Below are 57,671 nucleotides of genomic sequence, written 5' to 3' on the forward strand. Positions count from 1 at the left end.
GTTTTCGGGGTTCACTTCAAAAGAGAAGTCAGCTTTTTTATTTTTTACATTATATTAACTTTATTTGAATATTCATTTGTTATTATATTGATGAAACCGATAAAGGAGGTGAGTAAATATGTCGAGTTTTGGGTCTGATTTATCTGATTCTCGTTTGATTGTGGCGAATGTAGAGGAAAAAGAATATCACTTTATTGTTCGTGAACATCCGATTGTAGGGAAATTTATATCGCTATTTGAAAATGGAAAAGAATATGGCTTAATAGATAAACAAATCGCTAATAAAGATAAATTCATTAAATTGGAGCTTACTAAATTAGATTATTTTAACATAGATGTTCTATATCATACACCTGGTTGGATATGGATTGGCATGGATCAATTTGGTTTACATGCTCGTGAGGCTACTTATAACGAAGTAGAAGTTATTATGAAGTTGAAAGAGGATTTATATTATATAGATATATATGAAACAATAAAAATGTAATAGATATGTAGTCAGGTTACGGGACAAGTTCCCGTAACCTTTTTGTTTAATAGTAAAGTGTGATAAGAAGTGAGCTGAAAAGAGGATTTAAAAATACATAAAGAGAACTTTAAATATTATGTGAATTCTATATGTAACTAACAATAGAAAGAAGATGATAAAATGAGTAAAGAAGAGCTTGTGAAAAAACAGTTTGGCAGTAATGCAGATAAGTATGTGAATAGTAAAATACATGCTAAAGGACAGGACTTACAGTATGTAGTTCAACAAGTTGAGTCTCGTCATAATAATCGTCTTCTTGATGTTGCTACTGGTGGCGGACATGTTGCGAATATGTTAGCGCCTATGTTTGAAGAAGTAGTTGCACTTGACTTAACAGAAAAGATGTTAGAAAAAGCAAAAGGTTTTATAAAGCAGAATGGTCATGAAAATGTGTCCTTTGTAGCTGGAAACGCAGAGAATTTACCATTTACAGACCATTTTTTTGATACAATTACATGCCGGATTGCGGCACATCATTTTATGAATCCAGCGAAATTTATTTATGAAGTAAATCGGACGTTGGAGGATAATGGGTTATTCATCTTAATAGATAATGTTTCACCAGAAAATAATGAATATGATACATTTTATAATTTTATAGAAAAAAAGCGAGATCCGAGTCATGAACGTGCTTTGAAAAAGACAGAATGGATTACTTTATTAGAAAAAAATGGTTTGCAAATGCAGTCATGTCTTACTTTTGATAAGAAGTTTGATTTTGACTGGTGGTGTGACATGATGAATGTCCCTATACAAAAGCGTGAAAAATTAACAGAATGTATGATGAAAGCACCAAACGAAATGAAGGAATATTTTAATATTCAATTTAAAAATAATAAAGTAGAGTCGTTCTATACTGAAATGGTTATGTTTATATGTAAAAAAAGTACAACGTTAAAAAGATAAATGTGTTGCAGTCTTTCCGAAGTACGATATACTTAGTACAGAGAAAATGAGAATTGAGGAATAGTTATAATGATTCGTGTACGTATTGAAGGTACTGAGGAAGAAATGCTTGAATTTATGGAAAAAATGCCGGACATTCCTGGATTTGAAAAGACACATATGAGAGAGCCAAGAAAAGGAAATAATCCGAAATACGATTCAAGTAAAAATGTACTAGCATATTTGTCTTATAAAAAGATTGAAGTCGCCAATAAATAGGCGGCTTTTTTAGTTTGTGCTGTTTCACCGCCTTGTCTTTTTCACATAATAATAATAGTAGATTATGTTGAAGAGGGGTGAGAATAGTTAATAAGAAAATCATCTTTTTTGGAGACTTTGGTATTGATGACGCCGTAGCGTTAATTTATGCAAATAAAACATGTAAATTAGATATTCTAGGTATTGTTGCAGAGTACGGGAATGTATCACGAGAAATCGTTACGGAAAATGTTTATTTTTTAGAAAGATACTATGCTACACAGGTGAAAATCATTGAAGGTGCGAGTAGGCCGATGACAGCTGAAGAACCGTTGTTTTTTCCTGAAATCCATGGGGATCACGGTTTAGGTCCTATTATTCCACCTGAAATGAGAATTTGTAAACGAGAAAATTTTTGTGAATTAATCAAATTAATCGAACCTTGTCCAGAAGATATTATTATTGTGGCGACAGGAAGACTAACGACACTTGCAACGTTATTTTTATTGTATCCAAATATAATGGATCGTATTTGTTCTTATTATATAATGGGAGGCGCTTTCCTATTTCCAGGTAATGTTACACCAGTATCTGAAGCGAATTTTTATGGTGATCCAATTGCAGCAAATATTGTTATGAAATATGCGAAAAACGCTACCATATATCCGTTAAATGTAACACAGGGAGCGCTTATTACGCCTGAAATGGCCAATATAATAGATAAACAAGGAACTGGGCAGGCGAAACTCATTAAACCAATGATTGATTTTTACTATGAGAACTTTTATAAAAAAGAATACCCGGGTATTGGTGGAAGTCCTATACACGATTTACTACCGTTTATCTCATTTATAAATGATAGTATTTTCGAATATAAAAAATCGGCAGTATGGATTAGTACGACAAATGATGTGACACGGGGTCAAAGCGTAGCAGACTTTAGAAAAATAGCTGAAACAACAAGGTTTGATGATCGGCCGATTCAAAGGATTGCTGTTGGTTTTAACTATCCAGCTTTTAAAGAAGAGTTTATGCGAACGATATTGAAGCCAGATTGTCCTTAATATGTGTAATAACAAGTCGGATAAATCGTTAGTTCAAAAAAATGGTTAATCGGTGTGTATTATTCTCAAAAATCTTATAGTTGAGCAGCATGAATAACTTATGAAAAATGTCACATAACTAATGGTAAGCAATTGTTTCTGATTATATTTTGATTGGTTAAATATAAAGGAGGTTATCATATGATTTGGTCTTTAATCGTTGGTGGTTTATTAGGATGGTTTGCAAGCTTAATTACTGGAAAGGACGTTCCGGGTGGGGTAATTGGTAATATTATTGCTGGTATTATCGGTTCTTGGATTGGTACGAAATTACTTGGTAGTTTCGGCCCTGTAATAGGCGGATTTGCAATAATTCCTGCTTTAATTGGTGCGATTATATTGATTTTCATCGTAAGCTTCTTATTACGAGCAATGCGGAAATGAATAAAAGGACTGTTTACATTTGTAAGCAGTCCTTTTTATATGTTATGCTAGTATTATACAATCAGGAGGTGTCAGCATTGAAATCATTTACAGTAAATTTCCATCAAGAAGATAATGCAAAAGCGACAACAGTACATAAATTAAGTGAAGAGGACTTCAATAAAGCAACTGAAAAAGGTACTCGTCATTTATTTGATTTAGATACAAACGTTGGCTTCTTCGTATTCTTTGATGCAGAAGATGCAGAAGGAAATGATCAATACTTAATGTTACAATATGAAGGAGATCATGAAGAACCAACTGCGTGTTATGGATTTGATTTAAAACTATACTATCAATTTTTAGCACTATACTTAAATGATCTGGAATACCAAGGTGAAACAGATGAGGAAGAGGAAGAATATGGTCCAATTCATCATTTAGCTCATTTACTTTATCATATTGTTGAAGATGGTAAATCAATCGAAGTGTAATATACATATTTGAAGCTGCCCTTTTTGGGCAGCTTTTTTATATGACATTAAAATGGTGTACTGTAAGCTAAATAAGGTGAAACTTTAATCAGTGGGGGTTTTGTTTATCACCACTGATTATCAGCCCTCACCAATCGAGCTTTTACGGGCAGCAGGGCCCCAACCTAACTTCTTTGTTTCCGCTGAATTTTGAGGTGGGGATCTTACTGCCCGGCAAATAGCGGGATAAATTAATAATAGAAATTTATTTATTACTTTCATGTTAGCATCGTAAAACACCTGTTATAATGATTGTAATTAAATTCATGGAGGCTAATTCTATGCTTGTAGATGTAAAAGCTTTTATTAAAGCTGCAGGTTTAACATGTATTTCATCATTAAGTGGAGATAACATGTTTGCTTATAATTTTGAAACTGTAAAATACACTATCGCTACATTTTTTAAGAAGCTAAGATTTACCGTTTAATTTCATTTCAACCAGTAGGAAAAGAGTAATCACTTCCTACTGGTTTTTTTCTGTTTCAAGGAGCTGTTGTGACAGCATGTTTTAAGTTATAGATAGAGGATATTATCGTTGAGAAGAGAAGGTTTAAAGAAGGAGATGAATACGATGATTAACAATATAATTCCAAGTTTTTTAAAATTATGGGAAAGTGACGATTTAGAATTAGAAGTCCTTAATCAATACTATACTTCGCATCCAGAGATATTTGAAGAATACTTTAAGTATCATTGTCCCAAAACAAAAGAATGTCTTTCTAATGCCATCAAACGATATCCCGCAAAAATAGAAGATATACGTATAATCGAAGCAACATTACCAACTATAATCCAGGAGATAACGAAAGAATACCGCTCTAAATATAACTTTGATGTAAATATGAAATTTCATTTATTCGTTGGAGGATTTGGTTCTAATGCATTTGTAGAAAGGGAAATCATTGGAGATATATTTTTTGCGGCAGAAAAATTATCTCCAGATTTGAATCATCTTCGCGTTATTGTGGCTCATGAAATCGGGCATATATATCATAATGTTATGCTTCAACAAGCTGGAATGGATTGGAGTAAGGCTGAATGGACTGATGCATCGGTAAGTTTGTATCGCGAAGGTGTTGCAACTTATTTATCAAAAAAAATTGTTAACGATTTAAATGAGTCTGTTTACTATTCATATAATAGTAATGGTGATCCATGGCTACTATATTATAAAGAAAATGAAGTGAAAATAAAGAAACGTTTTTTACAAGATTATGTTGAAGGATGGACAGATGAAAAAGAGAAAGAATGGTTCCGTTTATCAGGAGGTAGTTATTTCGGATATAATCGACTTGGTTATTTTTTGGGAACAGCTTTTGCAACATATATAGTACAAGCTTTTGGAGAGAGTGAAGCACTGACTTTTTGGAACAAACACAATTTGAAAAGTAATGTAATGGATTGGTTATCTAAATGAATAAGATGCAATAGGGGGTAAAAATGATGAAAATGTATTTGAAAATAATTATGTTATTTTTGGCGTTTACATGTACGTTTGCACTAGTCGCATGTAAAGGGACAGACGAAAAAAAGGAAACAAATCCAACCTCGGAAAATAATAAAAATGAACAAAATAATTCTTCTGAAGAACAGAAAAATCCTGAAGCAAAACCAAGTAATGAAAAACCAACAAAACCATCAACTGAGCCAGATTTGAAAAATGCAACACTTAATCAAAAATCAATTAACCACGTTAAAGATTTATTTGAACTAGCAAAAGAAGGAAAAGTGCCCGATGTACCATTTGCAGCCCATACAGGGGATATTGAAGAGATAGAAAAGGCATGGGGGAAAGCGAATAAAACCGAACATGCAGGGAATGGAATGTACGCAACTTTTACAAATAAAAATGTTGTTTTCGGATTTAATAAAGGGTCACAAGTTTTTGATGTACGCTCGTATCATGCAGAACTAAAATCAATTACATTACAAGAAATTGAAAAAGCATTAGGAAAACCATCTTCAGTTAAAGGGAATAGTGAAGACAAAATATATGTATATAAAGTAAATAACCAATTTGAGTTGAAATTTGTCATTCCAAAATCGACTGGTAAGGTAGATCATATTTCGGTATTTTCACCAGAGGATAGTATTAATAAAATGGCGGGATAAAAAACTAAGTGATTTCAAAAACACCTCACTTTCTTTAAGTGAGGTGTTTTTAGTTGTAAACAAGGAACGTCTCCTGTCATATAAAACATGCTTTCATATGCGAAATACTTCACTTTTGTTTTTTAGTATTCATCCAATAAGGAATGTTGACCTACTGAAAAAGTAGTAACCTATAAATTATGTGTAGGATGGTTCACAATTTTTTTACGTTCCAAATGTTGAACAAACAGTGCTTGAACGATGCCCCCAACTAATAAGAAGCAAGCGCAAATATAAAAAAGTATACTACCACTTAGTTTACTTAATAAAACTGCACCAATAACTGGTCCACACGTTCGAGATATATCCCAATGTATACCGTAAATTGAAAAATATAAACCACGTTTATCATGAGGTGAAATTTCTGAAACAAATCGTAATAAATGGTTTAAAGCAATACTTTCTCCAATGACTAAAAAGAATAATGTGAAGAACAATGACAACATCGTCGTTGAGTAACTATAGCCAACTGCAGCCATAATATAGCAGGCGTAAGAAATAAGGATGATTTTCGCCATAGAAAATCGTTCCGACCATTTTACGAGGAAGATTTGTAGAATGATTTCCAAAATGGCTTTGCATGTTGAAATGAATGCAAGTATGAATACGGGATCTGAAAATATATATTTGGCGAAAATACGATAATTTGTCTCAGTTTGTGCATAAAAAAAGCTAATAGGAAGCGTAGAGACCATAAGTCCAAATATGGCGTAATGTTTCAAAAAGAATCGTTTTGGAGAATTTGAGTCAACTGTTTGTTTGGGCTTTTTGATAAGCGGAACGGTTTCTGGGAGCTGCGTCCAAACAACTATGGCATATATCGTAAGCGTTACACTTTGCACGATAAATAAGTATTCTGGGTGAGTATTATAAAAACTTGCACTGATTAAAGGGCCGATTACAGATCCAATTGCGCCCATCGTTTGCAGGAGAGCAAAAATTTCTGCTTGCTGCTCTTGTTTTGTTAAATCAGCAATTTGCGCACGTTGAGCTGGAATATATAAGGAGCGGCCAATACCATTAATGATATATAATAGAGCAAACATAAAAACGGATTGAGCGAAAACGAAACTACCGATTGCAACAGCTTGTAGTAATAATCCGATTAACATGATTTTTTTTCGACCATATTTATCAGTAATTCCTCCAGCAATAAGTGTAAACAAAATGTCTGAAAGGGGCTGTAATCCGAAAATTAGCATAGTTATTATTACATTGCCGTTTAACATTTCATTAACGTAAATAATCATAATAAGGGCTAACATTGATTCTGTTGTTCGAGTTAATAATTCTCCGCATAGTCTAATAAAAATAGGTTTATTGTAACGTAGTAAAAGATGATTCAATATTATTTCCTCCTTTCTATATTGAAATGATAAGATGAAAGGAGAGTTGGAAAAAGGGTAGAAACAATAGGGAGTATTTTTCACCTTTTAGGGGGAATATGAATGTTTATTTTAGATCAATACATTGAACTATGGATTGCTTATGGAAAAGGGAAAAAAGAAGGAGAACGATTAGAAGTAACAGTGCAAAATATATCTGAAACATTATTTTGTACAGAGCGTAATAGTAAATTAATTATAAAAAAATTAGATGAGTTAAATTGGATTAAGTGGTTTCCAGGTCGCGGCAGAGGGATTCGTTCTAAGTTAATATTTCGAAAGCACCCGATGTCTTTAATTTTAGATAGAGGAAAAGAAATAACGAAAAAAGGAGATGTGAAAAGTGGAAGCATATTTGTGGAACGCTATAGCTCACATTTTCCGTCAGTAAAGAGAGAATATCACTCCTGGGTTGATTCTATATTTGGTCATAAAATTGAAATGACCTCTGAAGGGAGGAGAGATGTACTCCGATTGCAAGTACAAATGAATTTAGATATCGCATTAGATCCTGTATACGCTACAATGCGTTCAGAATGTCATATGGTAAAACATATATTTGACACACTTGTGTATGTAGACGGTAATACAAACATTATAGAGCCAAGACTTGCATTTCACTGGGAATATAATGATGCTGAAAAGATATGGACGTTTTATTTACGAAAAGGAGTTCACTTTCATAATGGAAAACAACTTACTGCACATGATGTTATATATTCATTGAATCGATTTATGAAGGTGGAAAACAATGCACACGCATGGATGTTACAACACGTTGAAAGTTTCCGTTCAGTAGATGACTATGTTGTTGAAATTCAATTGCATACGGAAAATAAAATGTTTTTACATATGCTAAGTGCAGAACAGTGTTCTATCGTGAATGAAGATGAAGCAGGAGAGCTAATTGGAACAGGGCCTTTTCAATTATATAAAAGTAATGAAAATCTGTTCATTCTAGAAGGTCATCCTTTATATTTTCGTGAGAGACCTTTTTTAGATCGCGTTGAGTTATGGAATGTAGAACAAAGTGTAAGTACATACGATGTTTTAGTAAAGGCGCAGTATAAAGATAAAGAAAAACATAATAAAGAATTATCGCGGCTTGAATCGAACGTGACATATATAACATGTAATCTTACGAAAGAAGGACCAATGCAAGATGAGTTATTTCGTAAAGCGTTATATAAAATCATTCATGGCCATACAATCGTTCAAGAACTCGGCGGAGAACGTGGAGAAGCGGCAAAGAAACTAAAATTAGCTAGTGACAGCATTGTAGAGACTGAGGATGAAATAGAAAGTTTAATGAAAAGAAGCGCGTATCATAATGAAGTGTTACAACTTTATACATTTAAAGGGCGAGATCATGTTGAGGATACGCATTGGATACAAAAAGAGTGTTCGAAATTTGGAGTTAATATAGAACTCAATTTTCTTGAGATAGAAGAGCTGTTGCAAATAAGTACGATACAAAAGGCTGATATGATGCATGATAGTGCAACAATTAGTGAACGGATAGAAGATAGTTTTCTATACATGTTTCTTACAAGAAATAGTTTTATCTATCAACATAGTAATATAAACTTTCATGAAGTATTGGAGCCTTATTTTACAGAAAATCATTTAGCAAAACGAATTACATTGTTACGCGATATTGAGGACACATTGTTACGTCGAATTCATATTATTCCTTTATATCGTAACAAACAAGAGGTAAGTACACATGAAAAAGTACAAAATATAATGATTAATTCACAAGGTTGGATTGATTTTTATAATATTTGGTTTAAATCTTGATATATAAGGGCTTTTGCGCATTTGCATAAGATGTGTGAGAGCCTTTTTTGTATGTGAGAATAGGCTTGTTCTACACACTGTTACGCTATTTTTGATAAACGTCTATTTACAGCGTAACAGTGTTATGTTACATTGTTATCAGGAAGGAGTGTTATACAGTTGAGTACAGATTTGATTTCAAAAAAAGATTTATTAGAACTTACTGGCATTTCGTATGGACAGTTATATAGGTGGAAGAGAAAAAATTTAATTCCGGAAGATTGGTTTGTACGAAAATCAACGTTTACAGGTCAAGAGACATTTTTTCCGAAAGAAAAGATATTAGAGCGTATTGATAAAATTCAAACAATGAAAGAAGATTTATCACTAGATGAATTAGCGAACATGTTTTCACCGAGTGTGAGAGAAATCCTTTTAACAAAGGAAGACCTCTTACGTAAAGGGATTGTATCAGAAACAGTTTTACAATTCTTCATAGAACAAACGAATAAAACAACAGAGTTTCAATTTGTAGATATTCTTTATGTGTATATGTTAGAGGAATTATTACAATCGGGAGAGATTAGTTTAGAAGAAGGAAAAATGGTTCTGCAAGTTTTACGTGAAAATTATGAAGCAATGAAACATAAAACTTGTGACTTAATCATTGTTCGAAAGTTAGGGATTTCTACATGTTTATTAGTTTCAAACGTGGACGATTTAATTTTTGAAAAGGGAACAAAAATTGTTTTACGCGAATTGATAATGAAATATATCGAAGCATTAAAAACTAAACTGTTGTAGCGGAGGAGAAAGTATGCATACAGAAAATTTAATTATAAACGGTTACGGTTCATCGAATGGTGGTGAATTTCATAAAGTTCAACTAAATGGAAAAGGAACTGTGAATGGAAATGTTGAATGTGAGCAATTTGAATGTAATGGTTACGGTGCAGTTACTGGCGATTTGAAAAGTGGCAGTGCACGAATTAGCGGATCTGGTAAAGTTGATGGAACAGTTAATGCCGAAACGATGCGAATTGATGGGAAAGCTACCATTACTCAAGATGTGAAGGCAAACAGTTTGAAAATTGCAGGGAAAGGTACGATAGGTGGAAATGTAACTGGTGAAGAATTTAAAATCAACGGGCAAGCGACAATTGATGGTAATTGTGAAGTAGATATTTTTTCTTCTGAAGGACAGTTTACAGTTGGTGGTTTATTAAGCGCAGATGAAATAAATATAAACATTCATGGTACATGTAGAGCGAAAGAAATCGGTGGTCAAACGATTAAAGTAAAACATAGATCAAGTGCTTTTAGTAGACTTTTTAAAACAGTATTTGGTTTGCAGTTAGAAGCCGAACTGTTAGAAGGTGACAATATCGATATTGATTATGCTCACATAAAAACGGTAAGAGGAAACAATATTACAGTAGGAGCAAACTGTGAGATTGAACTGATTGAATATACCGGTGTTCTTACTGTTGATAAAAATGCAAATGTAAAAGAAATTAAGCAGGTTTAACGGAAGGGAGAAATCAGTATGGAACATCCACATAGTCTCACAGTAAATGGTTCCGGAAATTCAGCAGGCGGAGATTATAATAAAGTGAAGATTCGCGGTGAAGGAACAATTACGAATGATATGAGTTGTAATGAATTTAAAACATATGGCACGAGCGATGTACGCGGTAATATGAAAGTTAAAAATTATATCGTGTATGGAGATAGTGAAGTACAAGGAAATGTAGAAGCCGAATATGTAAAAGTATATGGTAATACACAAATTCATGGTGATGCTCATATTGAAAAAACAAAAGTTAGAGGTATGATAGATGTTACAGGGAAGTTTTCAGGTGATTTCGTAGACGTCAAAGGTGCTTTAAATGTGAAGGGAGATATTGAAGTAGAAGATTTATCGTTAACTGGTGGTCTTGAAAGCGATGGATTACTTAATGCCGAAAATATTCAAATCTCACTTCGTTATGAAGGAAGTAAGGTAAGAGAAATTGGTGGTAAAAAAATTACAGTTCGTAAAAAAGCGAGATTTATTCCTTTTACTAGTCATGCTGGAAACCTCCAAACTTCAATTGTTGAAGGAGATGATATTTATTTAGAACATACGATTGCTGAAGTTGTAAGAGGAAACAACATCACGATTGGCCCTGGGTGTGAAATTAGTGTTGTAGAATATCATACTAGTTTTAACCAAAAAGGTAATGCAATTGTAAAAGAACATAAACAAATATAAGTAGTATGAGGGAGAGCAAGAGATATGGTTGAGAAGAATAATAAGCTTGGCTTTGTTGTAGCGGGCTTATTGCTAGGTATTTTAATGGCATCAATGGATAATACCATTGTCGTAACGGCGATGGGAACAATCGTTGGTGACTTAGGAGGCCTTGAAAACTTTGTATGGGTCGTTTCTGCCTATATGGTCGCAGAAATGGCAGGTATGCCGATTTTCGGTAAACTATCAGATATGTATGGTAGAAAGAGATTCTTTATTTTTGGTTTAATTGTCTTTATGATTGGTTCGGCACTCTGTGGTACTGCTGAAAATATTACACAGTTAGGTATTTATCGTGCCATTCAAGGTATTGGCGGCGGGGCATTAGTGCCGATCGCGTTTACTATCGTTTTTGATATTTTCCCACCTGAAAAGCGCGGGAAAATGGGTGGCTTATTCGGAGCGGTATTTGGTTTATCAAGTATTTTCGGACCATTACTTGGCGCATATATTACAGATTACATTAGCTGGCATTGGGTATTTTATATTAACTTACCACTTGGTATTTTAGCACTTATTTTTATTACATTCTTTTATAAAGAATCACGAGTTCATAGAGAGCAAAAAATTGATTGGTTTGGCGCAATTACTTTAGTTGGTGCAGTAATTTGTTTAATGTTTGCGCTTGAACTTGGCGGACAAAAATATGATTGGGATTCTAGTTTTATTTTAAGTTTATTTGGTGGATTTGCTATTCTAATCATCGCATTTATATGTATTGAACGAAAAGTAGAAGAACCAATCATTTCATTTGAGATGTTTAAACAACGTTTATTTGGAATGAGTACAATTATTGCTTTATGTTACGGTGCTGCATTTATGTCAGCAACTGTGTATATTCCGTTATTTATTCAAGGGGTATACGGTGGCAGCGCGACAAACTCAGGATTATTACTTTTACCGATGATGTTAGGGTCAGTCGTAACAGCGCAGTTAGGCGGGTTTTTAACGACAAAGCTTAGCTACCGAAACATTATGATTATCTCGGCTGTTATTATGCTAATCGGATTATTCTTATTAAGTACGTTAACGCCGGAAACTAGTCGTGTATTATTAACGATTTATATGATTATTATTGGATTTGGAGTTGGATTCTCATTCTCTGTACTAAGTATGGCGGCTATTCATAACTTCGGTATGGAGCAGCGTGGGTCTGCGACTTCAACGAGTAACTTCATTCGTTCATTAGGTATGACACTTGGTATTACAATCTTTGGAATGATCCAAAGAACTGGTTTCCAAGCTCAATTAGAAGAAGCGTTTAAAGGTATGAGCGGGGGAATGAATACAAACGCAATAGGGGATTCAAGGGCTATTTTATCAGAATCGGCACGGTCTCAAATTCCGCCGCAAATATTAGATAAGATTATTGAAGCTCTTTCTAGTTCAATCGTTCAAACATTTATGTGGGCATTGCTACCAGCTGGTTTAGCATTCATATTCATTTTCTTTATGGGAAATGAGCGCATGGTAATTAAGAAACAACAAACGAATAAAAAGAGTGAAACATCAAAAGCGTAATGAAAAAGCTCCTTTCCAATTGAATTGGAAAGGAGCTTTTTCGTATGTACGGATTTAGATTAGCCTTCGATAATTTCGTATTCTTCGTCTGCTAATAATAAAACTTGTGTTTTCTTACCTTTGTTTTGAACTTCGATTACATCATATGTACCTAAGTCTCTTAGTTTGTTTTGAGATGCGTTAACCATAACTTCCATAGAATCGATTAAGATATCTTCTTCAATGTATGATTCAGGCAATGCCATATCTTCAGTTTCTAATACGCATGCGTATAGATTTTGTAAGTTTTCAGCAGTTGGGTTTTGTTCCTCAACATCAATGATGTTTTTTACTGCTTCCATATTTTCTTCTTTTACTTGGTATACTTTAATTTTAGCCATTGTTTTAATCTCCTTTATAACGTAATCGTAGAGGCTACACTTCATTATAACGTTTTTTTCATGAAAGATGAAATTGTTATATGTATTTATAGTAAAAAATATGTGTCTTTACTCATAATTGGTGTAATTTCCATATTAATGTATGAATAGGTAACGATAATGCTACGTTAAAGTTATATTGTCCAAGCTTTTCTTATTTTCCTCTCATATATATGTAGTAGCTATTCTATATAGAGAAGGGATGGAGTGTAAGTGGATTGTGAGCCGAAACGTGATTGTGGATGTTGCCAAAATAGTATATGTGAATTTTTACAAAGTCTAGAACCGTATACTAAAGTTGAAAGTATTGTAATAGCAGGAAACGAAATCGTTGTATCCTATTTTCTTTCATTTAATGCGATGAAAGGGATTGTATCATTCGTACAAGAAGACAGTGAGGTTATTTTTGTAGATTGCTCAAAAATTGATGCAATCCGAATAGGGAAAGTTTGTAGTTGCAAATCGAAAGCTAAATATATTGAAGAGGACTTTAGCTTGCTAGCAAATGTTTGCCCGCAATGTTTAACGGAGGGGAGTACAATCTATTTCGATTTTAATAATCCGGAATTAAATGTGTCTTTCCAAGCAACAACAATTAATCCACCTAGATGTACTGAATTTACAGATGAACTTGGGAATGTAGTAAAGCAAATTACTATAGTAGGCGAGGCGATTGTTTCTAGAGATTTCGTTCAAGTACCTGAACTGTTAGGTTTTCGATTGCTTTTATCGCATCCAGCTGGAGATCCTTTAAACTACGGATTGTTATTTATTAATTTTCCTGATGCAATTTTTATTTTTATATTGGCATCAAGCGGATATCTTTCCATTTCGAACTGTTTAAAAATAGAGAGTGGAACTGGTGATGCCGAAATAGAAGAGCTGAAAAAAATGATAAAGGAAGACGATAGTACGTACAAGTCAGTTGTTAAATTGACTAAAGTATATAATAACGGTGAGACGGAATCTTTTATTTATAAAAATGAGTTATAACATATTTATTGATTAACCCTCTGACATTATATTGAGGGTTTTTACATATAAGAGGTGAATCGTAATATCGAAATAATCACTTTGTTAATATGAAAGTTATTTATTAATAGGTATGCGTAATTTCCTATTATGGTACGGTTTATTAAACTAAATCATTTTAGTGAAGCTAGGAAAATACTATTTAAGTAATCCAAATATAGTGAGGGCGGAACGTATAATATAGGTAAAATAAATAAAAAAAGGCTATTTAAGTAGCCCTTTTTTATTATGTAATTAGCTCTTAGCGGTCTTTATCGTTTTTGTATAGTTGTCCAAAATTGATATGATGTTTGATCAAGAATTGAATTATTTACTAAATTCTTTTTGAGCTGCCATATAGCTTCCGATGATATTTTGGTAACTAGGAAGATGTTTAGCAAGTAAAGTTCCAAATCCCTCAATATCATTTCGCCAGTCACATTGCAATTCTGCTGCAGCGCTGAATCAGTTCATTAGTTGGACTCCTCTATGAGCCATGCGCATTAGGGTAGCATCAGCAACTTGTTTACTAAAAGTTCCAGATGCATCGGTTACAACAAACACTTCATAATCTGCCTTTACAGCTGACGGCACGGGGGAATGCAACACAAACATCAGTAACTACGCCTGCGATATTTCATTTAAATAATAAGATGTATATTCGAAAGTTGAAAAGTGAAGTATTCTTTTTTTATTAGATGTTATAATAATTTTATATTTGCGAATAATTTATAATTATATAAAATTTTAGTTTGATAAGTGTTTGCTTATATGACCAATAAACGTTTGACTAAAAAAATTATATAAGTTGATTCTTAAAGATTTAAAATTAGATTGATTTTATAGAAAGCGGGAATGTAAATGATATATGAAGCGAATATACATACAAGAAAAAAATTAGTTTCTATGTTTGAAGATTTCAATAGCGTAGTTTTACTTTCTTATTTACAAGGGCATATGGGTACTGCTTGGGTAAATAATCTTGAAAATCCAACAGTAGCGCAAATTACGGTAGGGATTTTCACATTCTACGCTGGAGACCCAAATGTGAAAGAAACAGAAGAGTTATTACGTAATATTCCTGAAAGAATTTTAGTTATCGTAAATAGTGAAGAGTGGAAAAAGCGTTTAGAAACATTCTATGAAAGAAAAATAGATAAGTTTTTACGCTATAAGTTCAAACGAAATTCAAAAGTTTTTAATCGTCCAAAATTACAATCTTTTATATCGACACTTCCAAAAGGATATGAGTTAAGGAGAATAGATGAGCATATTGCTAATAATCCTACATTACACAATCTTTCTGAAGATTTTATAGGTCAATTTCAATCGGTAGAAGATTATATAAACAGAGGTGTAGGTTATAGCATTTTATATAATGGAGAAGTTGTATGCGGTGCATCCTCGTATAGTATTTATGATGACGGGATTGAAATTGAAGTTGCGACTGATTACAATCATAGAAGAAAAGGATTGGCGACTGTAGTTAGTGCAGCTCTTATATTGGATTGTTTAGAAAAAGACATATATCCAAACTGGGATGCAGCGAATACTACATCTGCAAAACTAGCAGAAAAGCTAGGTTATGATTTTGATAAGGCATATGATACTTATTTTGTGGATAATAGATGAAGTGGGTATTAATTCTAATCGGAAAATTATTAATACTGGATAGATCTGTTATTAGATGTAATAATAGCCCTTTTAAAAAATTATTCTGGGATTCTACTATTTTTTTATGACAAAAGTTAAGAAATTTAGATTTTATCTAGGTTCATATTTGTATAGGCACAGTTTATTAATTTGAGTGTGTTTAACTATCAAAAGAAAATTACACCCGTTCTATGTAAATGATGAAAGTAACTATGATAGAAAACCACACGTTAATAGAACAAATTCATATATAGTATAGAGAGTTAAAAAACTTGAGACCTCTATATAAAGGAGCCTATAAAATATGAGTGAAGAATGTCCGATTAATGTACCATGTGAAGTTGAGTCACAAACACAAACGCCATTATCGAGTGAGGCGGCAGAACCTATTGTTGCACGAAATGCATTAATAAAAGTACCAGTTGTTTTAGCTGAGAGAACAGTACAAATTGTTGTAGAAGCTAATATTCCGCTGGATCCTCCAGCTGTTGAAATTAAACGTGTATTGAAAAATGTATTTTTAACTCAATGCAAGTTAGTTCCAGTAGCGTTTACACCTATACGGGGGACAAATTACCGCCGAGTTACTAGAGCAAAATTATTCGTAGAAGGCTATATTCGTAAAAATATAGAATATGCAGCTACCGGATGCAATGCACCTTTATTTGATCGTGTGGCAAATGTTAATTTTACTGGATTTGCGGACCTAACAGAAGATGATTTTTTTACGTCACCTTTAATAGCTTCTTCTTCAGATGCAGCTTCTCATTTCATTAACCCTAAGAATGGAGATTTGCCTCGTTTGGACAAAAATTTCTTTGAAAACACAGTTTATTATAATGAACAACCATATTGTGAATTGATTTCGGCTAATTTCTTCGAACTAGACTTTTCGCCATGTCCGACACCTTTAAACGATGCGTTTGATACACTGCGTGAAAAAATTGTATTGGATCTTACATTGAAAGTTTTACAAGTACAACAAGTACAAGCCTAGTGAAAAAGACATTGTCTTCGATAAAGAAGACAATGTCTTTTTTTATTGTAGAACATATATAATGAGGAGAATGGTGTGTGCAGAAGGACGCATATCTTTACGAAATTCATTAGTTGGGGGCGATGATGATGAAAAAGCCATGGATTGGTATTGATATGGGGCATAAAATTTACAAAGTGGAAAAGCTGGATACGCAAGAGAATTATAGCCAAAAGGTAAAAATAGAGGGTAATTTAGTTCCTAAATTAGAAAAAGGGGGTTTAATACGTTCTATGACAGTGAAAATTCCATTTTTTATTATTTCGGAAATAACTAATTTTTCAACTTCCCCAAATATAAGTGATAAAAATCAAGAAGTATATGTATTTCAAAATGAGAAAAATAAAAAGTCTTGCGAATTAGATGCAAAGCTAACAGCGACTGTAAATAATTATTATGAAGAAGTTTATTGTAGTTTAGTTTCTTCAAATCTTTATGATCAGAGAATGCTTTTAGAGCTTTCTAGTCAGCAGAATAAAGATAATATTGAAGAAGAGTGGATAGAGAAATCTTTGTGGATTCCTATCCATAAAATACAATCAAAAAAAGAAATTAAAGAGGGAATACATAATTATATAGTAGCGAAATTACCGATAGAAATTGGTAGATATAAAGGTGAAATTAGTTTAAGAGAAAAGGTGGTATTTAAAGAAAAAGTAATTGGAATTAGAGAAATATCACAGGATCTTATTTTAACAAAAAATGAAATTGTATTCTCTAATAAAATAAGGACTGGACATAATATAGTTACAGTGAAAAAAGGTAATCTACATGTGGAAGGCTATATTTCTCAACGTATTGAATATATTGTAGAACAAAGTGCATCTCATAATAACATGTATCAATTAATTCAAAATATTGTATTAGAATTAATCATTCAAGTAATACAAGAACAGGATGTGCGTGTACGAATTATATAAATAACCACCTTCCAATCAAGTAGTTCGATGTTATTATTTGTAATAAAGCGTAATTTTATGGGAATTACAAAGTGCTAGCAAGTTTGCAAACAAGTTAACTAACGTGTATGAGAGAGGGAGAATAATTACGATGTATTGCTTTAAAATTAGGTAAAAGGTGATAAATCTTTGTTAAAATATGAGGTGAAATACAGCGAGTATTAAATGCTATTTTAGAAAACTCACAACTTAAATAATAAAACATTTTTATCATAATTATCCAAGCACCATTTATATTTTTTTAGAATAATTGGATGGACAACTTCTTTCGTAGTATTGACCTCAGTATAGCCATATTTCTTATAAAAGTTTTCTAATTCCTCAAAAGGAAGACAATATATATTATGTGTTTGTGATTTTTTTGCAGTTTCTACTAAAAAAGAAACAAGCTCCCCAGCTAATTGTAGCCCTCTAAATTTAGGGAGAATAAAAATCCCGCCCATTTCTAAAGTATTTTCATCTATTTGGACTAACCGTCCAACACCTGCATATTCATTGTTATATGTAATAATTGCAACTGTATCTCTCTTTAAATCACTTCGTACAAATCCTATCGATTCATATTGATTATTAATCCATTCTAGATCATTAGATGTAGCCAGTTGAATACTCATGTGCATCCTCCTTCGGACAACTTGTGCTATTTTCATTATATCGAATATAATATCAGAAAAAAAAGTGGTTGGAATCACATGATTTTCATTAATAGTTCAAGTTTTGAAGAATAGTGCATACAATATAAAGTGTTTTCCTTTCTTCATTTAAGTTTTACGTATATAATTTAAAAGTACTATTTTTATTTTATTATTTTATATTTATAACAGAATAGAGGTTTAAAAATGGGTGTTAAAATCATTACGGATAGTGCGGCGGATTTACCGGTAGAATTGCTGCAAGCATATGATATTGATTTAATTCCACTCCGTGTATATGATGAGGCAGAAACAGAGTATTTAGATGGAGTAACATTAGAGTCAGTTACATTATTGCAAAAAATGAGAGAAGGCGCTGTTTATAGAACGTCATTGCCTTCACTTGAAACTTTCCAAGAAAAATTTGTTTCTTATGCAAAAGAAGGTAATTCTTGTATATATTTAGCTTTTTCATCTGAACTGTCTGGTACATATCAATCGTCAGTTGTCATTAAAGAGGAAGTAAAAGAAACATATGCAGATTTAGATTTAGAAATTATTGATACGAAATGTGCTTCGCTTGGTCAAGGGCTTGTCGTTTTAGAAGCTGCTAAAATGGCAAAAGATGGCGCATCAAAAGAAGATATTTTAAACCGTGTCGCTTTTCTAATGAACCATATGGAACATATCTTCACAGTAGCTGACTTGCAGTACCTTGTTAGAGGTGGACGTTTAAGTAAAGTAGCTGGTTTTATTGGTGGTTTGTTAAATATTAAGCCGATCTTAAACGTGGAAGAAGGAAAACTTGTACCACTTGAAAAGGTACGAGGGAAAAAGAAAGTATTAAGCCGTATCGTTGATATTATGGAAGAACGTGGTAAAGACCTTAAAGGTCAAACAATCGGCATGACTCACGGTGACGATTTAGAAACAGCTGAAGCGTTAAAAGCATTAATTACGGAAAGATTTGGCTGTGAAGTATTTATCGTAAATACAATTGGCGCAGCAATCGGTGCACATACAGGACCTGGCGTTATAACGTTATTTTTCTTAAATGAAGTAGAGTAAAGGATTGATCTTTTGATCAATCCTTTTTTATTTAATCTGTGATTACTGGTCGATATGGTATTGGTGAAGATAAAATCATCGAAGTTTTGACTGTTCCAAATGGTATAACGATATCAATTAATTCCTCTAATTCCTTCATAGAGTAAACTGCTACTTTTAAGTAATAGCTACTTTCACCTGTTACTCGGTGACATTCAAGTATTCTATGTTCTTCGTATATTTTCTCCTCAAATTTTTTACATGGAATCTTTAAATTTTCGATTCGTAAAAATGCTTGAATTGATTTTCCAATAGTATCAAGTGATATCCGTGCGGTATATTTCTCAATTATTCCAGTATCTTGTAACCTCTTTAGTCTTTCGGTAACACTAGGACGGCTGAGGTGTAGGTGCTCAGTCATTTCTGTAATTGTCATTCTGGCATCTTCTTGTAATAATAGGGTTATTTTCTTATCGATTTCATCCATGAATTATGCTCCTTTACAAATGTGAAAGTAAAGCTCTGAAATACATACATAATATAAAATCTAATACTAAATTATATGCAGTTTTGAATGTCAAATAGACTGATAACTTTCTATAATTTAAATATAAATGGAGGTGCATGTAATGTCTAATCATTTTAATGAAACAATTTCAATTAAAAAGGGAACAGCTTTATATGTCGGAGCGGTTTTAGGATCAGGAATTCTTATACTACCTGGTATGACAGCAAGTGTAGCAGAAGGGAATGCCATTTTTTCTTGGCTTGTTATGATTTTACTTAGCATTCCACTTGCATTCACATTTGCTTTTTTATCAATCGAGCATCCAAGTACAGGTGGAATTGCTACTTTTTCAGAAAAAGCTTTCGGTAAAAATGTGGGTGCTATTATAGGCTGGTCTTTTTTTATTGCGGGTAGCGTTGGACAAATCGTTGTATCATTGACTGGTGGAACGTATATAGTGAAAGTATTTGCGTTACCATCATATTTTTCATACGTTATTGCACTAATTATCTTAAGTATTTCAATTGGTTTCAATTTATGGGGATTAAAAATGAGTGGTTTGTTTCAAGTATGTGTTGGATTATTAACTTTCTTTATTTTAATCGTAACAATTATAAGTTCGCTACCTTATATTGAAATGAAAAATATAAATGTACATATTTCTATAAAAGAAGTAACTCCAATTTTAGATGCATCATTATTAATTTTTTGGTCGTTTTTCGGCTGGGAAGCAATAGCAAGTTTAGCTCCAGAATTTAAAACACCTAGAAAAAGAAATATTATTTTATCTACAGGATTTTCGATTATTATTATTGGAATTTTATATATTGGTATCGCATTATCAGTAATTGGAACGAAATCCTATCATATTAATACAGATAATACTACAGCTCTAGTGCTTGTGACTAAGCAAACATTAGGCGGCCAATTTTCATGGATAATTGGATTTGTAGCTTTTATCATTTGTTTAGGGACGACAAATGCATTTATCGCAAGCATGGGTCGTTTAGGTTATTCATTAGGGAAGGAAGAAGTTGCACCACGTTATTTAGCGCATATTAATGAAAAAAGAGAAACGCCAACAAATGCAATAAAGGTTGTAGGTTGTATTGCAACAATAGGTTTGCTAATAAGTTTCGTTTTACAAATTAGTATAGAAAAAATCGTATTAATACCAAATTCATTAGGGATTATTACATATATAGTTGGTACTGCGGCCGGAATGAAGTTAATTAAGAATAAGTTAGGCAAAATTTTTTCTATAGTAGCTTTTACATGTTGCATAGCGGTTTATCCTTTTATTGGGGGTGTGATACTTATTCCAGTGGCTGTATCATTCCTATGTTTATGCTATTTGCGTTTTAATAGCAGAAGCAAGGAGTATAAATAAGAATGTATTTATAGAAATCTAAATATTTTAAGATATTAAAATTTTGTCATTTCATATATAATTGTGTAGGGAGAAATGTCTGTAACTATTTGTAAAAATAGGAGGCGGCTATAAAAATGAAAGAAATTGCTAGGTGGAATTTAGATCGGTTATATTCGTATGAAGATATTATATTCCCAATATTGGAGTTGAAAGAACAATATATAGTGACAAAGGATGTAGAAATTCTTTCAAATCTTATACAAGCTATTGAAAAAGCAGAATACTATTTGTATTGTCGATCGGCTGAAGAAAGTGTTTCATCTGACCTTACTAAATTGACTGTGAAAGTGAAGGAACTAAAAAGTGAAGTACAGCAAGTAATACAACAAAGTAAAGTGGAAACTAGCGATAATACTAGTTTTATAAAAGATGAACTTAATGCGTGGGAACATATGTACATACAATTACGGGATAGGATAGAAATAGAGCACAATAATAAACAATTATCATTTGGACAAGCAAATAATATTGCAATGAATAGTGAGAATGAAAAGGAAAGATTAGAAGTATTCGAGTTACTAACAAGTGCATTAAATAAAGAAAAAGAAATCTTTGCTACTGTATTAAATCAAATAGGAAGATTGCGTAATACAAAGAGTAATGACATAGAAGATAGAGAGATTTTAACACAATCTTTTCATGCGAATGGCATTTCAGAAACTGTATTATTACAAATAAGGAATGTGACAGAAGAAAATCTTGATAAATTAGCAAGTGCTTTAAACGTGTATAAGAAGGGAAAAGATTCAATTACATGGCATGAACTTATGACAGTAAAGGAAAATAATGAGGTTATGATTCCTTTTTCAGTAGCAGTACAAAACGTTTATGATGCATGTAAGAATATAGATGAAGAATTAGCAGAATTTGCACGTAATGCGATAGAAAGTGGATGGGTAGATGCTGAACTGAGGGAGAATAAACCACCGGGCGGGTTTTGTGCTCCATTTTTCAGTGAGAAAGAATCACGAATTTCCATGCGTTATGATGGGAGTATAGATAGTGTAAGAGTGCTCGCTCATGAATTAGGACATGCTTGGCATTTTTATAATATGAGTTTTGAACAATCTACATCTTTTTTAGATGATTCTTTGCCAATGAGTACGGCTGAATCAGCATCTATTTTCTTTGAAACGGTACTCTTAAATTATCTAATTGAAACAACGGATAGTAAAGATATGAAAAAGTCATTGCTTAGCTGGAAAATAAGAAATAGTTTTAATTATGTAATGGCGATACGAGCATCTTTTCAGTTTGAAAAAACATTTTATGAAAAATGTAAAGAAGGTCCTATAAGTGCCGATGAAATTGAGAAATTATCTATAATGGCACAAAAAGAAGCATATGGAAATGCTTTAAGTGAATATCAGCCATTCGTGTGGATGAAATACATTCAATTTTATATTGAAGATGTTCCATTTTATAATTATCCATACACATTTGGCTATTTAGCTAGTTTTAGTTTGTTAGAAATAGCGAAGGAGAACACAAATACATTTCACTTAAAGTATAAAGAATTTCTACGTGAAACAGGAAAGGCTCCAGCAGAAGAGCTCATGAAAAAACACTTTGAAATAGATATAACAAACTATGAATTTTGGAATAAAGCTTTTATTCAAATCTCTAAGGATATTGATGAATATTTGCAGCTTATGTAAGGGGAGAGTATAGTGGATCAGCAGTTTACAAAAGGTATACCTTTTTCAACTTTAGAATATGCAAAATCTATAAGTTTATTAAAAGGTTGGCTACATGAACAACAAGAGAAACCAAGGTTTGTAGTAACTGCAAATCCTGAAATTGTTATGTCTGCAAAGGAAAACACGGAAAAATCAAAGCAGTTTAAAAAGATGTTACTATCTGCGGATTTAATAACAGCGGATGGGATTGGCGTCATAATTGGCTCGAAAATATTAAAAGGAACTTTGAAAGAACGTGTTACTGGAGCAGATTTAACTCGCGATTTAATAAAATATTGTAACGACAATGAATATCGTGTCTTTCTTTTTGGAGCTGCGCCAGAAAGTAATAAAAAAGCATTAGAAAAATTAAATGAGCAGTTTCTGGGAGCACAGTTTAAAGGACAGCATGGATTTGTAAATAGTGAAGAAATAGAAGAAGTAAAAATGAAAATTAAGCAATTCAAGCCACATTTACTACTCGTAGGATTAGGTTCACCAAAACAAGAAGAGTTCATCTATGAAAACATACAAACATTAAACATTCCGCTATCTATTGGTATCGGAGGCATGATTGATATAATATCTGGTACTGTAAAAAGAGCGCCGAAAATAATGAGGGATACTGGAACTGAATGGCTGTATAGGTTACTCTCACAGCCGAAAAGATTGAAGAGGCAACTTGTACTTCCGAAATTTTTATTGTCGGTTATGTTAGAGAGGATGAAAGGGACGCCAAGTTAAGAAAGGACAAGTAAGATGATAGAGCCGTTATCTAATGAAAAAGCTACAATGATTTTTCAAGAATTGAAAGTAGAATGTGAAACTTTATTTGAATTTAAAATTCGAAATGCAATACCTATTCATCGCGGTTGGCTAAATTTGAAGTGGAAACTCGAAACCGATGCAGGGAATTTTGTATTAAAGCAATACAATAAAGAACGGTACAAAATGTATAACTCAGAACTTTTAGTACAAGCATTACAGCAACAGCAAAGATTACGTAATAATGGTGTAAGTTGTCCAAGGGTATTAACTTATAAAAATAATGTAATGCATGTATCAAAAAGTGATGAAAGATTTATAGTATTAGAACATAAAGAAGGTAACTTAGTTTCACCAGGAAAATTGAATCAAAAGGAAATTCACTCTCTTGGTCAGACGATAGGTCATATGCATAACTTGTTAAATGATGGATCTTTAATAAAAGAAGAAAATCCTAAATTTGTTCCACCTACTAAAGAGACAAGATTGAAACATTGGGAAGATAAAAGGAAAGAAGCAGAGGAGCTAGGAAAAGAGCACATTCTCCCATATATAAAATTACAGCAAGATGCAACACAATTGGTAAGTGTAGATCAATTTCATAATAGCAAATGTGGATGGGTGCACCGTGATTTATGGGTAGATAATTTCTTGTTTCATAATGATAAAGTATCAGCAATTCTTGATTTTGATCGCATGGATTATGATTATGTAGAGCTAGATATTGGGCGCGCAATTATATCGTGCGCATTACATGACGGAGTATTAAATAAGAGTCTTGTTGCATCATTCTTAGAAGGGTACCGCAATGAAGTAGACTTTCCAGTAGGGAATATTGTTCGGGCAATTCAAATCCTTTGGTACATGGAGAGTACTTGGTGGGTTCATGCCAATATGGATCAGCATAGTGTACCACCTTCACGCTTTGCAGATGAAATGAATTGGATAGCTGAAAATTATGGTGCACTACATAATATATTGGCCGACTTATAAGGGGAAAAGGAGCCTACATTCATGAACAAAATTGGCATTATCGGAGCAATGCAAATTGAAATAGATTTACTTTTAGAAAAACTAGTTATACAAGAGGAACAGACAGTAGCGGGAATGCCTTTTTATATTGGGAAATTCATGGGAACAGAAGTAATTATTACACGTTCTGGCGTAGGGAAAGTAAATGCAGCTGCATGTGTCCAAACATTAATTCATAAATTTGATGTAGAATCTATCATCAATACAGGCGTTGCTGGCGGATTACATTCAGATGTAAAAGTCGGCGATATAGTTATTTCAACTAACGTTACTCATCATGATGTAAGTAAAACTCAAATGAAAAACTTATTTCCGTTCCGAGAGGAATTTATAGCAAGTAAGGAATTAATAGAGTTAGCACGTGAAGCTTGTAATAATAGTAGTTTCGATATTCAGGCTCATGAAGGAAGAATTGTCAGCGGTGAATGTTTCGTTGAAGATTCAAAATTAAAGGCGAAATTAATAGAGGAATATGCACCTCATTGTACAGAGATGGAAGGCGCAGCAATTGGACATGTCGCCTACATAAATGATATACCGTTTCTCGTTATAAGATGTATTTCCGATAGTGCAGACGATGAGGCCCAAATTTTTTACGATGACTTCGCAAAAACTGCTGCGAATTATTGTTCAGAAATCATTGTTGAGATGCTTAAAAATATAAAGAGTAAAACTTTACTATAGTTCAAAAGGAGAGAATGAGATGTTACAAGCATTAATTTTTGATATGGACGGAACATTATTCCAAACAGATAAAATTTTAGAATTATCGTTAGATGATACTTTCAATCACTTAAGATCACTACAATTATGGGATGCAGTAACACCAATTGATAAGTATCGCGAAATTATGGGTGTACCTCTGCCTAAAGTTTGGGAAGCTTTATTACCGGATCATTCTATTGAAGTAAGAGAACAAACAGATGCATATTTTTTAGAAAGATTAATTGAAAACATAAAAAGCGGAAAAGGTGCTTTATATCCGAACGTAAAAGAAGTATTTACGCATATAAAAGAAAATAATTATTCCATTTACATTGCTAGTAATGGTTTGAAAGAATATTTACAAGCAATCGTAACGTATTATGCTTTAGACAAGTGGGTTACTGAAACGTTTAGTATTGAACAAATACAATCGCTAAATAAAGGTGACTTAGTTAAAAATATTTTAAACAAATATGATATAAAAGAGGCAGCGGTAGTTGGTGACCGGCTATCTGATATAAATGCAGCGAAAGACAACGGTTTACTCGCGATTGGATGCAATTTTGATTTTGCACAAGAAGACGAACTTGCTCAGGCTGATGTAGTAATAGATGATTTAATGGAGTTGAAGGGGATATTGCTTGCTGTACAGAGATAAATAAAGTGTGTGTGCGTTTTTTGCCAAGTCCTGTATGTCTTATTCTATGGAGGGAATATGATTAAAAATAATTTTAAAATTAGTAATATTCCTGCGGTTTTATGGGGAGATAAGAGTGATAAAATTTTTATTGCAGTACATGGAAATATGTCAAATAAGGAAGATACAATTATTAAAATATTAGCTAAAGAAGCCAAACAAAAAGGTTATCAAGTATTAAGCTTTGATTTACCTGAGCATGGAGAAAGAAAAGATGATAATACTCCTTGCAAAGTACAGTTTTGTGTTAGTGAATTATCTATAATTATGAACTATGCAAAAGAACATTGGAAAGAAATAAACGTGTTTGCATGTAGTATGGGAGCGTATTTTAGCCTTTTAGCTTTTCAAAATGATGTGATAGAAAAGGCATTATTTTTATCACCAGTAGTTAATATGGAACGAATTATCGAAAATATGATGAAATGGTTTAATGTAACACCGGAGCTTTTACAAAAAGAAATGACTATAGAGACACCTATTGGTCAAAAGTTATATTGGGATTATTTATGCTATGTAAAAGAGCATCCTATTAGTACATGGAATACAGATACATATATTATGTACGGAGCTAAGGATGAACTGTGTGAACTTGAAACTATTAACTATTTTACCAAAAAACATCGTTGTGAATTAGAAGTTATGGATACGGGTGAACATTACTTTCATACTGAAGAACAGTTAAAGATATTTGAACAGTGGTTACACAAGCATATCAATTAACAAATTATAATTTAACTTATACCTGTTAGAGAAGAATGATGAATTTATAAACTGATATTATATTTGAGAGACATTATAAATGTGAATGTATACACTTAAATAAATTTAAAGAGCCCTACCACACACTAGATTGTAGCAAGACTCTTTATTTTCATAAAAAAATTAATCAACTATATTATCGATTTACATCTGAAGTGAAGAATACGCATACTACAAATTGAATTAAGTAACAATCATAAAAATGCTCAGAATAAATGATTCTCGGGCATTTTTATGTGTTTTCATACTAAGGGGGAGTGAACTTGAAAGATATACATACTCAACAAATAGAAAATTTAATGGAATATGAATTCAGTCATCTCGTTCAAGACAGTAAGAAAGAGGGTTTTAACTTTATAATAAAATTAATAAATGAATATAAAAACAAAATAAATGTATTCAATAAAACTGGAGAATGTTTATATGGTATTTTTCAAGAGGATACGTTAATTGGAGTTGGAGGTTTAAATGAGGACCCGTACACAGAAGACAATAAGATTGGGCGGTTAAGGAGATTTTATATTTCAAGGGATTATCGGCGTATAGGATTAGGGAACGTATTATTAAACCAGCTATTATGTCATGCAGAAAAGTATTTTGAAGTGATTGTTTTACATACTGACACGAAGCAAGGGAATGCGTTTTATACTGCAAATGGATTTGTGAAAGGGGGATTATATAAGGGATCGAGTCACTACAAAGTATTATAGAGGTAGCTACCAAAAGAATAGCTACGGACAGCTATTCTTTTGGTAGATCGCTGATATATATGAAGTTGCGACCGTATATTAAAAAACAACTTTTATAATTTCATTTACCAAATTATTATTATAAAAAAGAGCACCTTAGCTTTTAAAATTCAGCTTAAAAGGTGACTCCTTTTCAGGCAATTATGTTTTAACTTTCATTTGTTTCAATAATAATCCTGGTTTACCCTTTACATAATAAAAATGCGGATTATTTTCATCATCGTAAAGCATAATATAAGGCTTTTCATTTAATGGGAGTAGTATAAGTACTTCGTCTATTGTAGTGTGTAACCATTGATTAGCAATAGAAACGGGCTTAGATAAAGGGATTTTTATCATATAGCCATCTTTCGGAACGACATTTAAGTTTTTAAATGGACCAGTTATTGCTTTAGCGTATTGAGCCGCTTCTTTTTGTATTACTGGATCTAAAGATTGTTTTTGAATGACCATTTCTTTTTGACAATCAAATACTTCAATTTGTTGATTTTTATTTGCGAACGCATTTGTTGATAATAGAAATAAAAAAAGAGAAATGACCCCGATTTTTTTTATCATAATACAACACCTCACCATTACTATTCCCTCAAAAGTTTTAAATATTTTTCTGTCACATTCGTGTAACAAAGATGTTATATGATACAATTGGTTTTTGTTTACAAGCAATGGAGGAAAAAATATGAAAGTTTTAATTGCAGATGACGAACAAGATATGTTAAGGATTTTAAAAGCTTATTTTGAAAAAGAAGGCTTCGAAGTTTTTTTAGCAAAAGACGGAGAGGAAGCACTTCAAATATTTTATGATGAAAAAATTGATTTAGCTATTTTGGATTGGATGATGCCGAAACATAGTGGTATTACTGTCTGTCAGGAAATGAAAAAGAATTCAAGCGTAAAAGTATTAATGCTTACGGCGAAAAGTGAAAGCGAAGATGAATTAGCAGCGCTTCAAAGTGGGGCAGATGAGTACGTAAAAAAACCATTTCATCCAGGAGTACTAATTACGCGAGCGAAAAAACTTATTCAGCATGATAATGTAATTCAAATACAAGATATAAAGATAAATTTTGCAAAAAATAAAGTATATAAAAATGATGTAGAGTTAGATATTACAAAAACAGAGCTAGAATTAATAAAGTGCTTTTTAAATCATAAAGGCATGATTTTAACTCGTAAAAAATTGTTAGACATTGTATGGGGATTTGACTATTTTGGAGAAGAGAGAACTGTTGATACACATGTAAGAAGGCTGCGTAAAAAAATTGGAGAAAATATTATAAAGACACATCGCGGTTTAGGGTATAGTTTGGAGGAACAAAGTGAATAAACTTGGAAAAAAGCTATTTCTCAGCATTTCTTTAACCGTTATTCTTATATTTACAATTTCTTTATTATTAATTAACTATCTCTTGCCGAAATATAATATTTACAAAACACGTGAGAACTTAAATGAATTTACAACCCAAATACAAAATGCATCAGTCAATGATTTAGAAGATGTTATTCATATAATTGAAAGTGAAAATAACGTTACAATTGCGTATACGCCAATTAATCAGTCAGAAGATGATATGAACGACGCGTTACGCATGCAACTTACGAAAAAGAAAGTAACGTTAAATAAATTATGGATAACGAAAGATGAAGTCGCGAAAGTGAAAACGGAAGGGCAGTCGAATAAACTATATGATCAAGAGAAGTTAAAAGCGAGCTTTTTCGCAAAATATATTGCGAAAGATAATATGATAATCTTAATGGGGACTTCCATTGCACATTCAAATGAAATAATAAAAACATTGAATACATTTTATTTATATATTGTATGCTTCTCCCTCCTTCTCATTATTTTACTTGTGTGGATACTTTCAAAAATAATAACGACTCCACTGAAAGAACTAAGTGATGTAGCTCAGGATATTTCGCGCCTGAAGTTTAAAAAAACGAAAGTGAAAACAAATGATGAAATAGGCGACTTAGCCAATAGTATCAATATCATGAGTGAAAAACTACATGAAGCACATCAAGATTTAACCAATCGTAATGAACATTTAAAACGATTTATGGGTGATGTGACACATGAATTAAAAACACCAATTTCCTTAGTAAAAGCATATTCTATGGGAATAAAGGATGGTTTAGATGATGGTACATACGTAGATACAATCATTAAACAAACAGATCACATATCAAACTTAATTGAAGAGTTATTACGATTTTCTAAACTGGAAAGAGATATTTTACAAAAAGAATCATTCCCTATAGAACCACTAGTCCAAAGTATAATAGATAAGCATAAGATTGAACTGGATTCGAAAGAAATTAACTTGCAAGTGAACTATAATGTTGATGATGCAATCATTTATGCAGATTTAAATAAAATGAGAATGGTGTTTCAAAACTTGATTTCTAATGCGATAAAATATACAGCAAATCAAAATATAAAAATTATTTTAGAAGATAGAAATGAAAGTGTAAATTTTCTAATTCAAAATGGTATTGATGCTGAACGAATTAAAGATATCGATAAAATTTGGGAACCTTTTTACGTCTTAGAGTCTTCGCGAAGTAAAGATAAATCAGGTACAGGATTAGGATTAGCGATAGTTAAAAGTATTTTAGAAAGACATGATTTTGACTATGGAGTTTCCTCTACAGATGGAGAAATTCAATTTTATATAAATATGAAAAAGGACTAATGAAAATATTAGTCCTTTTTGCATTTTCAAAATTTAGCAAAAATAGATAAATCACCACAATTTTCAAAGTTGAGGGATTACATGGAGAATTAGCAAACATCCTACTTCAATTAAATTCACGTGAAGTTCACAGGGTAACGTTATATTTATATAGTTATATTTGAATCAAATGAAACGAGGTATTAAGATTTGAAAAGAAAGAAAATAGTAATTGGTAGCATTTTAATGGGGATGACGTTATCTTTATCTGCATGTGGTTCATCAGAAAATATTGTAACTACAAAATCAGGAAGTATTTCAGAAAGTGATTTTAACAAAAAATTAAAAGAAAACTACGGTAAACAGAATCTATCTGAAATGGTAGTAGAGAAAGTATTAAATGATAAATATAAAGTTACTGATGAAGAGGTAACGAAACAACTAAAAGAATTAAAAGATAAGATGGGCGATAACTTTAATACATATATGGAATCAAATGGTGTGAAAAATGAAGACCAGCTGAAAGAGAAATTAAAGCTTACTTTTGCTTTTGAAAAAGCAATAAAAGCAACTGTGACTGAAAAAGAAATTAAAGATCACTATAAACCAAAACTTGAAGCAAGCCATATTTTAGTGAAAGGTGAAAAGACAGCAATAGAAATTAAAGAAAAACTGAACAATGGTGAAGATTTCGCAGCATTAGCTAAACAATATTCAGAGGATCCAGGTTCTAAAGAAAAAGGTGGAGATTTATCTGAATTTGGACCTGGTATGATGGTGAAAGAATTTGAGGATGCTGCGTATAAGTTAGAAGTTGGTCAAGTGAGTGAACCTGTTAAATCTTCTTTCGGATATCATATTATTAAGCTAACGGGTAAAAAAGAGCTTAAACCGTATGCGGAAGAAAAAGAGAATATTCGTAAAGAGTTAGAACAGCAACGTATACAAGATCCTCAATTCCATCAACAAGTTACTAGAGATTTACTTAAAAATGCTGACATAAAGGTAACTGATAAAGATTTGAAAGATACCTTTAAAGAGCTAGAAAAATAATAAATGTAAGGCAATCGATAGAAATATTGGTTGTCTTTTTCTGTATGTATAAGCAAAGAGTGAGTGGAAAAAATACTTTCGCATTTGTATTGAATTTTACTTAGTAAGAAGTATCTAAGTTTCTCAACTTTTATATAAAATTAAAACTGAATTTTCAGTTATTTTGTTATATAGTAAAAGAGAACAATTATGGGGAGGGAACATTTTGAGTAAAAAGAAAATAGCAATTACACTTTCGGCAATGTTATCTGCAACACTTATACCTAGTTTTACAATGGACGTGCATGCAGAGAAGAAGGAAGAGACAAACAACACGAAAATTGAATTAGAAAATGGAATAACAAAACCAATTTATTCGCTTGATGAAGCAATTATTGAAAATTTGTTTGTAGAGACGGAAGTAGATAGTGATCGAGATGGCAAAAAAGACCGAGTATCAGTAAAAGTCATGCGTCCAAAAACAGATCCTAATGTAAAAGTTCCAGTTATATATGAAATGAGTCCATATCGATCTGGCTTAAAAGATGTTCCTGTATATAATGTAGATGAAGAATTGTATGCGTATGAAGGTAAACCGTATGGAGCTGTTAATCTTGGTTCGTACGGAAATTATTATGTGCCAAGGGGTTATGCTGTTATTTTAGGTGAAAGTATTGGAACTGGAAAATCAGATGGATGTCCGACTACTGGCGACGAACAAGAGATATTAGGGACGAAATCTGTTATTGATTGGGTAAACGGGCGTGCGAAGGCATATACAGAAGATGGGAAAGAAGTAAATGCTAACTGGTCTACTGGAAATGTAGGTATGACAGGGGTCTCTTATAATGGTACGTTACCAAATGCTGTTGCGACGACAGGTGTTGAAGGGTTAAAAACGATTATCCCAATCGCAGCGATTAGTAGTTGGTATGATTATTATCGTGCGAATGGTGCGGTTATTGCTCCAGGTGGGTATCAAGGGGAAGATACAGATAATATGGCAGAAGCAGTATTGACAAGAAAGAATCCAGAAGTTTGTGGTCCGATAATTAAAGAACTCACTGCTGGACAAGACCGGAAAACAGGTAATTATAATGATTTTTGGGATAAACGTAATTATGTAAAAGATGCTAAAAATGTAAAAGCGAGTGTATTTGTCGTTCATGGTTTAAACGATTGGAATGTTAAAACGAAACAGTTTTCACAATGGTGGGAAGCACTTGGAGAAAATAATGTCCCTCGTAAAATGTGGCTACACCAAGGTGGTCATGGTGGAACGTCAACGAATGACTGGCAAAAAACACAAAATAAATGGTTTGATTATTGGTTATACGGAATTGAAAATGGAATTATGGATGAGCCAATGGTTGATGTACAACGTGAAAATAAAACATGGGAAAAATTAAAAAACTGGCCGGATCCAGCGGCTGTGCCATCAAAAATTCGCATGTATTTAAGTAATAAAGCAGTAAATTTACCATTAAGTATGGGGTCTGTTAATAAAGTGTTTTCATTCGTAGATGACGCGAAAATGAAATCAAACCAATTAGTAGCAAATCCAGAATTAGAAGTAGCGAATCGATTAGTATATACAATGCCTGTACTTCAAAAAGATACACGCATAAGTGGTACACCAAAGATTTCAATTAAAGGAAATATTGATCGATCTGTATCAAATTTAACTGCTTTACTCGTTGATTATGGAGGAACGAAGCCAGAAATTGTAACGAGAGGCTGGATGGATCCACAAAACTTAAATAATATAGAAAATTCAACAGCACTTCAACCAGGCAAAGATTATACATTTACATGGGACATGTAGCCGGATGATTATGTGTTTAAAGCAGGGCATCAGATCGGGGTTGTTTTACTCGCTAGTGACTATGATTATACAATTAGACCGAAAGCGGGCACGAAGCTTACAGTGAAATTAAGTGAAGTAACATTACCGATTGTGAAATAAATGATTTTTACAAAGAGCTTACTAAAGTAGGCTCTTCGATTTGTAGTCTGAATTTTTAATTTTTATATTTAAAATTGGAAGGTTATGTAATACAATATCATTATATTCTATGGAAAGCGAGTGATATATTATGACAGTCAGCTCTTTCAAATACTCATTAAAATTAGAGGTACAGGAAGATTAGTCGAATTGAAATCTTCCGTACGTAAAAACGGAGGAGAAAATAAATGTTTAGTTTTTATAGTACACTTTGTACAGAACTGTATGATTACACAAAACCTGTTGGCTATTCTTTAAATGGTGATATTGAGTATTACCGAGAACGTTTAAAAAATTGTAGTGGAAGAATTCTCGAAGCAGCAGTAGGATCGGGGCGTGTCATTATTCCATTTCTTGAAGCGGGTTTTAAAGTTGATGGGATAGATTATTCACCTGAAATGCTAGATTCTTGCCGTAAGCGATGTAAAGAGAGGGGCCTACATCCTAATTTATATGAAGGAAGCTTACAACAATTCTCACTTCCGCATAAGTATGAGGCGATTATCATTCCTACAGGATCCTTTTGTTTAATTGAGAATCGTGATGATTCAATAAACGCTTTGAAATGCTTTTATGAACATCTTAATCCAGGTGGTTGTTTAATTGTAGATCTTATACTCCCATATAACTGGAAGACGGGTGAAATTCAAACATCGACTTTCTCTTTGCCAAGCGGAGAAGGGATTACATTAGAAAATAAATCAATTGAAATAGATTGGCTGAACCAAGTTACTGTATCATATTTGAAATATGAAAAGTGGAGTAAAGGGCAGCTAGTACAAACAGAACTGCAACGTTTTGCAATGCGCTGGCATGGAATAGCAGAATTTAAACTCCTTTTAGAAACTATAGGTTTCTCTAATATTACTTGTTCTGCTGACTATGTTTATGAAAACGAACCATCAAATGCAAATCAAATGATTACCTTTGAAGCTGTACGAAAAGAATAGAACTGAAACTATGAATAAAGATAAGGCAATCGATACGAAATCGGCTGCCTTATTTTTTATTTAAAGATAAGTTTCGATTATAAATTACTTAAATATTGTTACGTTTTTATTGTCCAAGCATTCTTCGGCTAACTACATATACTATTTATGTTAAAGGCAGTCGCTATTTTAAATAGAACTGCTATTTTATTATAAATAATTTTTTAGAGAAGTAGGAGGGATGACTTTGGAAAACGAAGAACAAGGTAGAATTGAAAATCAAGTGTATTCAAATCGTGTAGTAAGATCAGAATTTGATGCGAATTGGGAAACTTGTATATCAAAGAGTGGTTATGTAATTTATGTCGCAACAAGTAATAATGCTGAAGTAATAGTACTTCTTGCAGACGGTTCAAGTAAATTATTAATTTTCGAACAAGGCGGTAAAGTAGTAGTAGGTGGCGGTGGAACAAGTCATTACAGTAAGCCACATATTGCAAGAAATATTTAAGGTAGAACATGTTAATTGAGAAGAAGTAGGAAAACGGTTAGTTATTCATGTTTAGAGCATGATAGACGAACCGTTTTAATTTGTTTAAATAATAGTTTACAAATACATAGGGATGGCTAGGGGAATTAGAAGAATATTGGATGGATACGAAAAATAATGTAGGTTGGGAAGAATCATATAAGTAATATAAAAAAGCATTTCCGTTTCGGGAAAGACTATTTCTATGTTATAGTATAATAGTGTTTTTAGATGGTGTTATTTTAATATACTTCTAATTTTGTTGTGTATTATTTTTATATTAAATTAGCACCTAAAGTATTTTTTTATATAAGGAGTAATAATTAGAGAAATGAAAAATATAGATTTTATATTAGAAAGTGATGAAACATTAAAGCCATCTGAACGATTAGTACTATTATTACTGGAAAAGCATAGAATGTTATATACAAACGATCTATTGGCATTATCTAATTTATCATATAAAACATTAACTGATTCATTAACTGCGCTTGTTTTAAAATCGTATGTGTTAAAGGAAACAGGTAAGGGTAGAAGGCAGAATTGCTATAGATTAGTATGATAAGGCAGCTGACTTAGAGAGTTTACATATAACTTTTTCAATTGTAAGGGTAAAACAAATTTTTGTTTTCAAACGAAAAACCTAACATGAGAGGCACTTGAATAGTAGTATTTCATTTTTGTAAATGTAATTATTTCGTTGTAGAAAATAGGAAAATAAAATAAACTGCATAAAAAGGAAATAAAAAAACAATCCGTTCTAAAAGCGGATTGTTTTTTTATTGGAATAATATTATTTGATATGTTGCAAGCATCAATAGCAGAATAACAATTACCTGATTTAGTGACGACTATATAGATATTTTTCCGATTACTTTTTCAGTAATGTTAATGAAATTATGGTCTTCATTGTTTAAGCGCCATATTCTTAACATCAGTGCTTCTCCGTATTAAGTAAAAAGTAAAATGTAATATTGTTATGTTAACTGTGGAATTTGAAAGGAAAATGTAATAATTAATAGAACATGTTGAAGGAGATACTTAAATATTTTGAAGGATGGGAGATTATAATGGAACACTTACAATCAATAGAACAAGCTGTTATAAGTGGTAATAAGGAAAAAGTAGTGGAGGTTATAAAGACGAGTCCAAGTATGGTTAACGAATGTAGCAAAGATGGCTGGACACCACTTCATTTAGCAGCTTATTTTGGGCAGAAAGAAATAACAAGTTTTCTTTTAGAAAGCGGTGCAGATATACATAGTAGAGCAAAAAACGAAAATGAAAATACACCTTTGCAAGCGGCAATTGCGAACAAGCAAAGTGAACTTGTCGCTTTCTTAATTGAAAAAGGTTCAGATGTAAATGTTGTGCAAAGTGGTGGTTGGACAGGACTCCACGAAGCAGCATTATTAGGAAATGAAGAAATAATTATGTTACTTCTTAAAAATGGAGCTAATAAGATGATTAAGAAAAATGATGGGAAAACAGCGTATGATATTGCATTAGAAAAAGGATATGATCACCTTTTACATCATTTGAAACAGGAAGTGAACATATGATGAATAAATGGAGTGTTGGTATATTTTTATTCAATGATGTAGAAGTGTTAGACTTTGCAGGGCCATTTGAGGTTTTTTCTGTAACTGAGGTGAATGAGGAAAAAACATTTACTGTTTATATAGTTAGTGAGAATGGGGAAATGATTACAGCAAGGAACGGATTAAAGGTACAGCCAGATTATAGTATTGAAAGTTTACCGCCAGTTGATATTTTAATAATTCCGGGTGGTCTAGGTGCTAGGGAATATGAAATGAAAAATGAAATAGTAATAAAATGGATTCGTCAGCAAATGAAAGAAGTAAAGTTGATGACTTCGGTTTGTACAGGAGCACTATTACTCGCGAAAGCAGGTTTACTGGAAGGTTTAAAAGCAACAACACATTGGGCTAGTATTGAAAACTTTAAAAATGAGTTTCAAAATGTTGAAGTTATAGAAAATGTAAAGTTTGTAGATGAAGGACATATTATAACATCTGCCGGAATTTCAGCTGGAATTAACATGTCATTTCATATTGTAAAAAACTTGTTAGGTGTGCATGTTGCAGAGGAAACAGCGAAGCGAATGGAGTATGATATTAATTTACAAAATTAAAAAGCCCGGGCTGGGCTTTTTATATTGAATGAATATAGCTAAGCTCTTCATGACTCAAAATAGGGCGAACAGACGCATTTGCATTTTCTTGTGCTTGCGTTCCTGTTTTTGCACCAGGAATTACAACACTTACTGCTGGATGAGAGAGTACATAACGAAGTGCAAGTTGCCCTAGGGTCTGACTTTTATTTGAGAGCAACCGAAGTTTCTCTACTTTTTGTAAGTCTTCTTGAAACCAAGTCTCATTTGGCCAATCTTTGCGTAAATCTCCATCTGGAAAGATTGTTTTATTTGTGAATTTTCCAGTTAAAATGCCCATTTTTAATGGACCACGAATAACAGCTCCTAAATTTTTCTCTTGCAAGAATGGTAATATATCTTTTTCTGGTTTTCGATTTAATATATTGTAATCAAGTTGTACGATATCAATTTCGTCGTTTTTATTGAAATGATGAATGTATTGTAAATCATGAGTCGAAACTCCGATCGCTCTTACTTTTCCATCACGTTTTAATATGTCAAATGCACGTAAAAACGCTTCTGTTTCTCTACGACTATGCCACCAAATATGACAAAAATAAAGATCAATATAATCTGTTTGGAGACGTTGTAAACTTGTTTCAAATACGGCGATGATTTTTTCGGGAGTATCATATACAGGAACTCCATTAGGATCGTAGTGATGTCCGATTAAACCACCTTTCGTTGATAGGATAATATCATTACGATGTCCTTTAATTGCGGTAGCCACCAATTTTTCACTATGTCCTAAACCATACACATCCGCAGTATCAATAAAATTCACACCACACTCAATTGCTTTTTTCATAGCGGTTATAGATTGTTTATCGTTCACAGGTCCCCATTCATCACCACCGATTGCCCATGCCCCAAAACCTATTTCAGAAACAGTTATTCCAGTTTTACCTAATGTACGGTAATGCATATTTCCCTCCTTGTAAGCATGTTATAACATGGATATGTAGGGAAGGATTTTTGTGTGTAAAAAAACTCTGCTACAATAGTAGAAAAAGAATTACAGAAACTACTATTTTATAGCAGCATGTATAAAAAAAATCGGTGTAAATATGGAAATGTCGTCGAATGCTATCTTTAATTGGTTAATTTATGGGATATTTTTGTGAAGGAGTTTATTTTATAAGAATAGAATTTAGTTTAATAAGAAAACGTGCCGATGGTAGTGAAAAATATGGGTTAGGGGGATTTGAATGAGGAAACTCAAACGAGTAAATGTTCCTAATATACCAGAGCAATTATCACAACCTAGTGACAAGCGTAGGGTAAATAAAAAGAAGTTAAGGCGACTTATTTTAATGGTCCTTTTTATTGCGGCAACTACTTTGTACGTTCAATATATTTTAACGAAACAACAAGAAATAATTGATAAAAAGAAAGATACGATTATGGATCAAAAGAAACAATTAGTATCTTTAAAGAAAGATAAAGGTTCTTTAAAGACTAACATAGAAAATCTAACAGACGATGAAGAAGAAATTTTGAAGTTTGCGAGAAAAGAGTATCAATTTTCTAAGTCAAATGAAACTATATTTGTGATGCCAAAGAAATGAAAAAACAGTTAGCTATGGCTAACTGTTTTTTCATGTTTAAATGTCATGGTACAAGGAACAATCACATATTGTAAAAATGAAGAGTTTGAGATATTTTCACAAGTATGGAATATACACCGAAATAAATATTGTTAAAATTCTGTTAATTATATTATAATACAAGGTAAGCGGATACATTTTTTAATCAACGTTGAGTTCATCGCTCATACGACTATTAAGAAACCCGTTATCCTCGTATAAGAAAGGAAGGTAGCTGTGTACGCTTCAAATACAATTTATGTCGTAGGAGATGCGAAAGCACCTCAAAATAATCCCATTACTGAAAAGTTTAAAAGCTATTTCGTAGCATTTGTTCTTGTTAAGGATACAGGGGAAATTGTAGATGCAGATTGCTCAGCGACAATTGCATTAACATCTCAATTTGTTAAATATTTATTTTTACATAAAAATATAAATGACCCAGCGTTAGTAATGGAAGTGAAGAACCGTTATTTCGGTTCATCCCAAAAGGCGTTACTTGTAGCGCTAAAAGATGCACAGAAAAAATATAATCAGATTGCTGCTTTGTCTACTCAATCATAGACAAAATCCAGCCGTAAGAATCATTCTTATGGCTGGATTTTTTTATTCCACATTAAAGTCCTACATCAAAAGCAAAGTAGAGAGATAGGAGAGTAACTACCCAATGGATTTAACTAATAATCTGTGGGTATACATCTCCGGTGGATTAAGGTTTCACTTCACTGGACAACGAAAGGATGAACAAAATGAAAATTACAGATGTAAAAGTAAATCGTAGACATGTAAAACTTCATACACCGTTTAAAACTGCGCTTCGGACCGTAACAGAAATTGAAAGTATAGATGTTTATATTCATACAGACGAAGGAGTGATCGGTAAGGGGGCTGCAGCAGCAACGCCAGTTATTACGGGTGATTTCACCAGCGGAATGGAAGAAGCGATTTTAGGACCGATGCGTTCCTGTTTAATTGGTCAAGATATCATTCAGTTTCAGCAGCTACTACAGCGCATTCAAATGAGTTGTATTAGAAATTCAAGTGCGAAAGCAGCGGTAGATATTGCTGTATATGACGTGTATTGCCAATATCAAAATGTGCCGTTATATGCATTGTTAGGCGGGAAGAAAGAAATTCATACCGATATTACAGTGAGTGTGGATGAGCCTTTATTAATGGCAAAAGAAGCGAAGAAACATATAGAAAAAGGATTTCAAACATTAAAGATTAAAGTGGGTAAAGAGGCGCATTTAGACTTGGAACGTATTGAGGCAATTCGAAATGCGGTACCAAAAAATACGACGTTACGTTTAGATGCGAATCAAGGGTGGAGTCCAAAAGAAGCGGTCTTTATCATTAAAGAGATGGAAAATCGTAATTTAAATATAGAATTCATTGAACAACCAGTACACGCGAAAGATTGGGATGGGTTAAAGTACGTTAAAGATCGTGTGCAAACACCAATTATGGCCGATGAAAGTATATTTTCAGCAAGAGATGCATTAAAGCTCGTTCAAGGAAGATATGCAGACTTAATTAATATTAAATTAATGAAATGTGGTGGCATACGTGAAGCATGGCGTATTGCAGATATAGCAGAAACAGCTGGTGTGAAATGTATGGTGGGCAGCATGATGGAATCTTCAGTTTCCGTTAGCGCTGTTGCGCATTTAGCGGCAGCTCATCCTAATATTCATTACTTTGATCTTGATGCACCACTGTGGTTAATGGAAGAGCCTGAAAGAATGACATATTCTGGTTCAAAGGTAAACCTTCAATCGACAGTGAATAGTAAGTCTTAGGAGAAGAGACTAGTAAACTATCTTTTAAGGGGGATATATATGAAAAAAGTAGGAACTGCATTTTTAACAACTTTATTTATATTTTCATCGTTTACATCGGCAAATGCTGCAGAAAAGAAGGATAATAAAGCATTTATAGATGTATCTGCCGCAACGTTATGGACAGCACCTGATTCATTAAGATCAATCGATACACCGAGCGCAACAAATCCAGTAGATCTATGGAAATGGACGAAATCAATGACACTTGACGAGAAACTATGGTTAACAAATGCAAATAAATTAGAAACACAAGCGCTACTCGGTCAAGAAGTAACTGTTATTGATAAGAAAGGCGAATGGGTGAAGGTACTAGTACATGGACAGCCAACACCACGAAATGAAGAAGGTTACCCGGGCTGGATGCCTGAAAAACAATTAACATATAATCAAGAATTTGCAGATAAAACAAATGAACCTTTTGTGTTAATAACAAAGCCAACAGCAATTTTATATATAAATCCTTCTGAAAAACATAAATCACTTGAAGTCAGTTATAATACAAGACTGCCGCTATTAAGTGAAGATACAATTTCATATCGTGTGTTGTTGCCAAATGGTCAGAAAGCATGGTTACGAAAACATGATGGAACTGTTTATCGTTCTCAAACTGAGATTCCAAAACCGACTGCCGATGATTTAATTAACACAGGGAAAATGTTTTTAGGTTTACCATATATATGGGCAGGAACAAGTGGTTTTGGATTTGATTGCTCTGGCTTCACGCATACGATCTATAAATCGCACGGCATTACAATTCCACGAGATTCTGGACCGCAATCAAGAGCAGGGGTTGCAGTTGATAAAGAAAATCTACAAAAAGGAGATTTAATTTTCTTTGCACATGATCAAGGGAAAGGTAGTGTCCATCACGTTGCAATGTATATTGGTGATGGCAATATGATTCACTCACCAAGAGCTGAAAGGTCGGTAGAGATTATACCGCTAAATACACCAGGATATATAGAAGAATACGCTGGTGCTCGTCGTTACTTACCTTAAAAATAGAGGGGGTTTTTAAATGAAAAAAGTTGTTCGTTACTCATTAGTTAGTACTCTATTAGTTTCTTCATTTTTAGTTGGTTGCGCAAAAGAAAAAACTGCAACAAAGCCGAAAGATGAGAAGAAAGTATTACAGTTACTAGAAACGGGTGAAATTCCGTCGTTAAATTCAGGGAAAGTAACAGATGCGGTCTCGTTTAACGTTTTAAATAACGTAATGGAAGGATTATTCCGACTATCGAAAAATGATGAAGTAATTGAAGCCGGCGCACAAAAATATGAAGTGAGTAAAGATGGAAAGACATATACATTCCGATTGCGTGATGCGAAATGGTCTAATGGAGATCCAGTAACCGCTCATGATTACGTATACGCTTGGAAGCAATTGATTAATCCAGATACCGCTTCTCAATATGCATACATTGCATACGATGTGAAAAATGCTGAGAAGATAAATAAAAAACAACTAGGTCTAGATGAATTAGGAGTAAAAGCGACGGATGATAAAACATTCGTCGTAGAGCTAGAACATCCTGTACCGTATTTTACGAAACTATTAATTTTACCATCCTTCTATCCAATTAACGAAAAATATGCGAAAGAACAAGGTGATAAATACGGATTAGAAGCAAATAAAGCGGTATATAATGGACCGTTTACATTATCAGAATGGAAGCATGAAGCTAGTTTTACAATGAAGAAAAATGATAAGTATTGGGATAAAAAAGAAGTGAAGTTAGATGAAGTAAACTATCAAATTGTTAAAGAAATTTCAACTGCGGTAAATTTATATGAAACAGATAAAGTTGATAGAGCTGTTATTTCCACAGAATTCGTAGATAAATATAAAAATAATAAAGAGTTAAAACAATATACAGATCCAGTTATGTACTTCTTCCGATTTAATGAAAATGTACCAATTCTTAAAAATAAAAATGCACGTCTTGCGCTAAGTACAGTTTTTGATAAGAAGGGACTCGCGGATTCATTTTTAAATGACGGCTCGGTTGTAGCGAACTATTACGTACCAAAAGGATTTTTAAAAGGCCCAGATAAGAAAGACTTTAGAAGTACGGCTGGTGAGTTTAATAAGACAGACGTAAAACAGGCGAAGGAATATTGGGAAAAAGCGAAACAAGAGACAGGTACAAATGAAGTGACGTTAGAATTATTAAACTATGACTTAGAAAACTTTAAAAAAGTTGGAGAGTACATTAAAGAGCAGCTTGAGAAAAACTTACCAGGCTTAAAAGTGAATGTGAAATTGCAACCACATACGCAAAAATTAGCGCTAGAGAAGAAGAAAGAATATGAAATGTCGTTATCACGCTGGTTACCGGATTATCCAGATCCCATGACTTACTTAGAAGTATTCCTTTCTGGAAGTAGCGTCAATAATACAGAATATGCAAACCCAGAATATGATGCGTTAATTAAGAAGATTAAAACAGGATTAGGTAATGATGAAAAGGCTCGCTGGACAGCAATGCAAGATGCTGAAAAAATACTACTTGATGATGCAGTAATTGCACCGGTATTCCAGCGCGGATTATCTTACTTACAAAAACCATATGTGAAAGATTTATATGTACATCAATTCGGTCCAGCTACAAGTTTAAAATGGGCAGATGTACAAAAATAAAGTGACGGAGAAACAGACTTCACGTATGTGATAGTCTGTTTTTTTGTACAGTTCGCAATAAAACATAGACATTTCATATGTTTTTTCACGACTTAAAAATAAAATTATTACTAAAATTCCAGTGTGAAATTTATGTAGAATCTTGTATAATTAACGTGTTTCTATGGAAACATTTTCTTGCGCTATTTATATAGGAATTAATAGAACAAGGAAGGAAATACATACATGTATATAATAGATAAATAGAATGGAACATGTATAGAGAAAAAGGAGAGAAAAGATGGCGTGTCAAAAACAAGGGTTACAATTAAATAGCACTAGAAAGAGGAATAGACGATGAAGATGAAACATGCCTTTGGTCCCATAATTTTAGCCTGTATACTCTTTTTCATTGTATTGCTTATTCCTTCAAAGAGTTTAGTATCGCTAATAAGCGATAAAAAAGTAGAAGATGGGGCGACTTCCTTACAAAAAGAAAAATTACAAAGTGTTTTCTTACAGCAGAAAATGTTAGAGAATTCTCAGTATTTACCGATGTACGGTTCATCAGAATTTTTACGAATGGATGCATACCACCCATCTAATTATTTCAAAGTAAATCCAGCAGGTTTTACACCATTTTTAATTGGAACTGGTGGTACACAAAGTTTAGCTCATATTTTGAATATGACATCTACAATGGATGAATTAGAAGGTAAAAAAGTAGTCTTTGTTCTTTCACCACAATGGTTTACAAAGACTGGTGTATCGCAAGGGGATTTCACTAATAATTTCTCCAAACAACAAGCATATCATTTTATTTTTAATGATGAGATAAATCCAGAAATGAAGAAGAAAATCGCGAAACGCCTATTAGATTATAAAGTTGTTCAAGAAGATGATATATTAAAAAATTCATTAGAAGGTATTGTATATAATGATACGAAACATAACATAAAAGCAGGTTTAGTTAAACCACTTGCTTATATGCATCGAAATATTTTAGATCATAGAGATTTATTTAACTCTTTATTTAAGATCGAACCGATGAAAGAGAAAACAAATATCGGACTTCGTTCAATTTCTTGGGAAGACGCACGTAAACACGCGGAACAAGAAGGGAAAGCCGAGTCTACTACAAATACATTCGGAATTGAAAATCCGTATTATCATAAGAATAATCTGAAGAAAAAACTAAAAGGTTTAAAAAACTTTAGAGCGAATGAAACATACGATGAATCACCAGAATACGATGACTTGCAAATTATTTTAGATTTATTTAAAGAGAAAAATGTCAAACCACTCTTTATTTCTGTACCTGTAAATGGACCTTGGTATGATTACACTGGCTTCCCGAAAGAGCGTCGTGAATTGTATTATAATAAAGTTCGAGAACAAGTAGAGAAAGCTGGATATCCAGTAGTTGATTTTTCTAGCCATGAATATGATAAGTATTTCTTAAAAGATACGATTCATTTGGGCTGGAAAGGTTGGATTTATTTTGATGAAGCAGTGCAGAAATTTTATTCTGAGAAATAAAGTACAGAAATCGGAATGGCTATAGCCGTTCCGATTTTTTTTAGTATAGAGGATTTTGGTGAGGGCAATTTGGGAATGCATGTATATCTTGAATTTGTCTATAATCATAATGTTTCATTGCGAACTGAGCTTGGTAAAGGTATTCATACACATATAATTGACCATCATGCGCTGAACATAATACACCAGAAGTTCCTTGCCCATTTATGAAGGAAATACCGACAGGGCGTCCAATTAAGTATGGTATTTTTTGCTGCCAATGCATAGAGGAATCACTCCTTTTTGAGTTAATATACGAAATGAGTGAGTGAATTGTTGCTTATCCATGTAAATGGAGATGGAAAGGTGGCATCTAATTCCTGAAGATTAATTCATATATAAACAAAACCGCTATAATTCATAATGAATTTATAGCGGTTTTATTTATATTCTTAAGCAAGATTTTTACGCTTTTTTGTCCATTTTTTAATAATGAAGTATAAAAGAATAAGTACGACGCCACCAATTGCGAATGATTTCACATAAGGGCCAGCAATATCGTTTATATTCTCCCAATTTTCACCTAGTTTTTCACCTAGATAAATGAAAATGATTGACCAAGGGATGATTGCGAGTGCTGTTAATGTAGTGAAACGTAGTAAAGGCATTTTTGTAATACCAGCAGGAATTGAAATCGCATGACGCACTACTGGAATGAAGCGTGCTGTAAAAATGACGCCAGTTCCGTAACGATTAAACCAATCCTCTGCAGCATCTATTTGTTTTTTATGTATGAAAATATATTTTCCATAACGTTCTAATATAGGGCGTCCGCCGTATCGTCCAAGCCAATAAATAAAGATTTGGGCAATAACACCGCCAATTGTACCGAATATAACTGCGCCTATAAATGAGATGCTTCCATTGAATACTAAGTATCCTGCATAAGCAAGGACGATTTCACTTGGGATAATTTCAATCATAAGTCCAAGCATAATGCCCCAATAACCTAATCCTTCAAAAAACGTTAATACTGAATGAATAAAACTACTTAACATTGTTGCACCTTCTAGTTTATGAATTTTTGAATATAAGATCCTTTTATTTAATAACATAAAAGTTTCACTATATGTAGATTATACCTTATTTACATATGGGATTGCTATTTCAATTCTTTTATGTCTCTCATAAGTATTATAGTAAAGGATATAAGCCCGGTTTTCATGAAGGGATAATGAAAAGATTATTAAAAATTTCTCATAAAAAAAATAGAAGCATTTCTGCTCCTATTTTTTAAGGCTTCACATCTAAGTTCTGTAAAAATAAAGTTGCTGTTACGTAACGCTTTGCTAACATTTGTACATAAGCGGTATGTACAGAAAGGGTCGCAATAATAATAGCGTTACGAATTGCTTCGCGTTGTTCGTTATTAATTTGATCGAACTTGCTTGCGATTTTATCAGCTTTTTCTTTTACGATGTTTTCAATTGTATGAACGGTATCTGTTGCATTTAATTGTAAGCAATTCCCTTGATTGAGTTCTTCAAATAGAGAAGAGTATGCTACATATAAATGAACAGGATTGATTAAATCATCACTTCGATCGGCTGGGTCATTTACAATAAGGCGTAATAGCTTACGAATGGATTCAAAATCAAGTGCTGTTTTTAAATCTTCGACAATAAATAGTAAGGCTGCTTGTTCAATTGAATATTTTTTCCCTTTTTGAGGAGAGCCAATCATTTCTTTTATATCTCGTTTCACCCAGTTTTGCATAGCAGTTACAGAGAAACTTGTGTTTTCAATCTGATTGCCAAGCGCAACTATTTCATTTAAAGAAAAACCGACGTCAGTATCGTCAATTTTAATCAGCTTTTCAAAAATAGGTGAAAGTGCGGTAGTAATAAAAGCTGTAACGCTTTGTCCGCTTTCAATATCTTTTTTATGTGACTTTGCCCAAGCTTCTTGTAAAATACCGAGAGGCTTTTTCGTATTCCATCCTCTTAGTGATAGAAGAAGAGTAGCCATTTCGTTTCGTGTGAGATGAAATGTTTCCATCTTTTCACCTCCAAAATAATAAAAAGTTCTTATGAACTTATAATATGTTTTGTTTCATTTAAAGTCAATTCTGTTTTGCTTAATTTTTCCTTTGTCACCAAACTGTTGAAAGTAAATAATACTTGCATATTTCGGCAAAAGTTCATATAATAAGTTCATAAGAACCTTTAAAATGTTCTTAAAAATAAATCTATCATTCTGAATTTACTAGAAAGATAGATTTCACATATATCTATATAAAAGGAGAATGGATATAATATGTTGAAAAAACTTGTAGCAGTAATGACAGCATTCATGGTTATCTTTGGGGCTAGCAGCTTTATGTTCGTAGATCATGCAGCAGCGAAAAGTTACAAATCTGGTAAAAAATCATTTACACCAAGTTCAGGTCAAAAGTCAAAAGTTGATTTAAACAAAAAAGACTCAAATGTAAATTCTCAAAAAACGACTCCAGATTCAAAAACGAAAGCAACAAACACAGCACCAAAAAGTAATAAAGGAAGCTTTATGAAAGGTTTATTACTAGGTGGTCTTGGTGGTTTACTAATGGGTAGCTTATTTGCAAATATGGGAGCTCTTGGTTCTGTATTAGCGTTTATGGTAAATATGTTAGTAATGGCTGGTATCGTAATGTTAGCAGTTCGTGCATTTAAATACTTCAAAGACCAACGTAAAAAGAAGGCAGATGAAGTAGCATGGAAACAATAAAAATTTCTGAACAAGAATTAATAAATGCGCTTTGCGTATATATCGCTGAAAAAAGACAAGTGGGTCCAGAAGAAGTGTTAGTTGAACTCATGTATGACGATGACTACGGTTTCTCTGCGGAAGTAGAGGTAAATGGTCGCCAGCAAATTTTAATTCAAGCAAACTTAATCGAAGCATTACGTTTATTGCTTGACAGAGAATATAATGTCAATTCATTCGCAGCGAGATTACAACTTGAATTAGATGATGAAGAAGGTATTTACGCATTAGCGAAATTTAATAGTGACGAATAATAAGACTGGTAGGGCTTTATGCTCTAGCAGTTTTTTATTTTAATTTCTATTATTAGTATGTTTCCTATTTTAGGATAAAATTCAATTATTAATAAACTGATGCATTGGTAAAAATATGTTATTCTTATTAAGAATTTTTTATATTAATAGAAGGATATTATGAAAAAGAAATTATTAGCAACAATGGCTGCAGTATGTTTATCTTTAACTGCGTGTAATTCAACGGAACAAACAAAAGATATACAAGCGGACGAAAAAAAAGATAAGAATACTGAACAGCAAACAGCAACAACTAGCCCGAAAGCTAAAGAAATAAAAGAAAAAAGTGCAGTGGAGAGATTATCACAAGATCATAGTGTTTCGTTAGAAGGCGATGGTGCGAATTCTTCTGATTTTTTTGAGTTGAAATCCGGATTTGTTATTGCGGAGGTAGAACATACAGGAGAAAGTAATGCAATTCTAGAGTTAAAAGATGAACAAGGTAATGACTCTGGTTCACTTTCAAATTTTATTGGTAATGGAAAAGAAAAACGTGTAGTATTATTGAACAAGAGTGGAAAATATTTTATTAATCCAATGGCAGATGGTCACTGGAAAGTGAATATGTCTCAGTCTATTCCAATGGATAAAGTAGTAACAGCTCCAGGAACAATTAGTGGTCACGGATCTGATGTTGTTTTTGTAAAGCTTGAAAAAGGTTTGAAAGAATTGCATGGTGTACATAAGAATGGTGAGAGTAATTTTGTAGTTGATTTAAACGATAGCATGATATTTAATGAAATTGGTGCAGCCGATACTACGAAAAAAGTACCTGTAAAAGAAAACGGTATACATATATTCACTATTCAAGCTGATGGTGATTGGACAATTGAAGTGAAATAATTTGAAAAGCTCTCCTTATGTTTTTGGATAAGGGGAGCTTTTTGACAAATAAGTCTTAGTAAATAATTTCTTGTTGTTTATAGAAATCCTTATCATTTGTTTGGAATTTATGCCATAAATCATTCATCTTCTGTCTACCAGCATCAATCATTGGATTAAATTGAATAACTGCTTTTTGACGAACAGAGTGAACGTTTTGAATGGCTTGATATAATTGTTGATCGACTATATCACGTTTTTTACTTGCAAATTTAGCAATAGATAGACCTGCAACTGTTCCTTGCGCCATCGCAATCTTTCCGCTTTCAATCCCAGTGATATTTCCAGCTACAAATAAACCAGGAAGAGGGGTTTCCATAGTTTCAGAATGGAGAGGAACGTGTCCGCCTAATTCTGAAATGTAACGGAAGGGACAACCAGCTACAGCTGCAAGTTCTGCAAGTGGGTATAACCCCCCGGCAATACAAACAAAATCTGCTTCATATATTTGCTCTGATCCATTCATGACATTTCCTTTAGAGTCAATATTAGCAACACGTACACCTTCAACTTGATCTGTTCCAATAATTTCAAGAGCTGCTTTCCGAAGGTGAAGTGGCGTTCCATTTATTTTCATTCCGCTGTTTGGATAGAATGTCAATCCAGCTTTTCGAATCCAATCATATTTCATAAAGTGGCTACCTATACGCAAAATAGCAGAAGGAGCGAGGTGAGCTGCATTTAATAGTGAGTTTAAAACTGCTTCAGGTTCACCAGCTTTTTGACTTAACTCACTTTTTTCAGGGAGTACGATATGATCCACTGTAATTCCCGCTAATTGCAATTCACTTAAAATGGCGAAAGACAAAATGTTAGCACCAATAATGATTCCTTTTTTTCCAACTTGCACGCGATGAACATTTGTCATAACTTGAGCTGCTCCAATTGACATTACTCCTGGAAGTGTCCAGCCGGGAAGGGGAATAGAATATTCCGCAGCACCAGTAGCAAGTAGTACGAACGGCGCTTCTAACGTACCGATATTAGTATGTACAAACCAATTGTTTTCATCTTTATCTAAATTATAGACCGAAACACCACAGCGAATGTGTACTGAAAGTGATTCTGCTTCTTCATAAAGTCGCTTCGATTCTTCTATTCCATTCCACCATTCTCCAGTAGGCTCTTGATGCAACTGTCCTAACAATCTCCCGCCTGGCTTCATAAATTCATCAATAACGAGCACATTTAGTCCAAAACGAGCACAAGAGATAGAAGCTGATAATCCCGCTGGCCCTGCACCGATAATAATTACATCACTCATCGCTTTTTCACCATCTCTCTTACGATATTCGGATGCTGTTTCCCACTTTCAACAACCATGTTTTTTTCTACAACAGTTAAGCATGCTCGTACATTTGTTTGATTATTTACGGTCACGCGGCATTCAGAACAATGCCCGATATTACAATAAATACCTCTCGGTGTTCCGCTATCTTCATGGACTCTTAATGTTCGTATTCCATTTGCTAACAGGGCAGCAGCTATCGTTTCATGTTCATATGCTTCGTATTGATGACCGTTAAATTGAAAAGTGATGCGCTCACTACTTTGTAAAGTGCCTAAAATAGGGTGATGTGTAATTCTACTCATTTACTTTCACCTACCGATCCAAAAGTAACTGCACGTATTGGCGGTTGATATTTTAACGGTATTTCATTAGGAATTGCGTCAGGATTCGCATTTTCAATCATTCGATCTATCATCATTCTACATGTGCGACCGCCGCAAAATCCCATGCCAGCACGTGTTCTTAGTTTTAATTCTCTTGCCGAGCAGTTATATTCAGCAATTGTCGATTGAAGTTGTCCGTATGTAACCTCTTCACAACGACAAACGATTAAGTTGTTTTTATTTGTCATCTGTATTCCTCCTCTAGTTCGGTTTGCACAAATTATATATGCAAAAACTATGCCAATATAGAGGAGGAGAGCTGCCCGTAAAAGCCCGATTGGTGAGGGCTAATAATCAGTGGGGGATGAAGAAAACTTCCACTGATTAAAATTTTACTTTATTGAAGTCCAAGTTTTTTTAAACGGTTATATAAAGTAGCCCTTGTTACGCCAAGTTGTTTTGCGCATTCTAATTTATTCCCATTTAAAATTCGTAAAGCCCGTTCAATAACTTTTTTCTCGTGCTCATCCATCTCTTCTTGTAAAGAAAGGATTGTATTATTGTTGCTGAGTAATAGGGAATGAGCCGTATGGTTGTCTAAAGATTCAGTTGTATGAAATGGCAAATATTCTTGTTTTACAATTCCGTCTGTCGCAAATACGACGAGCCTTTCAACTACGTTACGAAGCTCGCGAATATTACCTGGCCAATTGTAATGAAGCAGTTCATGCATAATGCTTGAAGGTAAGTCGCGAATCGGTCTGTTATAGTTAATTGAAAAATCATTTAAGAATGAGTATGTGAGTTCGATAATATCCTCTCGTCTGTCGCGCAGCGGTGGAATATGCAAGCTAACTACATTTAAGCGATAGTATAAATCTTCTCGGAAAGTTCCTTTTCGCATTTCTTCTTGTAAATCCCGATTTGTAGCAGCGATAATGCGGAAATCAATATTAATTTCTTTTTCGCCACCAACTCGGTAATATTTTCGTTCTTGTAGTACACGTAAAAGTTTCACTTGCATATCGAGCGGCATTTCGCCAATCTCATCGAGGAACAAAGTACCGCCTTGTGCGAGCTCAATTTTACCTTTTTTTCCTTTACTATTCGCTCCAGAAAATGCCCCGCGCTCATAACCGAATAATTCACTTTCAAATAACGCTTCTGGAATTGCCCCGCAGTTAATCGAAATGAAAGGCGCCTTCGCTGCTTCACTTGCTTCATGAATTGCTTTCGCGAATACTTCTTTTCCAACTCCGCTTTCTCCAAGTATTAAGACAGTCGATTTCACCGAACAAACTTTTTTAGCTAATTGTATCGTCCTTTGTATAACAGGGCTTTTTCCATTCATCGCAAGGAATGGATCGGATTCATCTTTATACTTTGCCACTTCCTGTTCTAAACGGTGCATTTCATGTGACATGTTAAATAGTTTTTCATTTAAAGCGACTTGATTTGTAACATCTGTTTCTGAAACGACTGCCCCTATAATTTCATCATTACAATAAACTGGATTTGAATTAATTAATACGAATAAATCTGGACGAGGCTGATGAAACTGAGCGATTATGCTTTTTCCATCATGTAAAGATTGTAAAATTTCCAAGTCTTTATAATCAAAAAAACGAGTAATTGGTTGCCCAATAATTTCATTATGGTTGACTGAAAATATTTTTTCGGCACCATCTGTCCAAGTTCGAACGCATTCTTTATTATCAATGACTGTAACAGAAGAGTCAGTTGTTTGTATTACGGTGTCATAAAACGACTGTAGTTCATTGTAAGACTTATAAAGAAATGGAATCATTTGCTGAGCAGTTATACAGCATATTGGCTCGTCGTTTTCGTTAAGGATGATAACAGCTAATTCATAAGAAAAAGCGTCAATTAATGTAGTGAATGAGTCATCTACATTAATAATGGCGCAACTATATTCTTCTGTAGTAGAAGGGTGGTAATAAAACCTTTCGTCTACTTGCTTAATGTAATCAAGGCTACATGGATGATTGAGTAACAAACTTTCCAAAAACTTTTGTATAGTCGGAAATGAAAATGCCATAATGTCCTCCTGTTATGTATAAGAATTTTGACAGTGATAAAAAAATAATACACCTATTTACTATAAATTTAAAATATTTTTACAAATAAAAATATTTTTTTATAAAAATTGTATATATGTAGAGTTGGCACGTCAATTGCATAAAAGAAAGTGAGAGGTTTAGGGGAAAGGAGGAGTATATTGTGAGGCACTGCGACGTTTTAATTATAGGTGGTGGAATAATAGGGTGCTCTATCGCTTATTACACTTCAAAATACGGTAGAGACGTAACAATCATTGAAAAAGGGGAATTTGTCAGTGGGACGTCTTCACGGTGTGACGGGAATATTTTGGCTATTGATAAAGACCCAGGGTTTGATAGTCAAATGTCTTTAGTAAGTCAAAAATTAGTAACTGATTTAAGTGAAGAGTTAGAGCATTCATTTGAATATAGGGCACCAGGAAGTATTCTCGTATGTGAGTCGGACGAAGAGATGGAAGCTGCGCAGCAATGGGTAAATCGTCAAAAACAAGCTGGTTTACCGTTTCGGATGCTTGATAGACAAGATATAAGAGAAGAATCACCATTTTTCGCAGATGATTTATTAGGTGGGTTAGAATGTGCAACGGATTCGACTGTAAATCCATATCTTCTTGCTTTTTCACTTCTTTCGGAATCGAAGAAATATGGTACGAAAGCTTTTAATCATACGGAAGTGAAAGAAATGAAAAGAGATATAGACGGTTTCTTTATTGTAGAAACGACAAATGGGACGTTTACTGCGAAACAAGTAGTGAACGCAGCCGGTGTGTGGGCTCCGAAAATCGGACAAATCTTGGATATAAATATACCAATTGAACCGAGAAAAGGGCATATTATTGTAGCTTCAAGGCAACAACACGTAGGTTGCCGTAAAGTAATGGAATTCGGTTATTTAATTTCTAAGTTTGGAGGAAAACGAAAAGTAGATGCTTTAACTGAAAAATACGGGGTTGCGCTCGTATTTGAGCCTACTGAAAGTCAAAATTTCTTAATTGGTAGTAGTCGCGAATTTGTAGGATTTCATACGAGAATAAACAATGAAGTTATTAAATGTATCGCAAATAGAGCAATCCGTTTTTATCCGAAAATGGCGGATATGATGGTAATCCGTTCCTATGCAGGCTTACGTCCGTGGACAGAAGACCACTTACCAATTATTTCACGTGTGGAACATATCCCGAACTACTTTATTGCCGCAGGCCATGAAGGGGATGGAATTAGCCTTGCAGCAGTTACAGGGAAAGTAATTGAAGAGTTATTAAATGAAAAAGAAACAATCATTCCTACTGAACCACTTCGTTTGAGTCGTTTTACAGAAAGGGTGTTAAACGGATGAGGTCACAAAGAGTCTTTACGACGATTGATACACATACGGGCGGGAATCCAACGAGGACATTAATTAGCGGACTTCCTAAGTTAATTGGAGAGACGATGGCAGAGAAGATGTTACATATGAAAAAGGAGTATGATTGGATTCGCAATTTGTTAATGAATGAACCGCGTGGTCATGATGTAATGTCAGGGGCATTATTAACAGATCCGTGTCATCCTGAGGCTGATATAGGTGTTATATACATAGAGACAGGTGGATATTTACCGATGTGTGGTCACGATACAATCGGTGTATGTACAGCTTTGGTTGAATCTGGTTTAATTCCAGTAGTTGAACCGGTTACTTCTTTAAAATTAGATACACCAGCTGGCTTAGTTGAAGTAGATATTGCTGTTCAAGATGGAAAAGCGAAAGAAGTCTCTTTCTGTAACATACCAGCTTTTTTATTGAAACATATTACTGTACACGTCGAAGATATTGGAACTGTAGAGGCTGATATTGCGTACGGAGGGAATTTTTATGCCATTATCGATGCGAAGTCGGTAGGGTTAGAGTTAGTACCAGAAAGCGCATCTACAATCATCGATAAAGCGATTCTTATAAGAAATACTATTAATGAGAAATTTGAAATCATTCACCCAGAGTATTCGTTTATAAAAGGGTTAACGCATGTGGAGTTTTATACAGAACCTACTCATGAAAGCGCGCATGTAAAAAATACAGTTGTTGTTCCGCCAGGAGGAATTGATCGGTCTCCATGTGGTACAGGAACTTCAGCAAAGTTAGCTGTATTATACGCAAATCAAAAAATCGAAATGGATGAAGAGTTTGTTCATGAGAGTATCGTTGGCTCTCTATTTAAAGGGCGCGTCATAAATACGACATATGTAGAAAATATTGAAGCTGTCGTAACGAAAATAACAGGTTCAGCTTGGCTAATGGGGATGCATAGATTTTTTTACAATGAAAAGGATCCACTTAAAGAAGGCTTTTTGCTAATTCCGCCGATGGAACATGAAACGGAGGATATAAAATGAACATTCAAAAAATGTATACAGCAGTAGACGTACATGTAAATGGTGAAGCATTTCGTGTAATGAAGGATGTACCATGCAAATACTACTACAGTTTAGAACATTTAAATGAACAATTTTCAGGTGAATTAGCGGACGAAATGAAGCTTTTACTAAATGAGCCACGTGGTTTTATCGGTTTAAATGGATGTATCGTCGTTCCTTCTATTCATAATGAAGTCGATGCAGCTGTATTATTTTTTAATCATGAAGGATCTATTCCGCTTCATTATGGAGGCATTGTCGCAGTCATAACGATGTTACTAGAAAGCGGGTATTTAAAAAAGAAAGAGACGAGCCAATATAAAATCGAAACGTTATCTGGCATATTTTCAGTCTATGCGTATGTAGAGAATGATGAGGTTGTATCTGTTTCGTTTGAAAGTAAGTTATGTTATATGATTGAGAAAAATTTACAGGTTGGTAATATAAGTTACTCTCTTATACAAGCAGATAAAGTATATGCAGTTGTAGAAAAGGATACGTATTCGCCAGAAATTCGTATTGAAAACATTTCTGAATTGAAAAAATGGGGAGAAGCTACACTACAAGCTATACAAAAACAGTCGTTAATAAAAAGGCTTATGTTAGTAGATTCTTCGCAAAAAGAAAAGAACCATATAAAGTCGATTACATTTCATAAAGATAACTTTATCGTACGTTCACCAGGTTTTGTTTCTACTATTGTGTCTTATGTTCATGCGTTATTTAAAAATGATTATATAGTGGATAAACCTTTTATAAATGAAAGTATATTTAATAGCTTTATAACAGTTGAAAAAGTGAAGAAGGAAGAAACGGGTTACATTTTTCGATTTGAAAGTAGAGGATTTATTACAGGGATGCAGACGTTTCTATTAGACCCTACGGATCCGTTTCCGGCAGGTTTCTTATTAAAATAAAATATGAAAAGGAGAGATAAATATGCAAAAAATTAAAGGAGCATTTCCAGTATTAATAACACCGATGGATGAATTTCAGGAAATTAATTGGGATGGGGTAAAACAAAATGTAAATTACTTTATCAACCAAAACGTTGCAGGTATCATCATTAACGGAAGTACAGGAGAGTTTGTAAGTTTATCAAAAGAAGAGCGATTTAAAATGGTAGAAACCGTTTTAAAAGAAGTTGATGGCCGTATTCCCGTTATCGTCGGAACTGCAGCAGAGACGACGAAAGAAACGATTGAGTATACGAAACATGTAGAAGCACATGGAGCAGATTGCGCATTAATTATTAACTCTTATTATTGTAAACCGAAAGAAGAAGAAATCTATTTTCATTTTAAAGAAATCTCAAATGCTGTAAATATACCAATTATGTTATACAATAACCCATTTACTTCTGGTGTTGATATGAGTACAGAATTAATGCTCCGTATTGGAAAAGAGTGTGAAAATGTTACTCATATTAAAGAATCTAGCGGAGATATTCGCAAAGCAAGAGATTTAGTAAGACAAGGTGAAGGTGCTTTTCAAGTATTCTGCGGATCAGAAGATTTAGTTATGGAATCTTATTTAGTCGGTGCAACCGGATGGGTTTCGGTTGCAGGAAATATCGTTCCAGGTCTCGTTACGAAAATGTATGAGCATTTTAAAAATGATGAATTAGAAAAAGCGTGGGAAATAAACGATGCTATTTTACCTCTTTGCGAGTTTCTTGAAGGTTCAGGGAAATATGTTCAGATCGTTAAACGTTCCATGGAATTACATGGGCAAGCTGGAGGACCTTCTCGCTATCCAAGACTAGGGTTAACTGAAGAAGAAGATCAAAAACTTCAAACTATTTTACTAGAAATTGCAGTCCATGCAGCTGTTTAAATTAAGGGGGAGTATATATGTTAACAACAAATATTGAGTTGAAACCAAAAGTGAAAGCGTTTTTAAATGGAGAGATTAAAATGTTTATTAATGGCGAATTTGTTTCTGCTATTAGCGGAAAGACGTTTGAAACGTACAATCCAGCAACAGAAGATGTTCTAGCAGTCGTATGTGAAGCGCAAGAAGAAGATATTGATGCTGCGGTAAAAGCAGCACGATCTGCTTTTGAATCAGGACCTTGGGCAGAAATGACTACTGCTGAAAGAGCGCATCTTATTTATAAATTAGCAGATTTAATTGAAGAGCATAGAGAAGAGTTAGCGCAATTAGAAGCTTTAGATAATGGAAAGCCGTATCAAGTAGCACTTGAGGATGATATTTCAGCGACTGTAGAAAATTATCGTTATTATGCAGGATGGGCTACAAAAATTATTGGACAAACAATCCCAATTTCAAAAGATTACTTAAATTATACGAGACATGAACCTGTTGGTGTTGTAGGTCAGATTATTCCGTGGAACTTTCCGCTCGTTATGTCTTCTTGGAAAATGGGGGCTGCACTGGCGACAGGTTGTACGATCGTATTAAAGCCAGCAGAGCAAACGCCTTTATCTTTACTTTATACAGCGAAACTATTTAAAGAGGCTGGATTTCCAAACGGTGTTGTAAACTTTGTACCAGGATTTGGTCCTGAAGCAGGAGCTGCAATTGTAAATCATCATGACATTGATAAAGTTGCTTTTACAGGATCTACTGTTACAGGAAAGTATATTATGCGTCAGTCTGCAGAAATGATTAAGCATGTAACGTTAGAGCTTGGCGGCAAATCACCAAATATCATTTTAGAAGATGCGGACTTGGAAGAAGCAATTCATGGTGCATTCCAAGGTATTATGTATAATCACGGTCAAAATTGTAGCGCAGGATCACGTGTGTTTGTTCATCGTAAACATTATGAAACTGTAGTA

At 33.4% G+C, this 57,671-nt stretch carries 62 protein-coding genes and 2 pseudogenes (1 of these 64 running past the window's edge); 50 read left to right on the forward strand and 14 right to left on the reverse strand.

Going from position 1 to position 57,671, the window contains the following annotated elements; translation table 11 throughout:
• The first annotated feature begins 118 nt into the window (after positions 1-118).
• The 9 genes from COK05_RS16710 to COK05_RS16750 all read left to right on the forward strand — a co-directional run bounded on the left by COK05_RS16710 (position 119) and on the right by COK05_RS16750 (position 5,784).
• Complete coding sequence (locus tag COK05_RS16710) at positions 119-487, forward strand: hypothetical protein (protein ID WP_098613455.1); 369 nt, start codon at positions 119-121, stop codon at positions 485-487.
• A 162-nt stretch (positions 488-649) separates the two neighbouring features.
• On the forward strand, positions 650-1,435 hold the full coding sequence (locus COK05_RS16715) for a class I SAM-dependent methyltransferase (RefSeq protein WP_098613456.1): 786 nt from the start codon (positions 650-652) through the stop codon (positions 1,433-1,435).
• A 69-nt stretch (positions 1,436-1,504) separates the two neighbouring features.
• Positions 1,505-1,693, forward strand: coding sequence for a DUF3970 family protein (locus COK05_RS16720; RefSeq protein WP_000621879.1), 189 nt, complete (start codon positions 1,505-1,507; stop codon positions 1,691-1,693).
• Between the two features lie 77 nt (positions 1,694-1,770).
• The gene (locus tag COK05_RS16725; protein WP_098613457.1) at positions 1,771-2,736 is read left to right on the forward strand and encodes a nucleoside hydrolase; all 966 of its coding nucleotides are present in this window, start codon (positions 1,771-1,773) and stop codon (positions 2,734-2,736) included.
• Between the two features lie 180 nt (positions 2,737-2,916).
• Complete coding sequence (locus COK05_RS16730) at positions 2,917-3,159, forward strand: GlsB/YeaQ/YmgE family stress response membrane protein (RefSeq protein WP_098613458.1); 243 nt, start codon at positions 2,917-2,919, stop codon at positions 3,157-3,159.
• A gap of 77 nt (positions 3,160-3,236) precedes the next feature.
• Complete coding sequence (locus COK05_RS16735) at positions 3,237-3,632, forward strand: hypothetical protein (protein ID WP_000834885.1); 396 nt, start codon at positions 3,237-3,239, stop codon at positions 3,630-3,632.
• Positions 3,633-3,952: 320 nt separating this feature from the next.
• Positions 3,953-4,099: a chorismate mutase gene (locus tag COK05_RS16740; RefSeq protein ID WP_098613459.1), complete on the forward strand. Its 147-nt coding sequence runs from the start codon at positions 3,953-3,955 to the stop codon at positions 4,097-4,099.
• Between the two features lie 144 nt (positions 4,100-4,243).
• Positions 4,244-5,089, forward strand: a complete 846-nt coding sequence (locus COK05_RS16745; RefSeq protein ID WP_098613460.1) for an aminopeptidase — start codon at positions 4,244-4,246, stop codon at positions 5,087-5,089.
• A gap of 23 nt (positions 5,090-5,112) precedes the next feature.
• Positions 5,113-5,784, forward strand: a complete 672-nt coding sequence (locus COK05_RS16750; protein WP_141539131.1) for a YjgB family protein — start codon at positions 5,113-5,115, stop codon at positions 5,782-5,784.
• Positions 5,785-5,954: 170 nt separating this feature from the next.
• Here the strand turns inward: COK05_RS16750 and COK05_RS16755 are convergent, their stop codons facing one another.
• Positions 5,955-7,169 carry an MDR family MFS transporter gene (locus tag COK05_RS16755; protein WP_098613462.1) on the reverse strand — a complete coding sequence of 405 codons (1,215 nt, stop codon included), beginning with the start codon at positions 7,167-7,169 and terminating at the stop codon, positions 5,955-5,957.
• A 102-nt stretch (positions 7,170-7,271) separates the two neighbouring features.
• On the opposite strand from COK05_RS16755, the gene COK05_RS16760 reads away from it, so the two are divergent.
• From COK05_RS16760 to COK05_RS16780, 5 genes are all read left to right on the forward strand, one after another.
• A complete protein-coding gene (locus tag COK05_RS16760; RefSeq protein WP_098613463.1) occupies positions 7,272-9,008 on the forward strand; it encodes an SgrR family transcriptional regulator in 1,737 nt (578 codons plus the stop codon).
• Between the two features lie 159 nt (positions 9,009-9,167).
• Positions 9,168-9,791, forward strand: a complete 624-nt coding sequence (locus tag COK05_RS16765; protein ID WP_098613464.1) for a YhbD family protein — start codon at positions 9,168-9,170, stop codon at positions 9,789-9,791.
• Positions 9,792-9,804: 13 nt separating this feature from the next.
• Entirely contained in the window at positions 9,805-10,515 is a 711-nt protein-coding gene (locus tag COK05_RS16770) for a bactofilin family protein (RefSeq protein WP_098613465.1), read from the forward strand.
• An 18-nt stretch (positions 10,516-10,533) separates the two neighbouring features.
• Positions 10,534-11,241 carry a cytoplasmic protein gene (locus COK05_RS16775; RefSeq protein ID WP_098613466.1) on the forward strand — a complete coding sequence of 236 codons (708 nt, stop codon included), beginning with the start codon at positions 10,534-10,536 and terminating at the stop codon, positions 11,239-11,241.
• A gap of 24 nt (positions 11,242-11,265) precedes the next feature.
• Complete coding sequence (locus COK05_RS16780) at positions 11,266-12,801, forward strand: MDR family MFS transporter (protein ID WP_098613467.1); 1,536 nt, start codon at positions 11,266-11,268, stop codon at positions 12,799-12,801.
• 59 nt (positions 12,802-12,860) lie between these two features.
• Here the strand turns inward: COK05_RS16780 and COK05_RS16785 are convergent, their stop codons facing one another.
• The gene (locus COK05_RS16785) at positions 12,861-13,181 is read right to left on the reverse strand and encodes a hypothetical protein (protein ID WP_098613468.1); all 321 of its coding nucleotides are present in this window, start codon (positions 13,179-13,181) and stop codon (positions 12,861-12,863) included.
• A 252-nt stretch (positions 13,182-13,433) separates the two neighbouring features.
• Between COK05_RS16785 and COK05_RS16790 the strand changes: the two genes are divergently transcribed.
• The gene (locus COK05_RS16790) at positions 13,434-14,213 is read left to right on the forward strand and encodes a BC_2878 family exosporium-associated protein (RefSeq protein ID WP_098613469.1); all 780 of its coding nucleotides are present in this window, start codon (positions 13,434-13,436) and stop codon (positions 14,211-14,213) included.
• A 345-nt stretch (positions 14,214-14,558) separates the two neighbouring features.
• On the opposite strand, the pseudogene COK05_RS31030 reads toward COK05_RS16790, so the two are convergent.
• Positions 14,559-14,865 (reverse strand): annotated as a pseudogene (locus COK05_RS31030) (isochorismatase family protein); the annotation flags it as partial.
• 227 nt (positions 14,866-15,092) lie between these two features.
• Between COK05_RS31030 and COK05_RS16800 the strand changes: the two are divergent.
• The 3 genes from COK05_RS16800 to COK05_RS16810 all read left to right on the forward strand — a co-directional run bounded on the left by COK05_RS16800 (position 15,093) and on the right by COK05_RS16810 (position 17,840).
• The gene (locus tag COK05_RS16800; RefSeq protein WP_098613470.1) at positions 15,093-15,863 is read left to right on the forward strand and encodes a GNAT family N-acetyltransferase; all 771 of its coding nucleotides are present in this window, start codon (positions 15,093-15,095) and stop codon (positions 15,861-15,863) included.
• A 325-nt stretch (positions 15,864-16,188) separates the two neighbouring features.
• Positions 16,189-16,881, forward strand: coding sequence for a CsxC family protein (locus COK05_RS16805; RefSeq protein WP_098613471.1), 693 nt, complete (start codon positions 16,189-16,191; stop codon positions 16,879-16,881).
• A gap of 128 nt (positions 16,882-17,009) precedes the next feature.
• On the forward strand, positions 17,010-17,840 hold the full coding sequence (locus tag COK05_RS16810) for a BC_2427 family protein (protein ID WP_098613472.1): 831 nt from the start codon (positions 17,010-17,012) through the stop codon (positions 17,838-17,840).
• Between the two features lie 221 nt (positions 17,841-18,061).
• On the opposite strand, the gene COK05_RS16815 is transcribed toward COK05_RS16810, so the two are convergent.
• Positions 18,062-18,493 (reverse strand): GNAT family N-acetyltransferase, encoded by a 432-nt coding sequence (locus tag COK05_RS16815; RefSeq protein ID WP_098613473.1) that lies wholly within the window; start codon positions 18,491-18,493, stop codon positions 18,062-18,064.
• Positions 18,494-18,718: 225 nt separating this feature from the next.
• Here COK05_RS16815 and COK05_RS16820 point away from each other — a divergent pair, with 225 nt between their 5' ends.
• On the forward strand, positions 18,719-19,579 hold the full coding sequence (locus tag COK05_RS16820; protein ID WP_098613474.1) for a DegV family protein: 861 nt from the start codon (positions 18,719-18,721) through the stop codon (positions 19,577-19,579).
• A 31-nt stretch (positions 19,580-19,610) separates the two neighbouring features.
• On the opposite strand, the gene COK05_RS16825 is transcribed toward COK05_RS16820, so the two are convergent.
• Positions 19,611-20,045: an Lrp/AsnC family transcriptional regulator gene (locus COK05_RS16825; protein WP_098613475.1), complete on the reverse strand. Its 435-nt coding sequence runs from the start codon at positions 20,043-20,045 to the stop codon at positions 19,611-19,613.
• Positions 20,046-20,187: 142 nt separating this feature from the next.
• Here COK05_RS16825 and COK05_RS16830 point away from each other — a divergent pair, with 142 nt between their 5' ends.
• The 8 genes from COK05_RS16830 to COK05_RS16860 all read left to right on the forward strand — a co-directional run bounded on the left by COK05_RS16830 (position 20,188) and on the right by COK05_RS16860 (position 27,848).
• Complete coding sequence (locus COK05_RS16830) at positions 20,188-21,456, forward strand: APC family permease (protein WP_098613476.1); 1,269 nt, start codon at positions 20,188-20,190, stop codon at positions 21,454-21,456.
• Positions 21,457-21,572: 116 nt separating this feature from the next.
• Positions 21,573-23,156: a M3 family metallopeptidase gene (locus COK05_RS16835; RefSeq protein WP_098613477.1), complete on the forward strand. Its 1,584-nt coding sequence runs from the start codon at positions 21,573-21,575 to the stop codon at positions 23,154-23,156.
• 12 nt (positions 23,157-23,168) lie between these two features.
• Positions 23,169-23,921, forward strand: a complete 753-nt coding sequence (locus tag COK05_RS16840) for a WecB/TagA/CpsF family glycosyltransferase (protein ID WP_098613478.1) — start codon at positions 23,169-23,171, stop codon at positions 23,919-23,921.
• Between the two features lie 15 nt (positions 23,922-23,936).
• On the forward strand, positions 23,937-24,935 hold the full coding sequence (locus COK05_RS16845) for a phosphotransferase (RefSeq protein WP_098613479.1): 999 nt from the start codon (positions 23,937-23,939) through the stop codon (positions 24,933-24,935).
• A gap of 21 nt (positions 24,936-24,956) precedes the next feature.
• Positions 24,957-25,658 (forward strand): 5'-methylthioadenosine/adenosylhomocysteine nucleosidase, encoded by a 702-nt coding sequence (locus COK05_RS31040; RefSeq protein ID WP_141539133.1) that lies wholly within the window; start codon positions 24,957-24,959, stop codon positions 25,656-25,658.
• 19 nt (positions 25,659-25,677) lie between these two features.
• Complete coding sequence (locus COK05_RS31045) at positions 25,678-26,337, forward strand: HAD hydrolase-like protein (RefSeq protein WP_141539134.1); 660 nt, start codon at positions 25,678-25,680, stop codon at positions 26,335-26,337.
• Positions 26,338-26,394: 57 nt separating this feature from the next.
• Positions 26,395-27,099, forward strand: coding sequence for an alpha/beta hydrolase (locus COK05_RS16855; protein WP_141539135.1), 705 nt, complete (start codon positions 26,395-26,397; stop codon positions 27,097-27,099).
• A gap of 302 nt (positions 27,100-27,401) precedes the next feature.
• Positions 27,402-27,848 carry a GNAT family N-acetyltransferase gene (locus COK05_RS16860; RefSeq protein ID WP_141539136.1) on the forward strand — a complete coding sequence of 149 codons (447 nt, stop codon included), beginning with the start codon at positions 27,402-27,404 and terminating at the stop codon, positions 27,846-27,848.
• A 180-nt stretch (positions 27,849-28,028) separates the two neighbouring features.
• Here the strand turns inward: COK05_RS16860 and COK05_RS16865 are convergent, their stop codons facing one another.
• On the reverse strand, positions 28,029-28,445 hold the full coding sequence (locus tag COK05_RS16865) for a hypothetical protein (RefSeq protein WP_098613482.1): 417 nt from the start codon (positions 28,443-28,445) through the stop codon (positions 28,029-28,031).
• A gap of 121 nt (positions 28,446-28,566) precedes the next feature.
• Between COK05_RS16865 and COK05_RS16870 the strand changes: the two genes are divergently transcribed.
• The 9 genes and pseudogenes from COK05_RS16870 (at position 28,567) to COK05_RS16910 (ending at position 37,212) form a co-directional block, all read left to right on the forward strand.
• On the forward strand, positions 28,567-29,214 hold the full coding sequence (locus tag COK05_RS16870) for a response regulator transcription factor (protein ID WP_098613483.1): 648 nt from the start codon (positions 28,567-28,569) through the stop codon (positions 29,212-29,214).
• Entirely contained in the window at positions 29,207-30,583 is a 1,377-nt protein-coding gene (locus tag COK05_RS16875; RefSeq protein ID WP_098613484.1) for a sensor histidine kinase, read from the forward strand. The genes COK05_RS16870 and COK05_RS16875 overlap by 8 nt, the downstream gene beginning before the upstream one ends.
• Before the next feature lie 189 nt (positions 30,584-30,772).
• Positions 30,773-31,615, forward strand: coding sequence for a peptidylprolyl isomerase PrsA (locus COK05_RS16880; protein WP_098613485.1), 843 nt, complete (start codon positions 30,773-30,775; stop codon positions 31,613-31,615).
• A gap of 205 nt (positions 31,616-31,820) precedes the next feature.
• Positions 31,821-33,560, forward strand: a pseudogene (locus tag COK05_RS16885) (Xaa-Pro dipeptidyl-peptidase).
• A gap of 227 nt (positions 33,561-33,787) precedes the next feature.
• Complete coding sequence (locus tag COK05_RS16890) at positions 33,788-34,549, forward strand: class I SAM-dependent methyltransferase (protein ID WP_098613486.1); 762 nt, start codon at positions 33,788-33,790, stop codon at positions 34,547-34,549.
• A 226-nt stretch (positions 34,550-34,775) separates the two neighbouring features.
• Positions 34,776-35,039 (forward strand): hypothetical protein, encoded by a 264-nt coding sequence (locus tag COK05_RS16895; protein ID WP_098613487.1) that lies wholly within the window; start codon positions 34,776-34,778, stop codon positions 35,037-35,039.
• 349 nt (positions 35,040-35,388) lie between these two features.
• Positions 35,389-35,619, forward strand: coding sequence for a hypothetical protein (locus COK05_RS16900; protein WP_000789036.1), 231 nt, complete (start codon positions 35,389-35,391; stop codon positions 35,617-35,619).
• 508 nt (positions 35,620-36,127) lie between these two features.
• Positions 36,128-36,619 (forward strand): ankyrin repeat domain-containing protein, encoded by a 492-nt coding sequence (locus COK05_RS16905; RefSeq protein WP_141539137.1) that lies wholly within the window; start codon positions 36,128-36,130, stop codon positions 36,617-36,619.
• Entirely contained in the window at positions 36,616-37,212 is a 597-nt protein-coding gene (locus COK05_RS16910; RefSeq protein WP_098613488.1) for a DJ-1/PfpI family protein, read from the forward strand. Before COK05_RS16905 ends, COK05_RS16910 begins: the two co-directional genes overlap by 4 nt.
• Before the next feature lie 19 nt (positions 37,213-37,231).
• On the opposite strand, the gene COK05_RS16915 is transcribed toward COK05_RS16910, so the two are convergent.
• Complete coding sequence (locus COK05_RS16915) at positions 37,232-38,158, reverse strand: aldo/keto reductase (RefSeq protein WP_098613489.1); 927 nt, start codon at positions 38,156-38,158, stop codon at positions 37,232-37,234.
• A 283-nt stretch (positions 38,159-38,441) separates the two neighbouring features.
• Here COK05_RS16915 and COK05_RS16920 point away from each other — a divergent pair, with 283 nt between their 5' ends.
• From COK05_RS16920 to dltD, 6 genes are all read left to right on the forward strand, one after another.
• On the forward strand, positions 38,442-38,801 hold the full coding sequence (locus tag COK05_RS16920; protein WP_098613490.1) for an FtsB family cell division protein: 360 nt from the start codon (positions 38,442-38,444) through the stop codon (positions 38,799-38,801).
• A gap of 255 nt (positions 38,802-39,056) precedes the next feature.
• Complete coding sequence (locus tag COK05_RS16925) at positions 39,057-39,383, forward strand: DUF3870 domain-containing protein (RefSeq protein ID WP_000271322.1); 327 nt, start codon at positions 39,057-39,059, stop codon at positions 39,381-39,383.
• Between the two features lie 176 nt (positions 39,384-39,559).
• Positions 39,560-40,621: a dipeptide epimerase gene (locus COK05_RS16930; RefSeq protein WP_141539138.1), complete on the forward strand. Its 1,062-nt coding sequence runs from the start codon at positions 39,560-39,562 to the stop codon at positions 40,619-40,621.
• Between the two features lie 39 nt (positions 40,622-40,660).
• Positions 40,661-41,662 carry a C40 family peptidase gene (locus tag COK05_RS16935; protein WP_098613492.1) on the forward strand — a complete coding sequence of 334 codons (1,002 nt, stop codon included), beginning with the start codon at positions 40,661-40,663 and terminating at the stop codon, positions 41,660-41,662.
• A gap of 19 nt (positions 41,663-41,681) precedes the next feature.
• Complete coding sequence (locus tag COK05_RS16940) at positions 41,682-43,304, forward strand: peptide ABC transporter substrate-binding protein (protein ID WP_098613493.1); 1,623 nt, start codon at positions 41,682-41,684, stop codon at positions 43,302-43,304.
• Between the two features lie 336 nt (positions 43,305-43,640).
• A complete protein-coding gene (gene dltD, locus COK05_RS16945) occupies positions 43,641-44,822 on the forward strand; it encodes a D-alanyl-lipoteichoic acid biosynthesis protein DltD (RefSeq protein ID WP_098613494.1) in 1,182 nt (393 codons plus the stop codon).
• A gap of 40 nt (positions 44,823-44,862) precedes the next feature.
• Here the strand turns inward: dltD and COK05_RS16950 are convergent, their stop codons facing one another.
• The 3 genes from COK05_RS16950 to COK05_RS16960 form a co-directional block, all read right to left on the reverse strand.
• Positions 44,863-45,087, reverse strand: a complete 225-nt coding sequence (locus tag COK05_RS16950) for a hypothetical protein (RefSeq protein ID WP_098613495.1) — start codon at positions 45,085-45,087, stop codon at positions 44,863-44,865.
• A gap of 166 nt (positions 45,088-45,253) precedes the next feature.
• Complete coding sequence (locus COK05_RS16955; protein ID WP_098613709.1) at positions 45,254-45,859, reverse strand: DedA family protein; 606 nt, start codon at positions 45,857-45,859, stop codon at positions 45,254-45,256.
• A 235-nt stretch (positions 45,860-46,094) separates the two neighbouring features.
• Entirely contained in the window at positions 46,095-46,859 is a 765-nt protein-coding gene (locus COK05_RS16960; RefSeq protein ID WP_000447231.1) for a DUF1836 domain-containing protein, read from the reverse strand.
• A gap of 258 nt (positions 46,860-47,117) precedes the next feature.
• Between COK05_RS16960 and COK05_RS16965 the strand changes: the two genes are divergently transcribed.
• From COK05_RS16965 to COK05_RS16975, 3 genes are all read left to right on the forward strand, one after another.
• Entirely contained in the window at positions 47,118-47,567 is a 450-nt protein-coding gene (locus COK05_RS16965) for a hypothetical protein (protein ID WP_000914478.1), read from the forward strand.
• Complete coding sequence (locus COK05_RS16970) at positions 47,555-47,860, forward strand: YxcD family protein (protein WP_078993768.1); 306 nt, start codon at positions 47,555-47,557, stop codon at positions 47,858-47,860. Before COK05_RS16965 ends, COK05_RS16970 begins: the two co-directional genes overlap by 13 nt.
• 159 nt (positions 47,861-48,019) lie before the next feature.
• A complete protein-coding gene (locus COK05_RS16975; RefSeq protein WP_098613496.1) occupies positions 48,020-48,742 on the forward strand; it encodes a hypothetical protein in 723 nt (240 codons plus the stop codon).
• A gap of 55 nt (positions 48,743-48,797) precedes the next feature.
• On the opposite strand, the gene COK05_RS16980 is transcribed toward COK05_RS16975, so the two are convergent.
• The 4 genes from COK05_RS16980 to COK05_RS16995 all read right to left on the reverse strand — a co-directional run bounded on the left by COK05_RS16980 (position 48,798) and on the right by COK05_RS16995 (position 52,454).
• Positions 48,798-50,045: an NAD(P)/FAD-dependent oxidoreductase gene (locus tag COK05_RS16980; protein WP_098613497.1), complete on the reverse strand. Its 1,248-nt coding sequence runs from the start codon at positions 50,043-50,045 to the stop codon at positions 48,798-48,800.
• Positions 50,042-50,374: a (2Fe-2S)-binding protein gene (locus COK05_RS16985; protein ID WP_098613498.1), complete on the reverse strand. Its 333-nt coding sequence runs from the start codon at positions 50,372-50,374 to the stop codon at positions 50,042-50,044. Before COK05_RS16985 ends, COK05_RS16980 begins: the two co-directional genes overlap by 4 nt.
• Complete coding sequence (locus tag COK05_RS16990) at positions 50,371-50,643, reverse strand: (2Fe-2S)-binding protein (RefSeq protein WP_098613499.1); 273 nt, start codon at positions 50,641-50,643, stop codon at positions 50,371-50,373. Before COK05_RS16990 ends, COK05_RS16985 begins: the two co-directional genes overlap by 4 nt.
• A gap of 149 nt (positions 50,644-50,792) precedes the next feature.
• Positions 50,793-52,454, reverse strand: coding sequence for a sigma-54 interaction domain-containing protein (locus COK05_RS16995; protein ID WP_098613500.1), 1,662 nt, complete (start codon positions 52,452-52,454; stop codon positions 50,793-50,795).
• 182 nt (positions 52,455-52,636) lie between these two features.
• Between COK05_RS16995 and COK05_RS17000 the strand changes: the two genes are divergently transcribed.
• The 5 genes in view from COK05_RS17000 to COK05_RS17020 are tightly spaced (at most 22 nt apart) and all read left to right on the forward strand, a layout consistent with a single transcriptional unit that may run on beyond the window.
• Positions 52,637-53,812: an NAD(P)/FAD-dependent oxidoreductase gene (locus COK05_RS17000; protein ID WP_098613501.1), complete on the forward strand. Its 1,176-nt coding sequence runs from the start codon at positions 52,637-52,639 to the stop codon at positions 53,810-53,812.
• Positions 53,809-54,846 carry a proline racemase family protein gene (locus COK05_RS17005; RefSeq protein ID WP_098613502.1) on the forward strand — a complete coding sequence of 346 codons (1,038 nt, stop codon included), beginning with the start codon at positions 53,809-53,811 and terminating at the stop codon, positions 54,844-54,846. The genes COK05_RS17000 and COK05_RS17005 overlap by 4 nt, the downstream gene beginning before the upstream one ends.
• Complete coding sequence (locus COK05_RS17010) at positions 54,843-55,784, forward strand: proline racemase family protein (RefSeq protein ID WP_098613503.1); 942 nt, start codon at positions 54,843-54,845, stop codon at positions 55,782-55,784. Before COK05_RS17005 ends, COK05_RS17010 begins: the two co-directional genes overlap by 4 nt.
• A 22-nt stretch (positions 55,785-55,806) precedes the next feature.
• Complete coding sequence (dapA, locus tag COK05_RS17015; protein WP_098613504.1) at positions 55,807-56,703, forward strand: 4-hydroxy-tetrahydrodipicolinate synthase; 897 nt, start codon at positions 55,807-55,809, stop codon at positions 56,701-56,703.
• Positions 56,704-56,720: 17 nt separating this feature from the next.
• Positions 56,721-57,671, forward strand: partial view of an aldehyde dehydrogenase family protein gene (locus COK05_RS17020; protein WP_098613505.1) — the 5' portion only. Its footprint extends 534 nt past the window's final position; the window shows 951 of its 1,485 coding nt (coding positions 1-951); its start codon is at positions 56,721-56,723; the stop codon falls past the right edge of the window.

The organism is Bacillus cereus, assembly GCF_002567495.1.
GTDB classification, from domain to species: Bacteria; Bacillota; Bacilli; order Bacillales; family Bacillaceae_G; genus Bacillus_A; species Bacillus_A cereus_AQ.

Coding starts and splice junctions, on each gene's coding strand:
- COK05_RS16710 (WP_098613455.1), top strand. CDS start 119: ATGTCGAGTTTTGGGTCTGATTTATCTGATTCTCGTTTGATTGTGGCG.
- COK05_RS16715 (WP_098613456.1), top strand. CDS start 650: ATGAGTAAAGAAGAGCTTGTGAAAAAACAGTTTGGCAGTAATGCAGAT.
- COK05_RS16720 (WP_000621879.1), top strand. CDS start 1,505: ATGATTCGTGTACGTATTGAAGGTACTGAGGAAGAAATGCTTGAATTT.
- COK05_RS16730 (WP_098613458.1), top strand. CDS start 2,917: ATGATTTGGTCTTTAATCGTTGGTGGTTTATTAGGATGGTTTGCAAGC.
- COK05_RS16740 (WP_098613459.1), top strand. CDS start 3,953: ATGCTTGTAGATGTAAAAGCTTTTATTAAAGCTGCAGGTTTAACATGT.
- COK05_RS16745 (WP_098613460.1), top strand. CDS start 4,244: ATGATTAACAATATAATTCCAAGTTTTTTAAAATTATGGGAAAGTGAC.
- COK05_RS16750 (WP_141539131.1), top strand. CDS start 5,113: ATGATGAAAATGTATTTGAAAATAATTATGTTATTTTTGGCGTTTACA.
- COK05_RS16760 (WP_098613463.1), top strand. CDS start 7,272: ATGTTTATTTTAGATCAATACATTGAACTATGGATTGCTTATGGAAAA.
- COK05_RS16770 (WP_098613465.1), top strand. CDS start 9,805: ATGCATACAGAAAATTTAATTATAAACGGTTACGGTTCATCGAATGGT.
- COK05_RS16775 (WP_098613466.1), top strand. CDS start 10,534: ATGGAACATCCACATAGTCTCACAGTAAATGGTTCCGGAAATTCAGCA.
- COK05_RS16780 (WP_098613467.1), top strand. CDS start 11,266: ATGGTTGAGAAGAATAATAAGCTTGGCTTTGTTGTAGCGGGCTTATTG.
- COK05_RS16785 (WP_098613468.1), bottom strand. CDS start 13,181: ATGGCTAAAATTAAAGTATACCAAGTAAAAGAAGAAAATATGGAAGCA.
- COK05_RS16800 (WP_098613470.1), top strand. CDS start 15,093: ATGATATATGAAGCGAATATACATACAAGAAAAAAATTAGTTTCTATG.
- COK05_RS16805 (WP_098613471.1), top strand. CDS start 16,189: ATGAGTGAAGAATGTCCGATTAATGTACCATGTGAAGTTGAGTCACAA.
- COK05_RS16810 (WP_098613472.1), top strand. CDS start 17,010: ATGAAAAAGCCATGGATTGGTATTGATATGGGGCATAAAATTTACAAA.
- COK05_RS16815 (WP_098613473.1), bottom strand. CDS start 18,493: ATGAGTATTCAACTGGCTACATCTAATGATCTAGAATGGATTAATAAT.
- COK05_RS16820 (WP_098613474.1), top strand. CDS start 18,719: ATGGGTGTTAAAATCATTACGGATAGTGCGGCGGATTTACCGGTAGAA.
- COK05_RS16825 (WP_098613475.1), bottom strand. CDS start 20,045: ATGGATGAAATCGATAAGAAAATAACCCTATTATTACAAGAAGATGCC.
- COK05_RS16830 (WP_098613476.1), top strand. CDS start 20,188: ATGTCTAATCATTTTAATGAAACAATTTCAATTAAAAAGGGAACAGCT.
- COK05_RS16835 (WP_098613477.1), top strand. CDS start 21,573: ATGAAAGAAATTGCTAGGTGGAATTTAGATCGGTTATATTCGTATGAA.
- COK05_RS16845 (WP_098613479.1), top strand. CDS start 23,937: ATGATAGAGCCGTTATCTAATGAAAAAGCTACAATGATTTTTCAAGAA.
- COK05_RS31040 (WP_141539133.1), top strand. CDS start 24,957: ATGAACAAAATTGGCATTATCGGAGCAATGCAAATTGAAATAGATTTA.
- COK05_RS31045 (WP_141539134.1), top strand. CDS start 25,678: ATGTTACAAGCATTAATTTTTGATATGGACGGAACATTATTCCAAACA.
- COK05_RS16855 (WP_141539135.1), top strand. CDS start 26,395: ATGATTAAAAATAATTTTAAAATTAGTAATATTCCTGCGGTTTTATGG.
- COK05_RS16865 (WP_098613482.1), bottom strand. CDS start 28,445: ATGATAAAAAAAATCGGGGTCATTTCTCTTTTTTTATTTCTATTATCA.
- COK05_RS16870 (WP_098613483.1), top strand. CDS start 28,567: ATGAAAGTTTTAATTGCAGATGACGAACAAGATATGTTAAGGATTTTA.
- COK05_RS16890 (WP_098613486.1), top strand. CDS start 33,788: ATGTTTAGTTTTTATAGTACACTTTGTACAGAACTGTATGATTACACA.
- COK05_RS16900 (WP_000789036.1), top strand. CDS start 35,389: ATGAAAAATATAGATTTTATATTAGAAAGTGATGAAACATTAAAGCCA.
- COK05_RS16905 (WP_141539137.1), top strand. CDS start 36,128: ATGGAACACTTACAATCAATAGAACAAGCTGTTATAAGTGGTAATAAG.
- COK05_RS16910 (WP_098613488.1), top strand. CDS start 36,616: ATGATGAATAAATGGAGTGTTGGTATATTTTTATTCAATGATGTAGAA.
- COK05_RS16915 (WP_098613489.1), bottom strand. CDS start 38,158: ATGCATTACCGTACATTAGGTAAAACTGGAATAACTGTTTCTGAAATA.
- COK05_RS16920 (WP_098613490.1), top strand. CDS start 38,442: ATGAGGAAACTCAAACGAGTAAATGTTCCTAATATACCAGAGCAATTA.
- COK05_RS16930 (WP_141539138.1), top strand. CDS start 39,560: ATGAACAAAATGAAAATTACAGATGTAAAAGTAAATCGTAGACATGTA.
- COK05_RS16935 (WP_098613492.1), top strand. CDS start 40,661: ATGAAAAAAGTAGGAACTGCATTTTTAACAACTTTATTTATATTTTCA.
- COK05_RS16940 (WP_098613493.1), top strand. CDS start 41,682: ATGAAAAAAGTTGTTCGTTACTCATTAGTTAGTACTCTATTAGTTTCT.
- dltD (WP_098613494.1), top strand. CDS start 43,641: ATGAAGATGAAACATGCCTTTGGTCCCATAATTTTAGCCTGTATACTC.
- COK05_RS16950 (WP_098613495.1), bottom strand. CDS start 45,087: ATGCATTGGCAGCAAAAAATACCATACTTAATTGGACGCCCTGTCGGT.
- COK05_RS16955 (WP_098613709.1), bottom strand. CDS start 45,859: ATGTTAAGTAGTTTTATTCATTCAGTATTAACGTTTTTTGAAGGATTA.
- COK05_RS16960 (WP_000447231.1), bottom strand. CDS start 46,859: ATGGAAACATTTCATCTCACACGAAACGAAATGGCTACTCTTCTTCTA.
- COK05_RS16965 (WP_000914478.1), top strand. CDS start 47,118: ATGTTGAAAAAACTTGTAGCAGTAATGACAGCATTCATGGTTATCTTT.
- COK05_RS16970 (WP_078993768.1), top strand. CDS start 47,555: ATGGAAACAATAAAAATTTCTGAACAAGAATTAATAAATGCGCTTTGC.
- COK05_RS16975 (WP_098613496.1), top strand. CDS start 48,020: ATGAAAAAGAAATTATTAGCAACAATGGCTGCAGTATGTTTATCTTTA.
- COK05_RS16980 (WP_098613497.1), bottom strand. CDS start 50,045: ATGAGTGATGTAATTATTATCGGTGCAGGGCCAGCGGGATTATCAGCT.
- COK05_RS16985 (WP_098613498.1), bottom strand. CDS start 50,374: ATGAGTAGAATTACACATCACCCTATTTTAGGCACTTTACAAAGTAGT.
- COK05_RS16990 (WP_098613499.1), bottom strand. CDS start 50,643: ATGACAAATAAAAACAACTTAATCGTTTGTCGTTGTGAAGAGGTTACA.
- COK05_RS16995 (WP_098613500.1), bottom strand. CDS start 52,454: ATGGCATTTTCATTTCCGACTATACAAAAGTTTTTGGAAAGTTTGTTA.
- COK05_RS17005 (WP_098613502.1), top strand. CDS start 53,809: ATGAGGTCACAAAGAGTCTTTACGACGATTGATACACATACGGGCGGG.
- COK05_RS17010 (WP_098613503.1), top strand. CDS start 54,843: ATGAACATTCAAAAAATGTATACAGCAGTAGACGTACATGTAAATGGT.
- dapA (WP_098613504.1), top strand. CDS start 55,807: ATGCAAAAAATTAAAGGAGCATTTCCAGTATTAATAACACCGATGGAT.